General features: G+C 49.9%; 44 protein-coding genes and 1 tRNA gene. 32 read left to right on the top strand and 13 right to left on the bottom strand.

The features are described 5' to 3' along the window. Positions 1 to 10 precede the first annotated feature (10 nt). The gene (gene sixA, locus ACN4EG_RS09645) at positions 11 to 655 is read left to right on the top strand and encodes a phosphohistidine phosphatase SixA (RefSeq protein WP_431629135.1); all 645 of its coding nucleotides are present in this window, start codon (positions 11 to 13) and stop codon (positions 653 to 655) included. A gap of 65 nt (positions 656 to 720) precedes the next feature. Here the strand turns inward: sixA and ACN4EG_RS09640 are convergent, their stop codons facing one another. Next, positions 721 to 1353 (bottom strand): bifunctional 4-hydroxy-2-oxoglutarate aldolase/2-dehydro-3-deoxy-phosphogluconate aldolase, encoded by a 633-nt coding sequence (locus ACN4EG_RS09640; RefSeq protein WP_431629134.1) that lies wholly within the window; start codon positions 1351 to 1353, stop codon positions 721 to 723. A gap of 153 nt (positions 1354 to 1506) precedes the next feature. Then, complete coding sequence (locus ACN4EG_RS09635; RefSeq protein WP_431629133.1) at positions 1507 to 2733, bottom strand: hypothetical protein; 1227 nt, start codon at positions 2731 to 2733, stop codon at positions 1507 to 1509. A gap of 422 nt (positions 2734 to 3155) precedes the next feature. On the opposite strand from ACN4EG_RS09635, the gene ACN4EG_RS09630 reads away from it, so the two are divergent. From ACN4EG_RS09630 to ACN4EG_RS09615, 4 genes are all read left to right on the top strand, one after another. Beyond that, complete coding sequence (locus ACN4EG_RS09630) at positions 3156 to 5171, top strand: MASE1 domain-containing protein (RefSeq protein ID WP_431629132.1); 2016 nt, start codon at positions 3156 to 3158, stop codon at positions 5169 to 5171. A gap of 89 nt (positions 5172 to 5260) precedes the next feature. After that, entirely contained in the window at positions 5261 to 5983 is a 723-nt protein-coding gene (locus tag ACN4EG_RS09625; protein WP_431629131.1) for a cyanoexosortase B system-associated protein, read from the top strand. 166 nt (positions 5984 to 6149) lie between these two features. Continuing rightward, complete coding sequence (locus tag ACN4EG_RS09620) at positions 6150 to 7418, top strand: polysaccharide biosynthesis/export family protein (protein ID WP_431629130.1); 1269 nt, start codon at positions 6150 to 6152, stop codon at positions 7416 to 7418. Between the two features lie 60 nt (positions 7419 to 7478). Then, positions 7479 to 9662, top strand: coding sequence for a GumC family protein (locus ACN4EG_RS09615; protein WP_431629129.1), 2184 nt, complete (start codon positions 7479 to 7481; stop codon positions 9660 to 9662). 35 nt (positions 9663 to 9697) lie between these two features. On the opposite strand, the gene ACN4EG_RS09610 is transcribed toward ACN4EG_RS09615, so the two are convergent. From ACN4EG_RS09610 to ACN4EG_RS09600, 3 genes are all read right to left on the bottom strand, one after another. Further along, a complete protein-coding gene (locus ACN4EG_RS09610; RefSeq protein WP_431629128.1) occupies positions 9698 to 10267 on the bottom strand; it encodes an NYN domain-containing protein in 570 nt (189 codons plus the stop codon). 150 nt (positions 10268 to 10417) lie between these two features. After that, positions 10418 to 12991, bottom strand: a complete 2574-nt coding sequence (locus tag ACN4EG_RS09605) for a sigma 54-interacting transcriptional regulator (protein WP_431629127.1) — start codon at positions 12989 to 12991, stop codon at positions 10418 to 10420. Positions 12992 to 13013: 22 nt separating this feature from the next. Further along, positions 13014 to 14201 (bottom strand): glycosyltransferase family 4 protein, encoded by a 1188-nt coding sequence (locus tag ACN4EG_RS09600; protein ID WP_431629126.1) that lies wholly within the window; start codon positions 14199 to 14201, stop codon positions 13014 to 13016. 179 nt (positions 14202 to 14380) lie between these two features. Here ACN4EG_RS09600 and ACN4EG_RS09595 point away from each other — a divergent pair, with 179 nt between their 5' ends. The 3 genes from ACN4EG_RS09595 (at position 14381) to ACN4EG_RS09585 (ending at position 18209) form a co-directional block, all read left to right on the top strand. Then, on the top strand, positions 14381 to 15604 hold the full coding sequence (locus tag ACN4EG_RS09595; protein WP_431629125.1) for a histidine kinase: 1224 nt from the start codon (positions 14381 to 14383) through the stop codon (positions 15602 to 15604). A gap of 728 nt (positions 15605 to 16332) precedes the next feature. Beyond that, positions 16333 to 16614: an Npun_R1517 family heterocyst differentiation transcriptional regulator gene (locus ACN4EG_RS09590; RefSeq protein WP_431629124.1), complete on the top strand. Its 282-nt coding sequence runs from the start codon at positions 16333 to 16335 to the stop codon at positions 16612 to 16614. A 191-nt stretch (positions 16615 to 16805) separates the two neighbouring features. Next, positions 16806 to 18209: a TldD/PmbA family protein gene (locus ACN4EG_RS09585; RefSeq protein ID WP_431629123.1), complete on the top strand. Its 1404-nt coding sequence runs from the start codon at positions 16806 to 16808 to the stop codon at positions 18207 to 18209. Positions 18210 to 18241: 32 nt separating this feature from the next. Here the strand turns inward: ACN4EG_RS09585 and ACN4EG_RS09580 are convergent, their stop codons facing one another. Both ACN4EG_RS09580 and coaE read right to left on the bottom strand, forming a co-directional pair. Then, positions 18242 to 18817, bottom strand: a complete 576-nt coding sequence (locus tag ACN4EG_RS09580) for a type III secretion system chaperone family protein (protein ID WP_431629122.1) — start codon at positions 18815 to 18817, stop codon at positions 18242 to 18244. Between the two features lie 130 nt (positions 18818 to 18947). Beyond that, on the bottom strand, positions 18948 to 19631 hold the full coding sequence (coaE, locus tag ACN4EG_RS09575) for a dephospho-CoA kinase (RefSeq protein ID WP_431629121.1): 684 nt from the start codon (positions 19629 to 19631) through the stop codon (positions 18948 to 18950). 94 nt (positions 19632 to 19725) lie between these two features. Between coaE and ACN4EG_RS09570 the strand changes: the two genes are divergently transcribed. Further along, positions 19726 to 21582 (top strand): glycosyltransferase family 39 protein, encoded by a 1857-nt coding sequence (locus ACN4EG_RS09570; RefSeq protein ID WP_431629120.1) that lies wholly within the window; start codon positions 19726 to 19728, stop codon positions 21580 to 21582. A gap of 236 nt (positions 21583 to 21818) precedes the next feature. Here ACN4EG_RS09570 and pntB read toward each other — a convergent pair whose 3' ends face one another. Beyond that, positions 21819 to 23225 (bottom strand): Re/Si-specific NAD(P)(+) transhydrogenase subunit beta, encoded by a 1407-nt coding sequence (gene pntB, locus ACN4EG_RS09565; protein WP_431629119.1) that lies wholly within the window; start codon positions 23223 to 23225, stop codon positions 21819 to 21821. Between the two features lie 12 nt (positions 23226 to 23237). Next, positions 23238 to 24836, bottom strand: coding sequence for a Re/Si-specific NAD(P)(+) transhydrogenase subunit alpha (gene pntA, locus ACN4EG_RS09560; protein WP_431629118.1), 1599 nt, complete (start codon positions 24834 to 24836; stop codon positions 23238 to 23240). A gap of 572 nt (positions 24837 to 25408) precedes the next feature. Here pntA and ACN4EG_RS09555 point away from each other — a divergent pair. From ACN4EG_RS09555 to ACN4EG_RS09510, 10 genes are all read left to right on the top strand, one after another. Continuing rightward, positions 25409 to 25933, top strand: a complete 525-nt coding sequence (locus tag ACN4EG_RS09555) for a DUF2808 domain-containing protein (protein WP_431629117.1) — start codon at positions 25409 to 25411, stop codon at positions 25931 to 25933. Positions 25934 to 26009: 76 nt separating this feature from the next. Then, entirely contained in the window at positions 26010 to 26147 is a 138-nt protein-coding gene (rpmH, locus tag ACN4EG_RS09550; RefSeq protein ID WP_190571896.1) for a 50S ribosomal protein L34, read from the top strand. Between the two features lie 55 nt (positions 26148 to 26202). Beyond that, the gene (gene rnpA, locus ACN4EG_RS09545) at positions 26203 to 26586 is read left to right on the top strand and encodes a ribonuclease P protein component (protein WP_431629116.1); all 384 of its coding nucleotides are present in this window, start codon (positions 26203 to 26205) and stop codon (positions 26584 to 26586) included. Continuing rightward, positions 26576 to 26974 carry a PH domain-containing protein gene (locus tag ACN4EG_RS09540; RefSeq protein ID WP_431629115.1) on the top strand — a complete coding sequence of 133 codons (399 nt, stop codon included), beginning with the start codon at positions 26576 to 26578 and terminating at the stop codon, positions 26972 to 26974. The genes rnpA and ACN4EG_RS09540 overlap by 11 nt, the downstream gene beginning before the upstream one ends. A gap of 135 nt (positions 26975 to 27109) precedes the next feature. After that, positions 27110 to 28258, top strand: coding sequence for a membrane protein insertase YidC (gene yidC / locus ACN4EG_RS09535; protein WP_431629114.1), 1149 nt, complete (start codon positions 27110 to 27112; stop codon positions 28256 to 28258). A gap of 3 nt (positions 28259 to 28261) precedes the next feature. After that, positions 28262 to 28765 (top strand): Jag family protein, encoded by a 504-nt coding sequence (locus ACN4EG_RS09530; RefSeq protein ID WP_431629113.1) that lies wholly within the window; start codon positions 28262 to 28264, stop codon positions 28763 to 28765. Between the two features lie 138 nt (positions 28766 to 28903). Further along, a complete protein-coding gene (locus ACN4EG_RS09525) occupies positions 28904 to 29407 on the top strand; it encodes a YceD family protein (protein WP_431629112.1) in 504 nt (167 codons plus the stop codon). Between the two features lie 193 nt (positions 29408 to 29600). Continuing rightward, positions 29601 to 31127 carry an AAA family ATPase gene (locus ACN4EG_RS09520; RefSeq protein WP_431629111.1) on the top strand — a complete coding sequence of 509 codons (1527 nt, stop codon included), beginning with the start codon at positions 29601 to 29603 and terminating at the stop codon, positions 31125 to 31127. Positions 31128 to 31216: 89 nt separating this feature from the next. Next, complete coding sequence (locus ACN4EG_RS09515; protein WP_431629110.1) at positions 31217 to 31690, top strand: SH3 domain-containing protein; 474 nt, start codon at positions 31217 to 31219, stop codon at positions 31688 to 31690. Positions 31691 to 31858: 168 nt separating this feature from the next. Continuing rightward, the gene (locus ACN4EG_RS09510; protein ID WP_431629109.1) at positions 31859 to 33181 is read left to right on the top strand and encodes a peptidoglycan-binding domain-containing protein; all 1323 of its coding nucleotides are present in this window, start codon (positions 31859 to 31861) and stop codon (positions 33179 to 33181) included. Between the two features lie 36 nt (positions 33182 to 33217). Here the strand turns inward: ACN4EG_RS09510 and ACN4EG_RS09505 are convergent, their stop codons facing one another. Both ACN4EG_RS09505 and sigC read right to left on the bottom strand, forming a co-directional pair. Beyond that, positions 33218 to 33679: a Fur family transcriptional regulator gene (locus ACN4EG_RS09505; protein WP_431629108.1), complete on the bottom strand. Its 462-nt coding sequence runs from the start codon at positions 33677 to 33679 to the stop codon at positions 33218 to 33220. 641 nt (positions 33680 to 34320) lie between these two features. Continuing rightward, entirely contained in the window at positions 34321 to 35535 is a 1215-nt protein-coding gene (gene sigC, locus ACN4EG_RS09500) for an RNA polymerase sigma factor SigC (protein ID WP_431629107.1), read from the bottom strand. A gap of 608 nt (positions 35536 to 36143) precedes the next feature. On the opposite strand from sigC, the gene ACN4EG_RS09495 reads away from it, so the two are divergent. Beyond that, entirely contained in the window at positions 36144 to 36683 is a 540-nt protein-coding gene (locus ACN4EG_RS09495) for an SH3 domain-containing protein (RefSeq protein WP_431629106.1), read from the top strand. Between the two features lie 14 nt (positions 36684 to 36697). Here the strand turns inward: ACN4EG_RS09495 and ACN4EG_RS09490 are convergent, their stop codons facing one another. Together ACN4EG_RS09490 and lipA are read right to left on the bottom strand one after the other, a co-directional pair. Further along, positions 36698 to 37633, bottom strand: a complete 936-nt coding sequence (locus ACN4EG_RS09490) for an NAD(P)H-dependent glycerol-3-phosphate dehydrogenase (protein ID WP_431629105.1) — start codon at positions 37631 to 37633, stop codon at positions 36698 to 36700. A 32-nt stretch (positions 37634 to 37665) separates the two neighbouring features. Beyond that, a complete protein-coding gene (gene lipA, locus ACN4EG_RS09485; protein WP_431629143.1) occupies positions 37666 to 38577 on the bottom strand; it encodes a lipoyl synthase in 912 nt (303 codons plus the stop codon). A gap of 193 nt (positions 38578 to 38770) precedes the next feature. Between lipA and ACN4EG_RS09480 the strand changes: the two genes are divergently transcribed. The 12 genes from ACN4EG_RS09480 (at position 38771) to ACN4EG_RS09425 (ending at position 57633) form a co-directional block, all read left to right on the top strand. Then, positions 38771 to 38844: transfer RNA gene (locus ACN4EG_RS09480), tRNA-Pro, on the top strand. Positions 38845 to 39250: 406 nt separating this feature from the next. Beyond that, the gene (locus ACN4EG_RS09475; protein WP_431629104.1) at positions 39251 to 40351 is read left to right on the top strand and encodes a hypothetical protein; all 1101 of its coding nucleotides are present in this window, start codon (positions 39251 to 39253) and stop codon (positions 40349 to 40351) included. Positions 40352 to 40844: 493 nt separating this feature from the next. Continuing rightward, positions 40845 to 42347, top strand: a complete 1503-nt coding sequence (locus ACN4EG_RS09470; protein ID WP_431629103.1) for a DUF3131 domain-containing protein — start codon at positions 40845 to 40847, stop codon at positions 42345 to 42347. 418 nt (positions 42348 to 42765) lie between these two features. Next, entirely contained in the window at positions 42766 to 45582 is a 2817-nt protein-coding gene (locus tag ACN4EG_RS09465) for a DUF3131 domain-containing protein (RefSeq protein ID WP_431629102.1), read from the top strand. Positions 45583 to 45901: 319 nt separating this feature from the next. Continuing rightward, positions 45902 to 47707 (top strand): glycosyltransferase family 2 protein, encoded by a 1806-nt coding sequence (locus ACN4EG_RS09460; RefSeq protein WP_431629101.1) that lies wholly within the window; start codon positions 45902 to 45904, stop codon positions 47705 to 47707. Positions 47708 to 47932: 225 nt separating this feature from the next. Further along, positions 47933 to 48256, top strand: coding sequence for an STAS domain-containing protein (locus ACN4EG_RS09455; RefSeq protein WP_431629100.1), 324 nt, complete (start codon positions 47933 to 47935; stop codon positions 48254 to 48256). Positions 48257 to 48300: 44 nt separating this feature from the next. After that, positions 48301 to 51717 (top strand): PAS domain-containing hybrid sensor histidine kinase/response regulator, encoded by a 3417-nt coding sequence (locus tag ACN4EG_RS09450; RefSeq protein WP_431629099.1) that lies wholly within the window; start codon positions 48301 to 48303, stop codon positions 51715 to 51717. A gap of 235 nt (positions 51718 to 51952) precedes the next feature. After that, a complete protein-coding gene (locus tag ACN4EG_RS09445) occupies positions 51953 to 52420 on the top strand; it encodes a DUF4079 domain-containing protein (RefSeq protein ID WP_431629098.1) in 468 nt (155 codons plus the stop codon). 212 nt (positions 52421 to 52632) lie between these two features. Beyond that, positions 52633 to 53064 carry an NUDIX domain-containing protein gene (locus ACN4EG_RS09440; protein ID WP_431629097.1) on the top strand — a complete coding sequence of 144 codons (432 nt, stop codon included), beginning with the start codon at positions 52633 to 52635 and terminating at the stop codon, positions 53062 to 53064. Between the two features lie 345 nt (positions 53065 to 53409). After that, positions 53410 to 56043: a molecular chaperone DnaK gene (dnaK, locus tag ACN4EG_RS09435; protein ID WP_431629096.1), complete on the top strand. Its 2634-nt coding sequence runs from the start codon at positions 53410 to 53412 to the stop codon at positions 56041 to 56043. Positions 56044 to 56215: 172 nt separating this feature from the next. Next, positions 56216 to 57310, top strand: a complete 1095-nt coding sequence (locus ACN4EG_RS09430) for a DnaJ C-terminal domain-containing protein (RefSeq protein ID WP_431629095.1) — start codon at positions 56216 to 56218, stop codon at positions 57308 to 57310. Between the two features lie 26 nt (positions 57311 to 57336). After that, positions 57337 to 57633, top strand: coding sequence for a hypothetical protein (locus ACN4EG_RS09425; protein ID WP_431629094.1), 297 nt, complete (start codon positions 57337 to 57339; stop codon positions 57631 to 57633). Positions 57634 to 57671: the final 38 nt, after the last annotated feature.

Raw genomic sequence — 57671 nt, 5'->3', positions numbered from 1 at the left:
TTTCCCTAGGGTGAGTGACGATCCTGGTAGTTTGAGCGCACCGAATTCTTGTTTGAGTGCACCGCAATTCTCGATCGAACTTCAGCCCAAGCTCTCTGTAGCAATCGCATTGACTGATGCCTACATAACTGATACCTACATAACTGATACCTACATTATGTCTACATTTTCGCTGTATCTAATTCGCCACGGGCTAGCTGGCCAGTTTGGAGACTATGCCGATGATGCACTGCGTCCACTAACCTCAGAAGGCGTCCAAAAAACGCGGAAAGTGGCTCGACGCCTGCGGGAAGTTGGGGTTCAGGTCGATCGTCTCTTCACCAGTCCCTACCTCCGAGCCCATCAAACGGCAAAAATTTTGCAGGAAGAGGGGATTGGGACTGATTTAGAAGTGCTGAACTGCTTAGCACCAGAGGGGAGTTTTGCCGCTTGGCTAGAAGTCTTGCAGGCTTGGCAAGCTGTGGCGAAACCGATCGCGATCGTGGGCCATGAACCAGATCTGAGCCAAGCAGCTGAACGCTTGATTTTTGGAGATATCGTTAACCGCTTCGTGTTGAAAAAAGCAGGCACGATCGGACTGGAATTACCTACAACGGGCAACTTGGTTGGCAAAAGTACAATATTTTGGTTAACATCACCGCGATTGTTATTGTGATTATGGGTTGGGAACTTGATAAATTGCCCGTTCGATCACCACTCAAATCAGCGCAGTTGAACAACCTAAGTCAGCAATTTAACTAAACGGCGGGCCACCATTTGCACGATCTCCCAATCCCCAGTTTCGATCGCTTTCTTGGGGAATAAACTACCGGATAGTCCGACCGCGATCGCCCCAGCCTTCAGCATCGATTTAGCATTACTCATTGTGACGCCCCCAGTGGGAATGAGGGGAATTCCTTTGAGGGGATCTTGCAGGCTTTGAATATAATTTGCCCCGCCGAGGGCACTGACGGGAAACACCTTAATAGTTTTTGCCCCTGCTTGCCATGCTTGTAGGATTTCCGTCGGCGTTAGGGCTCCAGGCACGAGGGGAATTCCCTGGGAATTGGCAAAAGCGATCATCTCCGGGTTGGCAAAGGGCGAAAAGGCAAACTGTGTCCCGGCAGCGAGGGCTTTATCCAACGCCTCAACGGTCAGCACGGTTCCCGTTCCAATCACACAATCCGGGTAAGCTTCGCGTAATCGTGCAATTAACTCCGGCGCTCGATCGCTATCCCACGTCACTTCAATCAACCGCATTCCCCCCTTGGCTACTGCATTCGCCATCTGCCAGCCAAGATCATAGTGCGGAGTACGAATCACGGCGATCGCGCGATTTTGGGTGAGAAGTTGGAGCCAGGAATCGGAAATCATGATGTCTCGAAACTAAAACCACTTTAATTTAAACTACTTTGAGCAAAGACAGTTTTACGTTACGACCACTTTACGCCATGAAAAAGGCAGATCCGGAGATCTGCCCACGTGCTACCGATAAGATGAAACTAGGATGAAATAGAAACCAGGACTTTATTTAACTTGTTGGTTCCGAGCTTCCCAAGCAGCTTCCAGCAGTTTTGCCCAGCGCTTCTGAACCTGTTTTTCCGTGCATTTCAGGGATTTAGCAATCACCTTATCTTCTGTACCCGTTTGTTTGAAGTCTAAGAGTTGCTGTTGCTCGGGGGTGAGGTTGGCCCGGAATTGCTGCCAGAGCTGGGGTGAGAGGCCGAGATTCCGATCGAGATCGGCCCCTAACCACTCATGCACCAACTGCCAATTGTGGGAAATGGCAAACTTTTCAACGTGGTACTTAAAACGCTGTTGCAGGTAGTCCCGTTGCCGTGCGGTCAGGCCCAGAATTTCATCGATTTCCGGTACGGATAGATCTTGCAACTTCAAGGTCAGGTAGTTAATGCAATCTTGCTGATCTTGAGATTCCAAATACTGAATCAGTTCCGTCACCACCCGATCGCGCAGAGAATCCTCACCATTGTCTTGCTTCTCAGACACCATTTGTTCGCGGATCATCTGCAACACTGGAGACCGCCCATAAGCATCCGATTCCGAATCCTTTGCCGATTCCATTGCCGTTTCAATATCGACTGTAATTTCCTGGGGTTGGCGATTGGCAAAGCGTTGTGCCCGCAAAATCACTAACTGTTGGCTTTGGCATCCCGGCAGGGTGATCCGACGCTTGGCGTACTGTTCGGTAAACGCCATGTATTCCGCCAGTTGTAGCTTTGTTTTGGGTTGGTAGGTTTCCGCCAATACATTTTCTCGACGGAAAGCCCGCAGCGACTCAGTGTAAAACCCTTGCAGAAAATCTTCGATCAGGTTGTAGCGAGCTTGGAAGCTGAGTTGCAGATGGGCCGGGGAGATCGGGCGGTAAACCATGGTGCTCAGGGTACTGTGCAAATCAACCCGACCCCGGCGGGAACCCAGTTGATAGAAGTGGATGCACTTTTGCAACCGATAACGAGCCAGGGTCAACCGCCAAGAACCGACTTGGCCGGAGGTTTGAATACGATCGCTCTTGCTACAAATCCGCTCGACCTCAACGGCAATCCGTTGAGCGATCACTTGAACTGATTCCGTCGGTTTCAGGTTGAGTTCTGTGGTCAGTTCAGACACTAAGATTTGAGCAAGCTTTTGGATATCACGCTGGTTCAGGTCATCCAGTTGAGGATTGCGTTTTTGGGGAGTGTCAGAAGCCAGACCAGAAGGTTGTTCAGCAGCAGAAGCAAAGTGGGTGTTCATAGGATGTTTCTCTCGGTAGCGCACACCTGTACCTTCGGACGGTAAAGGGGGGATTCCCCGAAACTTAGGTCAGTTTGTCAGGTGGCTCAGACTCATTTTGTCCTGAAATGCTGAAACTCAGATGGAATAATGAAGATCAGCCCACCCGATCGAGGAGCAAGCATCCCAAATGTGACAGTTTAGTGTGACAATTTTATAGGTGTGACAGTTGGTGTGACAATCCAGAGCATAACCTGTGTAGTGCGATCGAATGCCCCTTCAACAAGGGGAACGTTAAGTCCTTTGCTGAACCCTATGTTCTACTCCGGGGGGTATCTCCGGGGGTATCTCCGGGGGTATTGTACTCTGCGACCGAACGGGGCATGCTAATGGGTGAACTGGCATGGGTAAAAATCCCTGCTGTGCGATCCGATGCTCCAGCAATGCGCCAACTTAGATTTCCTGTGTTCCCCCGTGCTCTGATTAAACTGAACTCCATTTTTGCGTTAGCGATCGCCTATTACGCAACCGCAGAACTGTCTCGCTACTTGGCCTCCACACCTCAAGATGTTACGCCGGTATGGCCGCCCGATGGTCTTGCCGTCGGAGCCATCCTTTTATTTGGCAATTGGTTAGGCTACGGCGTGGGGCTAGGTTCATTCCTCGCCAATTTCTGGGCCTTTCGTGATGCAACAAGTCTCCCCGCGTTATTGATTTCCACTTTGCCCGTTCTTGGCATTGCGATCGGGACAACGGCAGGCACCCTATTGGGAGTCTGGCTACTGCGGAAATCCACCAAGGGTCGCTACCCCCTAGAGCGGGTTACCGATGTCTTTCGATTTCTGTTCTTTACAGGAATGGTTGGGCCAGCCATTAATGCCACCGTTGGAGTGACCTGTTTAACCCTAAATAGCAAACTTCCTTGGCCTGCCTATGGCACAGTCTGGTTAACCTGGTGGATCTCCAATGTCTCAGGGATTTGGATCGTGACGCCAGTTATACTTTCCTGGAAACATTTCCTTCAGGGGAGTCAGCATCCTATCCGGCAACTGCGGCAATGGCTGTTTCCCCCCTTGCGTTCAGAGGCGTTGGCAGGGACAACCCACCCCCATCCGCTTTTAACCCAAAAACCTTGGCGCGAACTTTGGAACACCCTAGAGCCTGCGTTTTTATTAGGGTTGATTACCATCATTGGGGGAGTGGCGTTTGACAAAGGCCACCACCTAGAGTTCATGCTGATTCCTCTGCTGATTTGGGCCGCATTTCGCTTCGGGCAACCCGGAGCCACGCTGCTAACGGGGGTAGTGGCCGCGATCGCAGTCATTGCCACCGTCAATGGGAAAGGGGGCTTTGCAAGTGCAGATCTAAATTACTCTTTGATGCAATTGCAATCCTTTGTTGGCGTCATTACCCTCACCATTTTGGTTCTGACCGCCACGATCGCCGAACGGGCCCAGGCAGAAGCGAAATTGCGGGGAGCCTTTGCTGAACTTGCTGAAACGAATGAGAAGTTAGAAGTTCGGGTACAGGAAAGAACCGAAGAACTCTATCTCAAGAACGCAACATTACAGCAAACTCTCACTCAGTTGCAACAAACCCAACTGCAAATGTTCCAGAGTGAGAAAATGTCAGCCTTGGGGCAAATGGTGGCGGGTATTGCCCATGAAATCAACAATCCTGTCAATTTCATTCATGGCAACTTAGTTTACATTGAACGCTATGTTCAAGATTTACTTCAAGTGATTCAAGCCTATCAACTCCATTACCCGAACCCACCCCAAACGCTACAAATCCTGCTGGATGAAATCCATTTCACCTTTCTCCAAGAAGATCTGATGAATCTTCTCAGGTCAATGAATGTCGGAACCGATCGGATTCGGCAAATTATTTTATCCCTGCGCAACTTTTCTCGGTTGGATGAAGCAGATTTTAAAGTAGTTGATATCCATGAGGGACTAGAGAATACGCTTCTCATTTTAAAGCACCGCTTGATTGGGAAGCATCATCGTCCAGACATTGAAGTCGTCAAGCATTACGGTAATTTGCCGTTGGTTGAATGCTATCCCAGTCAAATCAATCAAGTGTTTATGAACTTACTGGCCAATGCGATCGATGCATTGGAAGAACCCATGGCCCACCCGATCTCCGAGGAGGGTAAACCTCAATTGCGACGGATTTGGATTGCTACCCGCCTCACCGAAGAAAACCACGTACAGATTGAAATCGTGGACAACGGTTTAGGTATTACAGAAGACGTGCGATCGCGCATTTTTGATCCCTTTTGGACAACGAAATCCATCGGCAAAGGAACAGGTTTAGGACTCTCTATCAGTTATCAAATTATTGCAGAAACCCATCATGGGCAACTTTGGTGTAGTTCAACGCCCGGAAGAGGCACTAAGTTTGTGGTTGAGATTCCAGTTCACCAATTGCCGAAAACGATGATCCAGGAATCTTGATCTCCATCAACGCAGTTTGAGGCAGCATTTTGGGCAGTCTAGGGTCTAGACTTTGTTCTAGATTCTTGGGCCGCCCTAGCAACATGAAAATGTCGATTTCCCTTCCCGCCCATCGGCGATTGTTCCTCCCGATCCTACGATGGGGCCTCTTAGCCCTATTGCTTGTCCTCCTTCTGGTCGGGGCAATACCGGGCTATCTCAAAGGCAGTTGGTTCTGGCAATCTCCGCCACCGGTTACGGTTCTGCAAAACCTGAAGCATCTACGGCAGCATGGATTACCTCTACCCGGTTGGCAAATGACGAAACAGCGAACCCTGACCCTCGGTGATCACATTTGGTCTGTGCAAGAAAGCCAAGATAGCCAGCAGAACACAGCCATTGTGTTCCTATTTACGCAAAATGGCCCCAAGGATCAACCTCAGGTGGAATGGATGGATCTGAATGGGATTCAACAATGGGACACCGATTCCCAACAATCCCTTACGTTTACAGTATCACCAACCAATTCCCCTGCTAATTCCCAACCCGTCACCGTCACAGCCCAACTGTTTCGAGCTTGGAATCGGCAGCAAACCTATGCGGTATTGCAGTGGTACGCATGGCCGACGGGAGGATCGCCCGTCCCTAGCCATTGGTTTATGGCCGATCGCTTAGCTCAACTGCACCGCCAACGCCAACCCTGGGTCGCGGTTTCAGCCTTATTGGAAATTGAACCGTTGGATGATTTAGGCAACTATCGCGATCGCATTGATAGCTTCGGGAAGACTATACAGAGTGCTCTCCTGGAAACCGTGTTTAAATCTGCCGCTTAGGCCCAAAATTTTCGGCCCAAAATTTTCTCTGGAATCTCCCGCGATTCCTGTGCTATAAGTCACCTTGACCCACCTACTCTCCAACCCAGCCAAATCCCACTTCCCTGGCCAAGACCAGCGCTGTTGAACGCCTGTCCTTTGAAACCCATGCTGTCCTTTGAAACCCATGGTTGTCACCCCCTTTCCAATTCGGCGCTCTGTTCGGTGGACTGCCCTCTCGATCGCCAGTTTCCATACCACCTTGCAAATTTCCTTAGGGATCTTGGCTGGGAGCGCCTGGATTCGCCCAAGTTTCGCTCAAACACCGCCCCCGCCGACCCTGGAACCCGATCGCCGACCAACCGCCCTGGAACTGGTCGAACAAGCACGGCAACAACTGCGCGATCGCGGCGAACTGCCCCCGGCGGATGCACTGAGCCTCCCCCAGGGAACGGCTGAAACGGGGATTCCCAACGCAACAGAATCCATTCCCATGCCGACCTTTGGCCAATATCGGTTGGGTGCTGGGGATGTGGTGTCGGTCTTTGTGCAACGGTTTCAGGACTTTAGCTTCCAAGCCGCGATTGATCCCGAAGGCAAAATAACCCACCCAGTATTGGGCAAAATTGAACTGCAAGGACTGACGATCGATGAAGCCCAGGCAAGGGTGCAGCAAGCCGTGAGTCGGTACATTATTAATCCGATCGTCCTCCTCTCGCTCGCCAATCAACGGACTGTACAAGTGACCGTGACAGGGGAAGTGGTACGACCGGGGTTGTATCCCCTTGGCAATCAGCCCCAGCGAGTCTCCTCCGTTCTCCTCGCAGCAGGGGGCACCACGGATCAAGCCGATCTGCGGGAGGTCAAAGTTCGACGAGCCCTGCCCAATGGCAACACGATCGAGGAAACGTTAGATTTATTCACCCCATTAAAAATGGGAACATCGTTGCCCGATGCCCGCTTGCAGGATGGCGATGTGATTATGGTCGCAAAGTTGCAACCGGATAAATTGCAGGAGTACGATCGCAGCATTGTGGCCCGATCGACCTTGGTTAAACCCCAACTGACGATTCGCGTCCTCAGCTATGCCCGAGGGGGCCTAGGAGAAGTAATTGTGCCCAACGGCAGCAAGTTTGTCGATGCCCTAGCCAAGGTGGGCCTCAATCCAGATGCCGCCAATCTGCGCAAAATTGCAGTGGTGCGCTTTGATGGCGTCCAGCAAAAGGCCATTACCTTCCAACTGGATGGCAAAAAGGCCATTATGGGCGACACAACACAAAATATTGCCCTCCAGGATAATGATGTGATTGTGATTGGGCGCAACTTAGTGGGCAAAATCACCTATGCCTTAAATGTGTTCACCCAGCCCTTTCGGGATGTATTAGGATTCCTCTTGTTTTTCCGTGAATTGGGCAGTAGCGCAACCAATCTGTTTCGACCCTCGGGGCAGGAGTAATTCTGACCCAGAATCTGACCCAGAAGCTTCTTTGTGTAAACTCGATTTCCCCCATCCCCCATGGCTTCCCCGATCGTTAAACGCTACTTCCTCGCTGTCAATCGCTATAAATGGTTGCTACCTATGGGCTTAGCCCTGGGGGTAACGGGAGCCAGTTTAGTGGTCTCGCAACCCGATCCCCCACCAACCTACACGGTGGAAGCGACTTTGGTGGCAAATCGGCCTACAACGGCATTTTCTGCCACGGGAACGGAGGTACGCCAACCGATCGAAACCTTTACTGCCGATTCCCTCGTCACGGAAGCCATGTTGAACGGCGTGGCCCAAAAAGTCGGCTTAAATAGCCAAAAAATTCTCAAGAATTTGAAAGTGACCCTTGCTGCAGGAGAGTCTACTAAGGATAAAAAAGCAGCACCCTCTGGGGGAAATAATCAGGTTCAGTTAGTCTATCGGGATGTCAATGAAAATCGGGCCAAGCAGGTGATACAAAGTTTGGCAGAGCAAATTGTGCAGCAGAGCCAAGCCAATAATTCCGCCCGCTTAAAAGCTATTATTGAGTCTTTAAATCAACGCATTCCCCAGGCCAAGGCAGAACTGAATGCCGCAGAACAGCAGTTGGAACTGTACGATCGCACCGAAGGCCCAGCCCTGATCGCAGCGCAAAATGGCAGCTTGAGCGGAGCCATTTCCCAAAGTGATACCCAACAGCGCGTGTTGGGCTTGGAACTGGAACGGATCAATGCCGAAGTGGCTAGTTTGCAAAGCAAATTGGGGTTAGACCCCAATCAAGCCTATGTGTCTTCAGCGCTCAGTGCTGATCCAATCATTGCCAATCTGCGGGCCCAAATTTATCAGATCGAATCACAATTGGCGATCGCGGGCAAAGACTTGACCCCAGCCCACCCCCGCATGGTGGAACTGACCCAGCAAAAAACGGCATTAGATGAGCAGCTCCAGCAGCGGGCCCGCGAGGTGATGGGGGGGGATGGGGTAGCTGCCCCCTTCCAGGCTAATGTCCGCCAAGACAGTAGCCTCGATCCCAAACGCCAGGAAATGGCGAATCAACTGGTGGCTTTAACCACACAACGGGAAGGCATTGTCCGCCAGTTACAACTGCTCAGCCGATCGCGCCAAGATCTGCGCCTCCAGTTGCAAAATTTGCCGAACAAACAACTGGCAAGAACCCGCCTAGAAGATCAGTTCAAGCTCAAAAAGGCATTGCATGATCAAATGCAGGCCAAGTTGATTGACGCTAAAACCGCCGAAGCCGAAACCGTTAGTAGCTTAAGTGTTGCTCAGTTATCAACCATCCCGATCGAACCTAAACCACCTAAAAATGCACCGTTGATGATTCTGGTCGGGGGCGTGGTGGGCTTAATTTTGGGGGCAGGGGTGATTTTCCTGCTGGATATGATGGAGGGCACGGTTTATACCCCCGAGGATTTGCGGGATACCCTTCGGCAACAAGATGTGCCGTTGTTAGGGATGGTGCCTTGGATTCCCAGTTGGGAAAATAGCAATGGTTCACCGCTGTTACTCAAAGCCGATTCGCCCTACAGTGATGCCTATGAGCGCCTCCGTAGCACCCTCCGATTGGCCGAAGGGACGTTACCCAAAATGCTCCTGATTAGTAGTCCGATCGCCCAGGAAGGCAAAACCACTGTGGCTTATAATTTGGCGATCGCAGCGGCTCGATCGGGCAAGCGAACGCTATTGATTGAAGCAGATTTACGATCGACCTCCCGTAGCCAGGAATTAGGCATCAGTTTACCAACGGATCGATTGCGGGAACCGTTACGCTATTACAGTCACATCAGTGATTGCATTCAACTCGTGCCCGAGGTGGAGAATCTCTACATCATCCCCGGTGTGGGAGTACAATCACAGGCCGCTTCGATTTTGGAATCCAACGAAATTCATCGCTTATTGGAAGATGCCCAAGGGCGATTTGATTTTGTTGTCCTAGACACCCCTCCCCTCAGTCAATGTAATGATGCACTATTGTTGGAACCTTATACCGATGGACTCATTTTGGTCACTCGGCCAGGTATTACGCAACAAAGCCTGTTAACAGAAGCGATCGAACAGCTCAATGAATCGGAAAATCTGACCTTGCTAGGGGCAGTGGTGAACGGCGTGGAAGTCGATGTACTGCGTCCAGTGGAAACATCAACGGCCTATCAGCCTCCGTTGGCGATCGCCCATGACTCTGCTGCCGTATCCACCTCCCAAGTAGAGGTATAGACCGCACAGATGGATTGACAGATGGATTAGCAGACCTATTGATATAAAAGCGACGGGTCATCACTGGCCGCAACGGATGGGGATGGGGATGGGGATTTTGCAACTGTGATGACCTTGTGATTTTTATGCACTTCGGCTAGCAATTGGGGGAGATCTTCTAAACCATAGTGTTCATCAACAATCTGAATTAATTCTTGGCTGGCTTGGCGATGTTTACTGGTTAAGCAAACAACATAGTGATTTCGTTCATGCAACACATCAACGACTGGAACAAAATCACTATCTCCCGTTGATAAAATATAGACCTCGGGCAACAGTGTCTGCCGAATTTTCGACATAATTAAACAATCCCGGAAAATCTTGTTATCCACAGCATTGTGTCCCGGCGAAACTCTCACCGTCGAAAAGCCAGTCTCTTCCAGCATTACTTTAGATTTTTTACGCACTCGCCAATTGACCGCATAGGCCCGCAGGCGGGCTGAATTAACCTCCCCATATTGCTTTGCCAACAGTCGAATCCAGTAAGCATGGTTATGGGCAGGAATATTTTCTACGTCCAAAAATACATACACAGAAGGACGATCGGGAATGGGTTTGGGCTTCATAATCCATATCAGAATTATCGGATAGGACATAATAGGATACAGCCAATCCAGAATTTCGAAGTTAAAAATATTCTTACAAATTTCAGCCATGACGGAGCCCGATCGTGGGCGCGATCGGGGAACCCCATTACCATCCCACGGGGAACCCCATTACCATCCCACAATGACACTCCACATCAGCACCATGAGAACAAACGCGGCTCCATGCTGCGGCCACAGCTTGAGGATGGGCTGTTTAGCGACTTTCTGCGTCAAAATCACGCTGCAAACCAAGGCAGCCAGCAGTGTTCCACCTTGCAAAAAGGCAATCACTGCCGGATGGGCCGAAAATCCAGGTACTCCCACCGTCGCCAAGCCAAAGGTCGAAAACGCAACGGGTAAAATTTGGCCTGCTTCCTCCAACCCCAACTTAAGGTAGTGCGCCATCGTTCCACCCAATACCAAGGGTAGATAGCCATAGGCTACATACAAAAATCGCCGTGTTTTACCCACCGGATTAATCAATTTCTGCACAGAATGGAAGATAACCGCAATCGCGATCGGTAAACTTAATGCCATGATTGCAGCCCAGATATGAAACCCGAATTGTTCTAAATGAAAATCTAACCGTAAACGCAGTTGCAGTTCCGGCAGTCGATGTAAAAATACGGCCCCAAATAGTAAAAACAATAGCGAAACTTCCGCATAACTAGGCTCATGGGTCGTCCATAGCTCAATCCCCGGTGGTCGCAAATTCAATTCCACCGATCGATGGGGACAGGCTTTCAAACAAGTCATGCACAATACACAATCCTTGTTATCCTGCAATTGCGCAGGATGGGAATAAATGGGACAGCCACCCGTTTCCTGACCTTCACCCTTTTGTGGCCCCCCTTTATAACATTGATAGGTTGTGCAGGAGGCTGAGCAAATTCCCTGTTTTGCCCGCAGTTCCACCATCGACAGCTTGGCAAATAACCCATTCATTCCCCCGATCGGACACAAATAGCGACACCAAAATCGCCGCTCAAACAGTAGCGAAAAAATCACAGCCCCCGCCGTAATGAGTAACAGTAAACAAGCAGATAAATAGGCCGTATCTTCCAAATTCCACAACTCTTCCCACAGCAAAATCAAGACAAAGAGGCCAAACAAAAACCACCCACCCACCGCCTCTGCCTGTTGTCTAGGCCATGGTTTGAGTGATCGGGGCCACCACTGCAACGATAGTTTTTGGACCAGTTCGCCGTAGATCATAAATGGGCAAACCGAGCACCAAATCCGGCCTAAAAATGGAAAAATTAAGCAACTTCCGAGCCACCACCAATCCCAAAATAAATTTAGTGCAAAATTTCGATCGCGACTTTGTGGCCCCAGGCACAATACTCCTACGATGACTGCAAAGGCCGCTAACGTGAATCCATAATTAATTCGATCGGGATACCAATCACTTCGTAAAAAATGTCGCAATTGGGGATAAAGATTTAACAAATTCACCCGAAAGCGATTGGCTTTACTACTCGCAGGCCAAAACACGGCTTCCGTTAGCTCAGCCGCCCCATCGGCTTGTAATAACGCCCGATTAACCAAGTTTTCCAGTTCCGTTAAATTTCCTGGAAAGTCATAGCTTTGTAATCGACGTAAGGCTTCTGGCGTGACTTTAGGTTTCGCAATCCCCCTCGATCGACAGATCAAACTTAGGTAATATTCCACCTGCGCCGCAATATCCGCCTTCCGCACCCGCAACGGTGGCACCTTAATCGAATGGCGAACCTGCTGACATTTTTCTATTTGAGGCACAATCTTTTCGGAAGTCATAATAATGCGAGCTTCCGAAAACTTGATATTGGTAGATGATCCAGACCCAGAACTAGGGTTGACTCCGGAATTCCCCGTGGACTCGCGATCTCGGGGAACAGCTACATACTGGCCTGTTTCCAATAAATCAATTAATTTTTCTTCAAGATTTTGAGGCAAGTCCTCCAAATTGTTTAACATCAGCGTGCCCCGACCGATCCAATCTAGAATGCCCGATCGATTGCCCCGACCAAATAAGTCCGCCCCATTGGCCTGCAATGTGTTGCAATTCAGCTTCACTAACGGCTCATGACGATCGGCAGACCCAAAGTGAATCAACGCCGCAATGTTGTCCTTATTCAGACCAGGCTCCCCAAAGATCAACACTGGCTGACGATCGTCCGTTGCTTTGCGAATATCCTGCCGCAACCGCGCGGCATAGCGACTTGAACCCACAATGCCCCGCCGCACTTTGGGCATCAAATAGGGCCGCAGAGTCCGTTCCCGTTCCCGCTCAAACGTTAAAGTGGCTTCCGCTTCCTGCAAAGCTTCCGCCAACTGCTGGGAAACCAACTGAGCAATTTCAGGATACTGTCGCACAAGCTCACTCAGTTGTGAGCGGGGCACCTGCCACAACCAGCCATCATCTAGGGTAATCGTTGTCTGTTCGGCAAGCTGATCCAGCAGTAATTCCTTTAAATACAAAACTGCGCCAGGTAGGATTCCCACAGCCTGGGCGATCGTATTCGGGCTCGTGCGATAGCTTTCCAGATGCCCTTGGTGCAGAATATACAGCGCTGGCGGCAACGTATCCTCTAACACGAGTCGCCGATTCGGTTGAAAAGGGATTTCTTCGATCGCTGCAGCGATCGCGGAGAGGGCAACATCGGACAAACTCCCAAGAACCGTAAATTGCCGTAACCAGTCACCCCGTGCCTTCAGATCCATCCTACTCTCCCCTATGATCCCGTTACCAGTTCACCTGCGATCGCTCCTGCACCACCCGTTGATAAATTTTTTCCGTTTGTTCCGCCAAGAGAGCCCAGCGAAACCGATGCTCGAGTTCTTGGTAGGCATTTTCCACAAGCTGATGGGCCAACTCTGGATTCTTGAGGATTTCTAAAATTCCCTGAGCCAAGGATAGAGAATCGTTGGTGGTCGTCACCACGCCCGTGCGGCCATGATCCACCACCTCTGGCAATCCCCCCGTATTCGACACCACCACCGGCACTCGCGCTGCAAAGCTTTCTAGGGCCACAATTCCAAAGGGTTCATACAGACTTGGAAAGACTGCACAATCCGCGATCGTCTGAAACTTGTCCAAATCCGCATCAGGCATAAAGCCAGTAAAACAGCAAGCATCCCAGATCCCCAAGTCCCGAGCCTGTCGTTGCAGAGGCTCAAGCTGTCCTGTCCCGATAATGACAAACTTGACATGGCCCTCTAATGCCTGAATGACCAGAGGAGCCGCCTGGAGTAAGCGAACAATCCCTTTCTCGTAGGTAATGCGTCCAACGTAGTACACAATCTTTTCATCATCCTGGGCAAACCGCCGCCGAAAAGACAGCACGTCAAAATCGGGATCTAGATGCTTTTTCTCAGCCCGAATGCCGTTATATACCACATCAATTTTATCGGAAGGCATGTGCAGAACCTTCACTACTTCCCGTCTCATGTACTGGGTGCAAACAATGATACGCCAAGCTTCGTGGGCTAGAAACCGCTCCTTTTCGCTGACATGGCGTTGTACATCGTTATGAATTCCATTGTTGCGTCCATATTCTGTTGCATGAATAGTGGCAACTAAGGGGATATGGAAATGGTGTTTGAGTGCGATCGCCGAATCTCCCACTAACCAATCATGGGCATGAATGATATCAAAGGGGCGCTTCTGGATCAGCAACTGTCCACCGAAGCTTCCCATACTTTCATTCATTCGACCCACCCAATGGAAAAAATTGTGGCTTTCTCCCACCATAACCCGATGAACCTGAACCCCCTCAACTTCTTCATAGGCTGGTGCTTCTCCAAACTGAACGGTCACGATGTGGATTTCATGCCCTCGTTTCACCAGGTCTGGGTAAAGTTCAGCCACATGGCGGGCAATCCCACCTACAATGCGAGGGGGAAATTCCCAGGTCAACACCAATATTTTCATTTGTGCCGTAGATCTTGACTCGCTGAATGTATTCTCACTCTGTAATTCCCACTTTACAAGGTGATGGGACACGCTGTGGACAGGGTCAGGCTCGGAAAAGTTGCCTCACCAGTCCACAATCCGTTACCTTTGCTGTAAAGGAATGTATGATTGCTATGTTTATGAGGGAGGATTTCGCGATGTCAGCTTCTCCCGACGTCTCACCCCAGAAAAGCGCCCCACTTCAACTGTTACTGTTCGTGGATCAACGCCCCACTGCTAGGGAGCAAGTCCGGCAGATTCGATCGCTTCTGCAAGAACTAGAAGCACTTTGTCCCTTTGATCTCCAAGTCATTGATGTGGGTGAACAACCCTACCTAGCTGAACATTTCCGCCTAATCGCAACGCCTGCTTTGGTGAAAGTGCATCCAGACCCCCGACAAACCCTGGCAGGGAGTAACCTGATTGCCCAACTCAAAAGTTGGTGGCCCCGCTGGCAACGATCGACGGAAGAATTTTTAGCCGAGAACCGGAACAGTCATTCTACAGAGGCTTCCGCGAGTCTCGCGATCGAAAAAGTCCTCAATCGCGAAATTCCTTCCATTAGTCAATATGCCGAAATGCTGCAGCTTTCGGATGATGTCTTCCGCCTCAAGCAGGAGACTGAAGAATTGCGATCCAAGCTGCAATTTAAGGATCAAATTATTGCCATGCTGGCCCATGATTTACGGAACCCTTTAACCGCTGCATCGATCGCCATTGAGACCTTGGAAATGGGGAATAAACCCCAAGCCAACCAACCCTCACGCCTCACACCCGCCTTGGTCAATCAGTTGCTCAAGCATGCCCGCACTCAAATTCGTGTTATTGATCGCATGATCACCGATATTTTGCAAGCGGCCCGTGGCTCTAGTGCTGATTTAAATGTTTGGCCAATTAAGGTTGATCTCGCCAATCTTTGCCAGGAGGTTGTAACCGATCTCCACGATCGACTCACCCAAAAGCAGCAAACCCTCGAACTAGACATTCCCTCTGACTTGCCCCCAGTCTATGCTGATGCCAGTCGCATTCATCAAGTCTTGACTAATCTTTTAGACAATGCCATCAAATACACCCCCTGCCAGGGCACGATTAGCTTATCGGTTCTCCACCGCACAACCCAAAAGGTTCAAGTGAGCATCTGTGACAACGGCCCAGGCATTCCAGAAGATCAATGTAATCAGATTTTCGAAGATCATTTTCGACTCCAGCGCGATGAAGAGCAAGAAGGCTACGGCATTGGGCTATCTCTCTGCCAACGGATTGTCCGAGCCCACTATGGCCAAATCTGGGTCGATTCTGTGCCTAACCAAGGCAGTTGTTTCCATTTCACCTTGCCAGTCTATCGAGTTCAAAATGCCGTCGAAGATGCGATCGCTCAGTAAATTCCCCTAGATTAACGGCCAAGATCGGCTATTCTGCTGCACTCGGTATAAAAACCAACATTTCGTCTCCCCCATTTTTTCAGTAGTCTTTCAAAATATCCTAGAAGCCTTTTGTATCAAGCATTGCAAGATTTTCCTTCCAAAAGGATTCCCGATACAACCCAGAATCAAGAGACTAAATAACACAATCTTCTGTCAAGCATACGGAATCTTTGAAGAATTAATGAAGCAATTTGAGAAATGAAATCTATCTGAAATCCCCTGTTTTTTCGAACAAAAAAATTCCTATTTGACAGCGGTTCCGTAATCCCATAGCAACATGGGAAGAATTGAAAGGTAATAAAAATCACTTCGATTTTCACCAAAGATTACAAAAATCCTTGTTCTCAAGACACGAAACTCCTGAGAAATCAGGCACGGAACCCCTGATCGGTTTGATCGTGTTTCAGTTTAAGGTACTTTTTCGAACCCGTATAAGATTGTTTTTCTTGGCAAGCAAACAACATTAAAACTCCTCATTTCCAAGGAATTAAGGAATTGATTGAGCTGTGATTTCAGGCCACGTCAATCGTCCAACTTCATCATTTGTTCATAGGATGACTGTTCTAAAAGATGGGTGTTATTACGGTACTAACATCCTAGGGAAGCCGCATATAAATGGTTTGGAGCAAAATAGGTAGTCCGAGTCAATTGCTCCCTCGTTACTCAGATAGGGATAAAGCTGGATTATGCAGTACGATTCTCTGAATTATGATCAATCTGCGACCCCAGAGGTTGGCGTATACGAGTGCGAAGTACATCTCAAGTTTCGCCTGATTGAGGAACGAGGTGTCTTGTCCAACCGAGACCAACTGCTGGAAATACTCTTAGATGCCTTTAGTTGTGGTAGCGATGAGTTTTTAGAACCCCTGCAAGTGGCAGTGAATGCTCAAGAAGTGTCAGAAGTCAACGCTTCTCCCAAAATGCGTCGCCAATTGATTCGCCTTCGCAACTCAAAAGACTTAGTTTAGGAAGTCTCAGGATCTCGGGAATTTCACGATTAGTGGAGCCATTGCGGGATCACTTAAGTAGTTACCCTAACCAGCCAGGTGAAGCTTAAAACATTTCTTAACCATAGAAATTAACATTTGGCGTAGGTTGAGTATCGGTAGCACAATGAAGACAGGATTTATTGTTCTTCATTGGTTGTTCTTGCCTCGCTATGACCTTCACCCTGCACCACGAAGCCGATCGATTATCTAATCTCATTCAGCGCTACCGTAACCGCGTGGATTATCTGGCCATTCGGTTAGAGTCGTCTGAAGGGTCAGATATTCTATTGCGCGGTGGCAAAATTGAAACCCTCAGCGAGGGAATCGCGATCGGGGGACAAGTCCGAGTTTGCCATCGTGGTGGCTGGGGGTTTGCCAGTTTTAATCGACTGGATACTTTGGTGGAACGCATTGAAGAAGCGATCGCAGCGGCCAAACTCGTTGGCACCGAAGAAACGATTCTTGCACCCATTGAGCCGATACAAACTGTTTGTACCCTTCCCCTCACAGGTAGCGATCCTCGGAACGTTTCCCTTGCCCAGAAGAAATCACTGTGCCAGCACTACGGTGACATTCTACGCAGTGCCGATCCCAAAATTGCCACTCTGTCTGTGCGCTACGGCGACATTACCCAACGAACCTTGCTCGTAACCTCAGAAGGCACTTTGATTGAGCAGTCTTGGGCTGACATGGAACTGCGCTTTGCAGCCACAGCACGGCAGGGGGAACTGGTGCAAACAGGTCGAGAAACCGTCGGTTCCCGGAGCCGATTTGAGGATTTGACCAACTTAGATGAGCAGGTTCAGGGAGCAGCGAAGCGGGCAGTCGAAGCTCTCTCTCTCCCATCGGTCAAAGGGGGAACCTATACTGTCGTCATCGATCCAATCTTAACCGGGCTATTTGTCCATGAAGCATTTGGGCATCTGTCAGAAGCAGATATGGCCTACGAAAATCCTGATTTACTGGAAACCATGAGCTTAGGTCGCCGGTTTGGCCCTGAGGATTTACAGATTTTCGATGGAGCTGCGATCGCGGGGCACCGGGGCAGCTACTTCTACGACGATGAAGGCGTTGCTGCGACCAATACCCAACTGATCCAAGACGGCGTACTGGTAGGACGACTACATTCCCGCGAAACCGCTGGCAAGTTAGGTGAAACGGTCACTGGCAACGCCCGCTGCTTGAACTACCACTATCCGCCGATCGTCCGCATGACCAACACCTGGATCGAACGGGGCAAAACGCCCGTCCAGGATCTCTTCAGCGGCATCGAGGAAGGCGTCTATGCTCGCAATTGGCTGGGTGGCATGACCAACGGTGAAATGTTTACGTTCACCGCTGGGGAAGCTTGGATGATTCGTAACGGCAAACTGGCAGAACCCGTTCGGGATGTTACACTCTCCGGCAACGCCTTCCAAACCCTGGCTGACATTGAAGGCATTGGCGATGACTTCTTCTGGGATGAGTCAGGAGGCTGTGGCAAGGGCGGACAAAGTGGCCTAGCCGTGGGCTGTGGTGGCCCCAGCTTACGAATCCGCAATGTTGTAGTCGGAGGGGAAGTCGAAGAAGACTAGCGATCGGAAACTTGCACAAAGGGAAGGAAAGACTACAGGTCGTCCAATTCCTCCGAAGGTGAAACACGCCCCCGCCGCTTGCGTGCTTCCATGGCCTTTTCCAACATCGTTAATAATCCCGGAGCTTCCTGTTGGAGTTGTAGCAGTAATCGTTCGCCTTCCTCTAAATCTCCGGGATCTTCTCCTGTTTCCATCACCGCTTGCAGGCGAGGCAACGCCAATTCATCCACCAATTGCACCAAGCTATAGAGACAGCGGTTAAACTGTCGTTCCGTCAATTCAGCATCTTCCAGGGGAAACTCAATAATGGCGCGAATTTCTCCATCGGAGGGATCATATTCCCACTGCAACATCTTGGTTTCCCAGGAAATACACAGCATTGTTTGCAGAATTGCGTCTTTGTGGGGGTGATCCTTAATTCCGGTTAAAACGCGGGGTGCATAGATTTCAAAAAACTCGCCATCCTCATCGAGTTGAATCACGATCAGAAATTGCTCGACATTTTCCGCATAGACGCCAGTAATGATGCGAGACTCGTCCGCCTCTAGGCGATACTTCCAGCCTTTGGCGTCTAGATATCCGGCAATCTGTTCTAGCGTGGCGGCCATAGTGATTCCTCTAAATGAGACGGGTTAAGCAGAGAGCACTAAAATACAAGTTCTAGTGTATTAGTCATCGGGGGATAGTGTATTAGTCGTTGGGGGGTTGGAACGGGATTTTTAAACATCTAGAGTTAGTCTAGGGGTTAAGACTTCTGAGATTGGATCCCTTAGTTAATGCCCGATCGACTGCTTGAAAAAGTCCCTCAATGGTCAAAGAATTATCTAACACAAGATCCGCTCGATCGCACTTTTCTTGGATATCCATCTGACTTTGGACGCGGGCGATCGCCTGATCGTAGGATAGGGTTTCTCGCTCCATCAGTCGCTGAATCTGACGGTCTCGGGGGCAGTATATCACCCAAATTTCCGTCACAAGATCGGTCATTGCGGCCTCAAACAGTAGGGGAATAACCAATACTACTGGTCGTTTGGGATCGACCTGTAGATGGGCGTCCCGATCGGCCTGCAAGCGTTGCCGCACAAAGGGATGGATCTGATGCTCTATCCACTGCCGTTCCTGGGGTTGCGTAAAGATAATTGTGCCCAATTGTTTGCGATCGAGGCTGCCGTCGGGATTCAGGATTGTCGAACCATAGCGATCGGTGATCGCGGCCAGAATTGAACTCCCTGGAGCAACTGCTTCTCGGGCATAGAGATCTGCATCTAACACAGGCAACTGATGCACCTGCGCCAAGTAATTAGATACTGTTGTTTTTCCCATGGCAATTCCCCCCGTCAGGCCAACAACTCGGGGAGTGCGGGAATGGGAGTTAGAAGACTGGGGGAGTGGATTCACCGCAGCAGTGGACGAACGGGGCATTTTCAGTAGGTCAATTAGGGCAAAACCGGGCTAGAAAACGCCCCCATGGTTCAATAGGGAGAGATTCTTTCGGTCTGGTGGCTAGTTTAGAGCAATGAACGTTTCCCGCATCCCTTGGTTTCACTTTTGGTTACTTGCGATCGTGCTGCTCCTGGGAACGGGACTGCGTCTGCTCAATCTGGACGGTAAACCCCTGTGGATGGATGAGGTAATTACAGCACTGTTCAGTCTAGGGCATACCTATGATGAGGTTCCGGTGGGCCAAGCCGTGGGGCTGACGCAGCTTGCCCAGTTGTTTACCCTGCAACCCGAAACCACCTGCGGTGCGATCGCGCAAACCGTTGCCACCCAATCCGTCCATCCACCCTTATTTTTTTGTTGGCTGCATTCCTGGCTGAATGTTTTACAACCCTTCCTGCAAGCGTGGCAAGCACCGCTGGCGGGTAATCTGTCGTGGGAGTTGCGATCGCTGCCTGTATTGCTCGGCATTGGGGCGATCGGAGCGGTCTACGGCCTGGGACGCAGTGCCTTTGGCCGCCGGACAGGCTTGATGGCGGCGGCTTGTATGGCGGTTTCTCCCTTTGCGGTTTACCTCTCCCAGGAGGCACGCCACTACACGCTGCCCATGGTGGTGATTACCTTAGCGCTGCTAGCGCTGGTGCAGATCCAGCAGAATTTTGAACAGGGCCGCAGTAACCGCAATGCTTGGATTAGTTGGGTGTTACTAAATGGCGTTGGGTTTTATATTCACTATTTCTGCATCCTAGCCACGATCGCCCAAGGGATTGCTTTGCTAGGCACACGGTGGATCAGCGCTCAATTAGAACGACGATCGACCAACTATCCCCAAAAATACCAATTCTCAAGCTTCTGGCCCACCTTCGTGACTGGAACCCAACCACAGGGCATCTTCCTTGCATCTTTGGGATTGTTGGGGATCATTGGCCCTTGGCTACCCACTTTTATCAGCCACATGACCCGCCCAGAAACCGATTGGCTGAACGATAGTATCCCACCTTTGTTGAGTGTGATCGTGCCGCTCTATTACCTGCCGATCGGGTGGTCGCTGATGGTGATTTCGCCCCCGGTGGAGGGCAACCCAATCAGTTGGCAAATTCCCATGGTGCTGTTGGTTGTGGCCTTTAGCATCTGGCTGGCTCGGCAACTGTGGCAGGGCTGGCAAAAAATTGGGCAGATTCCTGAGCTACAGGGCAGTTTATTAGTGCTGGGAGGATTTATTGCGGCAGTGGTCGCAGAATTTTGGGCGATCGCGATTTTGCTGCAAAAGGATCTCACCCATGTGCCGCGCTACAACTTCATCTATTACCCAGCGATTTGTGTATTGCTGGCGGCGGGGTTAGCGATGCAATCGTTACCTCGTCAATCGCGGGAGCCATTGCCACCAACCACGCCACGCCCTCGCTGGAGAAGTTTGCTGAAATCCCCAGCGGCGATCGTGCTGGTTGTCGGATTCCTCAGCAGTCTCTGTGTGGTTTTCAATGGCGTCTTTCAAAAACCCTATCAGCCCAATCTCGTTGCGCAAAGGATGATGCAAGCCGATGCCCCACAAGCAACGATCCAAGTCGTGATGGGCTACCAAACCTGGCAGGAAATGGCGTTGGGGTTAAGCTTTGCCTTGGCTCTGGAACAGGAACAAAATCGGGTTAATGGGAGCGATCGGGGATCCCCGAGATTGGACAACCTATTAACGGGAAAATTCGCATTTCTCAACAGTTCCCAAGGTTATCCACAGTTGTGGAAAAACCTCACCCAACTGCCCCCTACAGATATTTTGTGGATTATTGCTCCCGGTCTCCGCCGATCGGACTTTCCTGAAACCCTAGCTCTTGGCTCGGCCAGGAATCCCCAATCCTGCCAACGGGATCCCCAACGCTACGATCGCATCGGCATTCCCTACCAGGGCTATCGCTGCGATCTAGCGACTCGCTAAGGCTGCACATCTTGACACAAAAGCCCTCAACACAAACGCTGGGAATTTTCACATCCCCAGCGTTGATCAGCAAATTTCAGCAAACTTATAGTAAATCCCCATTCCCCTTAAAAATAGAGAATTTGACCAAATTTTCTCAAAGTCCCCCTTTTTAAGGGGGATTTAGGGGGATCGGATGGCTGGCGATCAAAAATAAGATTGTCCTAACTGGGGAATTTCCCCTCAAGCGTAGAACGTTACGCTGCGACCAGTTGCCGCATCCGAGTCAGAATGGCATCCGCCACCTTGCGGGCATCTCCAAACAGCATCCGACTGTTTTCCTTGAAGAACAACGGATTTTCGACCCCTGCATAGCCACTGGCCAAACTGCGCTTCATCACGACGACGGTTTTCGCCTTCCAGACTTCCAGGACAGGCATTCCCGCGATCGGGCTATTGGGATCTTCTTCAGCACTGGGGTTCACCGTATCATTGGCCCCAATCACCAGCACCACATCGGTTTCGGGGAAATCTTCGTTGATTTCTTCCATCTCCAACACAATGTCGTAGGGCACATTGGCTTCAGCCAACAGCACATTCATATGACCCGGTAAGCGACCTGCCACCGGGTGAATGCCAAAGCGGACGTTGACTCCCCGATCGCGCAGACTGCGAGTCAGGTCAGCAATGGGGTGCTGCGCCTGCGCCACGGCCATGCCGTACCCCGGCACAATGATCACGCTGCTGGCATTCTCCAACAGTTCCACCGTGTCTTCCACGGAAATTTCCGTCGCTTCCCCTTGAATCCCTGCTGAACTAGCAGTTCCCGATCCCGTTCCAAAGCCCCCCAGAATGACGCTAATGAACGATCGATTCATCGCCCGACACATGATGTAGCTCAGGATCGCGCCACTGCTACCCACCAACGCTCCCGTAATAATCAGCAAGTCGTTGGACAGCATGAAACCTGCCGCCGCCGCCGCCCAGCCGGAATAGCTGTTCAGCATCGAGATCACCACGGGCATATCAGCGCCCCCGATCGCCATCACCAGGTGTACCCCCAGAACCCCCGCGATCGCCGCCATAATCAGCAACGGATTCAAGCCGCCCCCTGTCATGAACCAGTAGCCCAAAGCGATCGTCGCCGCCAACATCGCTAGATTCAAGCCATGGCGGGCGGGCAGCATCAACGGTTTGCTACTGACCACACCGCGCAATTTGCCAAAGGCCACGATCGACCCGGTAAAGGTGACGGCTCCGATGAAAATGCCAATGTAGATTTCGATCTCATGGATCGTCGCTTCTACCCCTGTCAATTCACTGGGGTAAAGGAAATTACCCACCCCCACCAGTACCGCCGCCAAGCCGACAAAACTATGCAGCATGGCCACCAGTTCCGGCATTTCGGTCATGGCCACCCGCGCCGCCAAGATCGATCCCACGATCGCCCCCGGCACAATCACAGTCAGCAACACGCCATAGCTAGCGGGATCACTCTGGAGCATCGTCGCCAAAAATGCGATCGCCATTCCCGCAATGCCAAACCAGTTCCCGCGCTTAGCCGTTTCTTGGTTCGCGAGGCCACCCAAGCTGAGGATGAATAACGCACTTGCCACAATGTAGGCGACGGTGGAAAAATTCTCACCTGAAAAATTCTCTAACATAGCCGACCCCGATTATTTCTGAAACATCTTCAGCATGCGTTGGGTGACTAGGAAGCCCCCGGAAATATTGATCGTCCCCACCAGGATCGCGATCGCACCTAGCAACGTCGTTGGATGCAAAAATTGCCCAGACAGTTGCACCATGCCCCCGATGATAATGATGCCGCTGATGGCATTGGTCACACTCATCAAGGGCGTATGCAGCGCGGGTTTGACATTCCAGATCACCTGCCAACCCACAAAGCAAGCCAGCACAAATACCGTGAAGTGGGAGAGGAACGAAGCCGGAGCCGTCAACCCGATCGCCACCAAGGCCGCAATCCCGATCCCTAACCAGAGGCCCGATAGATTCAGCTTTTTGGCAGCGGGAACTTCCGCAGGGGGCGCTGCCGGGGTAACAGGTTGGGGTGCGACGGAAACTGGACGAGGGGGTAACGGTTCCACCCGATCGCCCTGGTACAGCATCAGTGCGCCCCGAACGACTTCATCTTCTAAGTCCACTTGGTAGCCGTCATTGCGGCCCATGTCATCCAGCAGATGACAGAGGTTGTTGCCGTAGAGTTGGCTGGCCTGGGCTGCCATGCGGCTGGGCAGATCGGTAAAGCCAATGATTTTGACGCCGTTATGTTCGTGAATTTGCCCTGGCTGGGTCAGTTCACAGTTGCCGCCCTGCTCCGCCGCCAAATCCACAATCACCGATCCCGGCTTCATCAGTTCCACAGCTTCCCGCAGGATGAGCTTAGGAGCGGGTCTACCAGGGATCAGCGCCGTTGTGATGATGATGTCTACTTCCTTGGCCTGGGCTGCAAACAGTTCCATTTCGGCCTTGATGAATTCAGGACTCATCTCCTTAGCGTAGCCGCCTTGACCAGACCCATCTTCCTCCAGTTCAACTTGCAGGAATTCTGCTCCCAGGCTTTCCACCTGCTCTTTCACCACAGGGCGTGTATCAAAGGCACGGACAATTGCCCCGAGGTTCTTGGCAGCCCCGATCGCTGCTAATCCTGCCACCCCTGCCCCAATCACCAACACCTTGGCGGGGGGAACTTTGCCCGCTGCGGTAATTTGCCCGGTAAAGAAGCGACCAAATTGGTTAGCCGCTTCTACCACTGCCCGATATCCGGCAATATTGGCCATGGAACTCAGGGCATCTAGCTTTTGGGCGCGGCTGATTCTCGGTACCGCATCCATCGCCAGAACGGTGGCACGGCGCTGAGCTAGGGCTTCGATTAACTCAGGATTCTGCTTGGCCCAAATGAAACTTATGAGGGTGCCGTCTTCCCGCAGGCATTGGGCTTCCTCCAAGCTGGGGGGGCGCACCTTTAAGACAATGTCTGCATCCGCCCAGAGTTGCTCAGCAGTTTCAATAATCTGGCAGCCAATTTGACGGTAAGTCTCGTCAGAAAAATTAGCTAACTCTCCCGCACCCGTCTGGATCAGGACTATAAATCCATATTTTTGCAGCGTCTTTACCGTGTCTGGTGTTGCTGCTACCCGCGCTTCTCCAGCGAGGATTTCCTTGGGGATCCCAATTTTTAAGCGAGGTTTTTCTTCGGTCAGTAGCTCTTGGGACGCTTGTGATAGCGTGTTTCTCTCAATTGCGATCGCCATGTATCAATCTTCCTTCACCATGACGTGTAGATGGAAATGAAGCGTTCGTATTACTCAATGGATCGTAAGTTGATCCCCTGATTTGCGATGGATTCTTAATCTGTTGTAGAGAATCCAAGTATTTGTTTACACAATTTTGAACTGATTACTCACTTCGTCAAACTGTAAAGATCAGGAATTTGTTATGGGAATTCCGATGGTTTTGCTGGTCAAAGACGGTTGAGTAAAGACGGTTGAGTAAAGACGGTTGATATTCCTATTGGATAATTTATTTGCGATCAATAAATTTTTGCGTCTGAGCCCTATGGTTTGGTTCTCCCAGAGAAGCTTGGAACTTCATGGGCTCAATCTCCGTCAGGAGAGTAATGGGGGTCTGCAAACCCTCCATTCTTCATGGCAGTATGGAGAAGCTCAATCACACTGCTGCTAGCAGTTCGCCCTTAAATGAGCCTCCGATCGAGGATCCCTGGTAACGCTGATAGGCTGAAGCTAGGCTGACAGGCGACCGCTAGATCGATCGAGGGTGGACAGAACTGAAGCCCCTTCCCCGTTTTGTTTTAGGTAAATTCCCTATGCGCTTTTCCAAGTTGTCCCTGCACCGTGCAGCCCTGGCTGGCACGATCGCGACCCTGACTGTCTTTAGTCTTCCAGTAATCACCCACTCCCAAGGCTTGACTATCTTCAGTGGCGTCCCTGCTGAAAAGCAGTTGAACTCTCGGGTCGATTTCGGCGGTAATCCCAGTGCCTTCGATCGCTACCGTTTACGAATTGATAAGAAAAAAATGAAACTGGCAGCGGCTCAGTTCGTCATTGATTACCCCGATTACTTCGATGGCAAAATTGATCCCAAAAACATTGAACTATACGTCAACGGCAAAAAGGTCGCCCTGCAAGAAGTGAAGTGGGATGAAGAGAATTTCTTTATTGAGCTCTTTCCCCAGGAGCCCGTTCCCGCTGGTAGCAGCGTAGAAATCATGCTGTCCAACGTGAAAAATCCCCGCAACAACGGCATGTACTACTTCAACTGTCGGATCCAAACTCCAGGGGATGTGCCTTTGCTCCGAGACATCGGAACTTGGATCATTGAAATTAGCTAGGGGATGGGTCTATAGTAGTAGACTGTGACTTTTTCCATGGTCTACGACCACCCTACCCAGACTGGAGATACTTTTTATGAAGCGCACACTCGAGGGCACTCGCCGTAAAAGAAGACGGGTTTCTGGTTTTCGTGTTCGCATGAGAACGCACAATGGTCGTCGCGTCATCAAGGCTCGTCGTCGTAAGGGACGGGCGCGCCTGTCCGCAGCCTAGTTATCTAGCTGAAGACGGCACTTTGTAACTCGCACAGCGATGGCAGGTTATCAATTTGGCATTGCCTAAGGCCAATCGACTTAAGCATAGGCAAGACTTTGACAGGGTTTATCAGCGAGGTAAACGGCGGCGAGCTAGCTGCTTACACCTCGTTGCACTTCGGCTACCGCCCAGACAATCTCCGGAAGCTGAGGATCCAGCAGTCTTGCCGCTTCAGATTGGCATTTCAATTAGCAAAAAAGTCAGCAAACGTGCTGTGGTTCGCAACCGCATCAAGCGTCGGATCAGGGCTGCCTTGCGTCAGTTTTTACCTCGGATGAACCCTGGGTGGAAGCTTGTGGTAGTTGTCCGCGCCCAAGCGGTGGAATGTGATTACTGGAAGTTTCTGCAAGAATTAGAGCAGTTATTGCTCGAAGCCGAGGTACTGCATGGCAGTTAAGGAAGAGGTTTATTACGAAGGTGGGCCCCATCGAGGAGATTTGATCCTCAATGTTTTACTTGCCTTCACGATCGTGTGCATTCCGCTAACCATTGGAGCCGTCGTTCGTGCTCTCTGGTTACGCTACCGAATTACCGATCGGCGCGTCAGCATTACAGGCGGTTGGCGGGGGCAAGATAGGGCAGATGCCGTCTATTCTGAGATCGATCGGGTGATCTCCGTTCCCCGAGGCTTGGGCATTTGGGGAGATATGGTTCTGGTTCTCAAGGATGGCAGTCGCTTAGAAATGAAAGCCGTGCCAAAATTCCGCGAGGTTGAAGCTTACATCAACGAACGGATCAGCACTAAAAACCCCAAGGCAAATCAGGCAAAGTCTCCAGGTCGCTAGTTGCAGAATTCTGCATTTATCCAGTGTGGCAAGACAGGCTACACTGGAACTTGGTCTGTTAAAGCCCCTAAAGACTGGGTCTTGTATCAAGGCCAGCTATTATTTCACCAATCTATTTAATCGACTCGAAGGCGCATGGATTTCGGTATCGGTTTTCTTTCAAATAACGTCATGCTGCCGATCCTGGACTTCTTTTACGGGATCGTGCCTAGCTATGGTCTCGCGATCGTGGCACTGACCTTGGTTGTGCGTTTTGCGTTGTACCCGCTCAGTGCAGGTTCGATCCGAAACATGCGCCGGATGCGCGTTGCCCAGCCCGTCATGCAAAAGCGCATGAAGGAAGTTCAGGAGCGGTATAAGAACGATCCGGTTAAACAGCAGGAAGAGGTTAGTGCCCTCTACAAAGAGTTTGGCAACCCCCTAGCAGGCTGTTTCCCCCTGCTGGTTCAGATGCCAGTGCTGTTTGCCCTGTTCGCAACCCTGCGCGGATCACCCTTCTCGGACGTACCTTACAACATCAAGCTGCAAATTCTCCCCCCAGAGCAGGCTGCTTTGGTTCAGCCCCAAGCTTTCGCCACTGAAACTCACAATATTTACCTCGCTGATGGTCTTCACTCTCCGGTGCAAGCCCTTCTTCCAGGAGGTAACAAAATTGGGGTGGGTGACAAATTACAAGTCGAGTTCCAAACTCCTGAAGGGAAACCATTCTCTGCATTAGCCGCAGAATACCCTGACAGCAACCTGACGCCTCGCTACAAAGTTCTAACGGGTAGCGAACGGGTTGTGATTAATGAAGATGGCTCTATTCAAGCAATTCAACCCGGGGAAGCAACGGTACAAGCCTTTATTCCTGGACTGGCTGCTGACAAAGGCTTCCTTTTTATTGATGCATTAGGTCGCGTAGGGGCAGTGGATCCCGATGGAACTATCCACTGGGATATTGTGGGCATGGTGCTGTTCTTTGGAGTCAGTCTCTACGTTAACCAACTTCTTTCGGGACAAGGCTCAACGGGAAACTCACAGCAGGATACGGTCAATAAGATCACGCCGGTTCTCTTTTCTGGCATGTTTTTATTCTTCCCATTGCCCGCTGGGGTATTGATGTACATGCTGATTGCTAACATCTTTCAAACGCTACAAACCTTTATTCTGTCTCGGGAACCTCTGCCGGAAAATCTCCAGAAATTGGTAGATGCAGACGCCTCTGGCCAGAATGCGGCCACTGCAACTGTGGATGTCAGCGCAATTCCCTTTGAACCAGGTCAGAAGAAAAAGAAAGCATAAATCATGGGCAATCATCCATCTCAGGAACGGGGGCAAAAATGGCTAGCGGAAATTTTCAGGCTAGCTGGTTTGAATGCGGGAATCGTTTCTGAGATGGTAAACACCGATGATGAGTACAATTGTTGGCTGACGATCGCCGCAGATAGCCTTTCTCCTGAACAGAAGGCTGCACTCTTGGGCGATCGGGGCCAAGTTTTAGATTCCCTGCAATATTTAGCCAATGCCACCCTTAACATCGGCCAACCCGAGGACGCTCAGGGAGCCTATGTTTTAGAGCTAGAGGGTTATCGGAAACAGCGCAGTCAGCAGCTTCGGGCGATCGTGGATGAAGCCGTCGCAGCAGTTCGTGAAACAGGGCAAGATTTTGAGATTAAGTCCCTATCTTCTGCTGAACGTCGAGAAATCCATGGATTATTAAAGCATTACGAAGATTTAGAAAATTTCAGTCGTGGTCAAGAACCCGATCGCCGCCTTGTGGTTCGCCTCAAGTCCACAGAAAGCGAGTAACGCTGTTCTTCAATACTGATTCATCCTCAGCTGAATACTCAGGCAGTTCTTAAACCTCAGTTTTACCCTCGCAACGCTTTTCGCAACAGTTCTGGTAGGCAGAGAGAGTTGTGAGCCCCTGCATTGGAGACGATTCCCATGGAACCCATTTACATTCCTCGCTTAACCAAATTACCCAATGGGACAGAAACCATTGAATTCAAAGAATTTTTCCAAGATTTAGAAACCTTGACCCCGGTACAAGGAGTTTACCGAGTCACCCACAAAGGCAATTTCTTGGAGACTGCGGTTAAAGCGGACACCATCATTACCCTCTGTTGCGATCGATGCCTGCAGCAGTACAACCATCGGATTTCCGTTGAAACAGCGGAGTTTCTCTGGTTGACCGATGGGGATTCGATCGATCCCGAAGAGATTCCGTGGGATGAGGATCTCCTGCTTGAGGAAATGGTAGAAACCCTGCCGAAGGACGGCACATTTGACGTAGGCTCCTGGATCTATGAGCAACTTTGTTTAGAACTGCCCCAACGCAAATTGTGTAGCGCAGATTGTGGCGGAATTGCCCTAAGTCCCGATCAGACGGAGCAGCCCGATGCTCGGTGGTCTGCCCTAGAAGCCCTACGGGGACAGTTACCCAACTAAACCTGTCGAGTTGTTTTACAATCCTGATTGGGGTGCAGGGAGAAATGCCTGAATCGTTGCTGGGCAGCCGCTCCGACGATCGTTCGCGATCGCATGCCTCGAATTTACGTTAATTCAGTTCTTGAATTCAGTTGCCAAATTCAGAAGCTGCCCTTGAGAATGGAACATTGAGCCTTCCATTTATTGCTTCGCCATGAGTTTTAGTGACGAATTCAACCTTCTACTGCGAGCTCGCTATCCCGTTCTCTACATTCCTACCCGCGAAGAAGAGCGGGTCGAAGCCACGATCGCAGACTGCGCTAAATTCCGCGAAGGACGAGCCATCTATACCTGGGACTTTGTGGATGGCTACCAGGGAAACCCCAATGATGCAGGGTTTGGCAAGCGCAATCCTCTGCAAGCCTTAGAATTTGTCGAAAAATTGCCCGCTTCTGCCCCAGCCATTTTTATTCTTCGGGATTTCCAACGCTTCCTTGAGGACATTTCCGTCTCCCGCAAGCTCCGCAATCTGTCGCGATTACTGAAAGCACAGCCGAAAAATCTGGTGATCTTGGCGTCCAATCTGTCAATTCCAGAAGAACTCAGCGATGTGCTCACTGTCCTAGAGTTTCCGCTACCCAATGCCCAAGAAATTAGATCGGCGATCGATCACCTCCTAAGCCCCTTGGGCGCTAGCCCCAGCCCTGATCTAATGGATAGTCTCGTGCGAGCCTGTCAAGGTTTGTCGATCGAACGGATTCGACGAGTTTTAGGTCGGGCAATCGTGTTGCACAATGGCCAACTCCAGGCAGAGGATGTCGATCTAGTCCTGGAGGAAAAACGGCAAACCATCCGCCAAACCCAGATTTTAGATTTCTATCCCGCCACCGAAAAAATTACCGATATTGGCGGCCTAGATAACCTCAAGGACTGGCTCCTGCGGCGGGGTGGAGCGTTCTCCGATCGGGCACGGCAGTATGGCTTACCCCATCCCAAAGGATTGATGCTAGTGGGGGTTCAAGGTACTGGAAAATCCCTGACCGCCAAAGCGATCGCCCACCACTGGAGACTTCCGTTACTGCGGCTGGATGTGGGTCGATTATTCGGCGGCTTAGTGGGGGAATCGGAGTCCCGCACCCGCCAGATGATCCAACTGGCAGAAGCTTTAGCTCCCTGTGTCCTGTGGATTGATGAAGTAGATAAAGCCTTTGCTGGAGCCGATGGGCGGGGAGATTCCGGCACCAGTAGCCGCGTGTTTGGGACATTTATTACTTGGATGGCAGAAAAAACATCTCCCGTCTTCGTGGTCGCGACGGCCAACAATATCCAAGCTCTACCGCCAGAAATGTTGCGTAAAGGGCGCTTCGACGAAATTTTCTTTGTTGGCCTACCCAGCCAAGAGGAACGCCGAGCCATTTTTGAAGTCCATTTATCCCGCCTACGACCTCAGAAAATGCAAGAGTATGACCTCGATCGCTTAGCCTATGAAACCCCTGATTTTTCCGGTGCAGAAATCGAGCAAACCCTGATCGAAGCAATGCACCTAGGATTTAGCCAGAATCGAGACTTTACGACCGATGATATTTTGGAATCTGCTAGTCAAATTGTGCCCCTCGCCAGAACCGCGCGGGAGCAAATCCAATTTCTCCAGGATTGGGCCGCTGCAGGTAAAGCACGTCTCGCCTCTCGCCATAGTGCTTTGAGTAATCGGATCCAACAACAACTTCAGCAACCCGATTGAGCCGTCTTCTCCTATACTGAACGGGGCGATCGTCTATGCTGATAGCTTGTTGAGATGACGCTTAGATTAAAATGCAGGATTGGAGCAGTATGCGTTGGTTTGCAAAAACCTTTGTCGGAATCTTTGTTGCTGTCGGAATCTTGGCAGTAGGTGGCTACTTTTCAGCTAATTATTTAATCACCCAATTCACAAAGTTGCCAGACCGTCCTACCTTTCCCAATGACGATCCCAACTACCGTAAAAACCAAGCAAAGGCGATCGCAAAACCTAAACCTAGCAATCCTTCAAGTTCCGACAAAAATAAAGCTGCTTCCAGTAATCCAGAAAGCAAGTCGGATAAACCACTCCCTCCAGGAGCCTTTGAGGGTAAGGTGATTCAGCCGATCGGCTTAGTATTACGGCAATCTGCCAGCTTAGATGGGGTGCCTACAGGCGGGATTGGTTTCAATGAGAAAGTAGTGGTTTTAGAAAGTTCTCCCGATGGGAATTGGCAAAAGGTTCGTCTAATGAACAGCGATCGGGAAGGCTGGGTCAAGGGCGGCAACATCGAAAAAGTCCAATAATTCTTGCAACCCAGCTCAAGCATGAATTTTTCGGCCAACGGGATCAGTTAATATACCGAAAAGAGAATCCATAAAGAGAATCCATCCGAACCTTGACTTGTCTCGCCCAACGCGGTGATCTCTTGGCGCACGGCCTATCTCTTAGCGCACTGATCTGGAGTGATTCCCATGGCCCCTTCAAAATTAATCTCCTTGCTGCGAAATCGTCTAGCGGAATTGTTCACAACTCTTAACGGACTACTGCAGTCTTCCCTCAGTGGACTGGCTTACACTCGATTGCTGAGTTTAGCGATCGGAGTTTTGATTTTAGCGATCGGGAATGCAGCGGTTGCCCTTCAGAAAGGTGATGAAGGGGATGCTGTGGCCGATTTGCAAAATCGTCTCACGGCGGCTAATTGCTATGATGGCCCCATTTCAGGCTATTTCGGAGAATTGACCCAGGCAGGGGTGATCCGCTGTCAAGTGCAATATGGGTTAGATCCGGATGGTGTAGCTGGAGCCCAAACTCTCGCTGTTTTGGGTGGAGTCGCATCGGAACCTCCATCGTCTACTGCAGCAAGCTCCCTCACCCCTCAGACAAGCTCTAGGCAGAAAGCTGCTACCCCCGAGTCTCGCCTCCAAATTGGGGATCAGAACGAAGCAGTGGCCACCCTACAGCAACAGTTGACTCAGTTAGGGTACTATTCCAGCAACATCGACGGTATCTTTGGCCCCAAGACCCAAGCAGCAGTGCAGCAATTACAACGCTCTAGCAATCTGCCCGACGATGGCATTGTGGGTTCCAAAGAGCAGGCTGCTTTAACTTCAGCGATAAATCAACAAGCCTTTACGCAACCCACAGCTAACCAAATCGCACCAGAAGTTGCGCCACCCACCCCAAGCATAACAACCCGCCTTGCCAAAGGCGATCAAAGTTCAGACGTTGGGCAACTCCAGCAACGCTTAAAGGATTTAGGTTGGTTTCAAAGTAATGTCACTGAGTACTACGGCAACATTACGCAAACTGCAGTCGCTGATTTTCAGCGATCGCAGGGTTTGCCCGTGACCGGGATTGCCGATGCGAAAACCCTTGTAGCTTTAAACCTCATAGCCTCACAGCCGACTCAATCCACAACACAGACTCAACCTATTCAGTCCCACAGTCAAACTAAGTCCCCCTTTTCTAGCGGATCTTTCACAACGGCCTCTTCTCAAACTCCATTAACTAGCCAATTGTTGTCAAGTAAGCCTGTTAATAGACAATCAGGCATAAAAGCCTCTAATAACCGGGTTTCTAATGACCAGATGCGTCGCTATGTAGTCGTAATCCCTATTCAAAGTGGTGCCACCCTGTCTCAAGTGCGGCAAATTTGGAATAGCGCTTCCCAAATCGCAACCAATAGTAAAGGAGCTTATATCCAAGCAGGCACCTTTAGCCAACGATCGGAAGCTGATCGGCAGTCCCAACTTTTGCGGGCCTACGGTTTAGATGCGCGGGTTGATTATCAGTAAACTAAAAATCCCAACAATTCGGTATTCAACCGTGATTTATACGGGGATTAACGATCGTTGGCAAGTAGGGCACACCGCATGGATTGTTAATTGGCAATCCAATAGGTGATAGCCCTCTTTTTGTGCGACCTTCATCCCAGTTTTCAGCACAGACTCAGTTTTAAATTCGATCGTCTTATTGCAGCGCACACAAATGAGGTGGTGGTGATGGTGGGGATGGGGTTGGTTTAGCTCGTAGTGTTTATGCCCTTCCGCCAATTCTAGTTCTCGCAAAATGCCCATGCGAGCCATCATCTTCAAAGTGCGATAGACCGTTGAAAGGCTAATCGCTTCACCTTGACCTTTGAGCAAATGAAACAGATCTTCAGCACTCAAGTGCTTTCCTCGCTCCAGATTTTGAAACACTTGCAAGATTGTTTCGCGCTGGGCAGTCATTCGCCAGCCGCGCTCATTGAGCTCGGCTTTGAGAGAAGATGCTGTGTAGGCTGGGGCATTCATACTTGCAATAAACTCATCTCTATTGAGAATTAGGATAGTTGTATTCTAACTCAGTAGCAAGAAAGCGAGTCTATTGAGAATTGCCTGCAAGAGCGCTTAAACCTTCGTTATATACACTGATTCCAGCAACGTATTGAGTGATAGATGCTGACGTAAGGGAACAGCGCATAAATAAAATCCCAATTGGGTAGGGGTAGGAGAGTAGGAGGGTAGGAGAGTAGGAGGGTAGGGGAAATGAAGAGGGGATATTATTTCTTTGCAAATCCCTAATCGCTATCCCGAATGAGCTCAAGACAGTGGATATCGATTTATTGAGACGCCTGATTGAGATGACAGATTCGCTGACCCCGCGCCCCCTTAATAAAGCTCAATTTTTCAAAGTCTCCTTTTTCCCAGGGCTGCGACGCCTATGGTCTGTCGGCATGGCTTCGCTAGAACGCGGAAATTTAGGGAGATCGGATATCTCAATGATGGCCCTTATGCTCTGAACTACCGCTATAAAATATAAACGTCTGGTGGAAAAATAAAAAAGCCTGAACCCCTCAGGATCCAGGCAATGCAGGTTGGGAAATACGATCGTGATCAGGATGCCAAGGGTGGTAAGAACCGTCTGCCGCGACCTCAGAATGTCCCAATACCGTTTACCCTAAAGCTTCGAGGTAATCTCGGACGCGATTGCGGCGCTTGGGTTGGCGCAACTTCTGTAAGGCTTTGGCTTCAATTTGTCGCACGCGCTCCCGCGAAAGATCCAACGCACGGCCAATTTCCGCCAGGGAGTAGGGCTGCCCGTTGTCTAGACCAAAGCGCATTTGAATCACATCCCGCTCTCGACTCGTCAAATCTGACATCAGATTTAACAAATCTCGGCGAAGAGATTCCCGCATCAGCAGTTCTTCAGGAGACAGATCTTCCGTTTCCAGCAAATCGCCTAATTCGGTATCTTTTTCCTTGCCCACTTTGGTTTCCAACGAAACCGATCGGGGTACTTTGAGCAAGACTTCTCGCACTTGCGGGACTGTCATTTCGAGTTCTTTAGCGATATCTTCGATCGTCGCAGTACGACCTTTCTCTTGGGCAATTTTGCGTTGCGCCTTTTTGATTTTGTTCAGCTTTTCCGTGATGTGGACGGGCAGGCGAATGGTGCGGCTCTGAGTGGCGATCGCCCGAGTAATCCCCTGACGGATCCACCAGTAGGCATAGGTGCTAAACCGATAACCCTTTGTAGGATCGAACTTTTCGACTGCCCGCTCCAGCCCTAATGTTCCTTCTTGAATGAGATCCAGGAGCTCCAACCCTCGGTTTTGATACTTCTTCGCAACGGATACGACCAAACGCAGATTTGCTTTGATCATATGTTCCTTAGCCTGAAGACCTTCCCGCTGCATAGCTTCCAGTTCTTCCAAGGTCAATCCCACAACCTGAGCCCAAGCCTGTTTCCCCTCCGCCAAAATCGGCTTAAGATCTGCCACAGTTACCCCTGCCTCCGTCGCCCAACGCTCCAAGGAAGGCCGGTGGCCTAGGATAGAAGTTAAGCGATCGCGGGCTTCTATCAGTTGGACATAGCGTTGAATCGGGGGGTGATCGGCAGCGGCAGCATCCCGCTGTTCCAACAGCACCATGTAGCGCTGCACCTTTTGTGCCTCTGAGACTTCTTCATCCCGGCCCAAGAGACGAACCCGGCCAATTTCCTGCAGGTACATCCGAACCAGATCGGTGGTTCGTCGTGCTGACTTACCCAGATTCAATTCTTCAGCAACTTCAAGGTCAATGTCCTGGAGATCATCCATTGTGGGTTCGAAATTACCCTCAGGAATCGGCGTTTCAAAATTCTGAGTAAACAAAGAAAAGTCATCCATAGGAGAGGTTCTCGTAGTCCGCAGGGCGGCAAAAGGGGCAGAAAAAACTCAGTGACCGTCTCTACAAGGGCTTTGGATCGGCTTATGGTTTAGTATTCCCGCGATCGAGGTCATCGAAACAACCTCTTGCGGATCATTCATTTTTCTGCTAGCAATATGAGCCAAAAATGAGTTTTTTTAAGTATGCACGCTGATCTATCACTCCAGTAACCCGTGCCAGAATCGGGACACTTTCTGAATCTAGGCAGCCTAGGTCGAAACATTGCCTAGTTAGGCCGGAAGATTACTTAGAACATTTGCTCTATATAATCCCAGAGTCCGTACCGTTACTGATGGTGGTGACTACACCAGGTATATCCAGGGTTCCTGAAAAAAGAACAACTTATGCAGATCTGTTGGCTAGCCATTACCTAATTGCGCCCCAGTCTTTCTGCAAGCTTTTTCTCGGTTCTGGAAACTGTGCATATGACGCCGTAGGTAGCGTTATCTAGGGTGTGTCGTGATTGAGTCTTTTGCAGATTGTTGGAGGGAGCCACAGATTTCATCCATACTTGCCCAACAATCCTCCTCGCCATCGCAACAACTTTAGAATCTTTGCTATACAACCCATGACACAATTCAGCTCCGTTTATTTACCCCCCCTAGTGGCGATCGCAGGCGCTCTTGTCGTTGCCCTGCCTAGTTGGGCGAAACCCGCCACATTAACCGCCCAAGATGCGAATGCCCAAATTAATCTACGCTCTGGCCCTGCAGTCACCGCCAAGGCTATCGGTTCTGGCTACTTCGGCGATCGCGTCGAAGTTCTGCGACAGCGTTGGCTCAACGAAGGGACAGAGCAGTGGTTTTACCTCCGTTTTGCGACCACTGGGAAAGAAGGATGGGTTCGGAGTGATTTCGTGCAATTTTCTGACAGTGCTGATCAGTACGGTGCCCTCAGTAGCAGTGACCCCAACGATCGCATCAATCTTCGATCGGCTCCCAGCACTGCTGGACGGGTAATGCACTATGGCCTATCGGGAGATGTGGTGAAAGTCATTCGTGAGTTGCAAGGCGACAATGGCTACACCTGGCATTATGTCGAATTTCCCTCCGGAGCTAAGGGTTGGGTACGGGGTGACCTATTGATTGTGTGGGGAGAAGGCTGCTAACGAGCCATGATTTGCTAGCGCTCAGGTTTACTGCCCCGCGACATGAGTGCTGAGATCGCATCCTGGGGCGTGCTTTGCCCTTGTAGCAATAAATAAACTTGTTCCGTGATCGGGAGTTCAATCCCCTGTTGCTGCGCCACTTGTAACAGAACTTGGGTTGTATTGACCCCTTCGGCGGTTCCTTCTAAATTCCCTAAAATTTCGGTCAGCGTTTGCCCCTGGGCTAAGCCATAGCCCACTTGATAGTTGCGGCTGAGCGAGCTACTACAGGTCGCCATCAGATCACCCAGGCCCGCAAGACCGTAGAACGTATCCGCCTTCGCGCCCCAATGGATGCCAATTCGGATCATTTCCGCCAGTCCCCGTGTGATCAATCCCGATTTGGCATTCGTGCCTAAATGCAACCCATCACAGGTGCCCACCGCGATCGCCATCACATTTTTCAATGCGCCGCCTAGCTCCACCCCTAACGGATCGTCGTTGGTGTAAACGCGAAATCGCGGTGAGGAAAATAGGGTTTGCACTTGAGTGGCTGCACCGGGTCGATCGCTGGCAACCACGGTAGTGGCAGGTAAGCCTTGCTGGATTTCCTTGGACAGGTTCGGCCCTGATAACACCACCACTGGGTTGTTAGGAAAGCCCATCTGCCAAATTTGGGAGGGTAGTTTGGGGAGGGCGGTAGCTGTTCCAGAATCGGGATCCAGTCCTTTGGTGGCTGAAACCAGAATCGTTTCTGGGGGTAGGCCGATCTCTCCCAATTGCTGCACGATCGCTCGGACACCTTTCATGGAAATCGCTGACAAAATCACCTGCGACCCTGCGATCGCAGCCTGCAAGCTCATCTCACAACTCCGTGACCAAACCACCACATCATGGCCGTTTTCCCGAGCCAACGTTGCCAAGGTGGTTCCCCATGCCCCTGCACCCACGATCGTAATTTTCAACGCCATGCCCCCATCCCTGAGATGTCTATCACTTTTGGCTACAACTGGGTTGGCTGAGGTTGCCCCTGGGGTCGGCTCCGGGAATAGCGTTCCATCAGTGACCGAACTTGCTCAGCGTGGTAGGAACTGCGGGTCAGCGGCGACGACACGACTTGTAGGAATCCCAAGGATTCACCGTATAACCGCCAAGCCTCAAATTGCTCCGGCGTGACAAACGCTTGCACGCCCAAATGCTTCTGAGTGGGCTGGAGGTATTGCCCGATCGTCAAAATGTCGCAATCCACCGATCGCAGATCCTGCATGACTTGCCGCACTTCCTCATCGGTTTCGCCCAGACCCGCCATAATGCCAGATTTGGTATACACCCAAGGCGCAATTTCGCGACAACGGCGCAACAGTTCCAGCGAGCGGGCATAATCACCCTGCGGGCGGGTACGGCGATAGAGGCGAGGTACCGTTTCCGTATTGTGGTTCAGGACTTCTGGAGCCGCTGCAAGAATCATGGCCAACGCATCCCAATTACCACACAGATCGGGAATCAGAACTTCGATCGTGGTTCCCGGCGACACTTTGCGGATTTCCTCAATGCAGCGAACAAATTGCGCTGCGCCCCCATCGGGTAAATCATCGCGATTCACCGACGTAATCACGACATGGTTTAACCGCATCCGTCGCACCGCTTCGGCCAAATTTAAAGGTTCTAACGGATCCAGCGGCTTGGGCTTTTTCTCAAAATCAATATCGCAGTACGGGCAAGCACGGGTGCAAGCAGGCCCCATAATCAAGAAAGTGGCTGTACCATGGTTGAAACACTCACCAATATTGGGACAGGACGCTTCTTCACAGACCGTATTGAGACCCAAATCTCGGAGGGTTTCTTTGACTGCGCCCACCCGCTCCCATTGGGGGGCTTTGACTCGCAACCAATCAGGCTTAACCACCACGGCAATTTTCTCAACGCTTTTGCATTCCCCATCTTAGCAGTGAGTTGAGAGTTCCTCCTGCTCCTGCTTTGGACGATCGCGTCTCCACCTCGATCGATACGACCCTGCAAAATACCTGCAAGATTCGCCTAATTTTGTGCTATCCTATATGAGTTCGCGTGTTTGTAGTCAGCATTAATGCCGCATCACAACGACACATCGGGATGTAGCGCAGCTTGGTAGCGCACTTCGTTCGGGACGAAGGGGTCGCAGGTTCAAATCCTGTCATCCCGATTTAAATTAAGTTGTGAGTTTCGCACAGAATGCCATTCCCGTGGGATGGCATTAATTTTTTCAGGATGCATTTGTTGGGGAGAATTGGTCTATCTTTCGCGCATCCCTGGCATACCTCGGGAACTCTTAAGGGTGATTCCAGGTATAACTGTCATGTTTGTGCATTTCCACAATTGTTTCTAGTATGGAGAAGTCATCTTCAGTTCCAATAGTAGTCGCAATCAACCTTGCAACTACTATATTGTTTTCGGCTTCTAATACCTATGGTGCTTCACTGGTATTGTTAACGAATTTGATAACGACGAATTCGTTAGGGTTAGACACATCACTTCCATCTAGCCTAGGACAATCATCAACAGCGCCTCCTGAAACGCTTGTAGGAGAAGTGAGACCGCAGTTTAAACCGATGCACTATCCCAGTGAAGTTATCGTCGCTAGTGCAGATAACTTTAATCCACAGTTGCAACGGCCTCTTCCCAAACTGCCTTCCCCAACAGCTTCTCCTAAAAATAATTTTGCGCTTCCCAAGACTTCTAGTTCTCCCCAGCCAGGAACCCATTCCAAAGATGTCCCTTCTGCTGCATCAGCTTCGCAGAATCGTCCTGCAACTTCAGAATCTCAGCCGAGTTCTCTCCACAGAGCCCAAATCGTACCAGAAAGTTTAACAACCAACTTTCGTCGCGATCGGGATAATTTTGGGCAAGAAAGCCTGTTTTTGGAAACCACCCCGCAGTTCAAACTGCCCAATGGAGATCTGCTGAACTTTACGACAGGGGTTAACCTGTTCAACCAATCAGAGAAGGACACCCTCATCAATATTCCCTTGAGGGTTGGCTGGGAGACTCGCATTAACTCCGTCAAAATTCGTCCTGAAGTTGGCTTAGATTTTTTTAACCGATTACCGATCGCACCAAATTTACGGCTCAAACTGGAAACCCCCATTTCCCCAAACGCAACTTTGTCGGGACTGGTTAGCTATGGGCCTCATAAGTTCAATGCCACAACATTAGACAATCAAATTTCAGCATTCCATCTGAGTCCTGCCCTATTTTGGCAGATTGAAAAAGATACCCAGTTCTTTGGAATGTATCGCTTTGGTCAATACAGCGATGGCAACATCGACCATCAGTTAATTGGTCGTTTGGAACACAAGATTGGTCAATTTTCGATCGCGGCCAATGTCTTTCTCTGGAACTTTAATCAAGACGTTGCCGCAACCAGTGGATACTTTTCACCCCCCGATTTCCTGGTCTACAACGGAGAACTGACCTGGGAAGGAAAACCCTTTGACTTCCTGCGCTGCCGACTCTCAACTACCATAGGGGAACAACGACTCCAGGGCAGTTTTTCCAATGCCAATACCTATGAAGCTCGTTGTACAGCGATTTTGAGCCCAACCATTGAGGCGGATTTGGGTTACACCTTGAGCAATGTCCAAAATCGCAGCCCCGACAGTAATCCTTTCCAGAATCAATCAGTCAGTGGGCAATTAAGGGTCAAATTCTAAGCATGACAACTAGTATTCAATTTCTCTGGCTGGATAAGCCACCCCATGCCAATTTCTTACCCATCCTTTCCACCTGGAATGATTTATTTAAGTAGACATTTATTGCATAAACGTTACCTTTATACTTTTAAAAAATTCATCGTGAAGCCCAATGATTGATGTATCGAAATTTCAAAACCGTATATTTACGCAAATCAACGCAATTGAGTCTTCTTAGAGTCACAGATTGCAAGCAATTGCTTGCAAAAATTTCTCCCAAATAACCCGGATGGGTTTTGATTTACTTCATTATATTTACGCAAATCAACGCAATTGAGTCTTCTTAGAGTCACAGATTGCAAGCAATTGCTTGCAAAAAGTTCTCCCAAATAACTCGGATGGGTTTTGATTTACTTCATTGTTTGGGCAATCTATAGTTAAGAATTTTAAAAGTTCTGTCCGTTTGGTTGATTAGAAATTGCTCATCATTCGTTAGGCATTTACCTCTCAGATTATGAATCCAGATTTTGAGCCACCACCTCGGGGCAGAGTTGCATTTACGATCGTCAGTGGAATTGCGACCGCGATCGCACTGATTTTCGGGATTGAGACCCTTGCAACAAAATTTCCGAATCCTAACACTAGTAATAAGAACGCAACAGAATCCCTCAATAGTCAGCAGTCGGAGATGCTCAACTCCCAGGCAAAACGCTTAGCCAAATTGGATGCTCAAGCTGTTCAATGGGAAGGAACACCTGTTCCTTTGGCGCAACAATTGCCTATCAAGCTAACCGCTGTACCCGTTGCTGCACGCCCCTTAACTGCAACCGAACAGGCGATCGCTCGCCACGCATGGGAATATTTCCGCCATAACTGGAATGAGACCACAGGGTTAGTTAACTCTGTCAATGACTTTGCGTCCGTTACGCTGTGGGATCAGGCCGCCGCTCTGGCCGCGCTGGTTAGTGCAAAAGAATTAAGGATTATCCCAACCGCAGAATTCGAGCAAAAACTCGATCGAATGCTGACCACACTGGCCAAGCTGCCCCTCTATCGCAAGGAACTACCCAACAAGGTCTATAACGCTAAAACGTTGATTCCGGTTAACTACGGCAAGTTAGATAAGCCGGAAGAAATTGGCTGGTCGGCGATCGATCTGGGCCGCATGGTGATTTGGCTACAAATTGTGGGGTCACGCTATCCAAAATTTCAGCCCCAAGTCACTGCAATTCGCAATTCCTGGAACGTTCAACGGTTAACTCAACAGGGCCAAATGTTTGGTACCAGTGTGATCAATGGCAAAGAACAGTACCATCAGGAAGGCCGTTTAGGCTATGAAAATTATGCTGCCTTTGGCTTAAAACTCTGGGGACTCAATGTTGAAAAAGCCCTAGAAACGAGATCAAACACCGCTTTCGTCAATCTCTATAACCAAGGTGTCCCCTACGATAAACGGGATCATGCAACCTCAGGAGCTAATAACTATGTGTTGAGTGAGCCCTATATTTTAGATGGTATTGAAACTGGATTTCAGTCGTTGCCTAAAGCCTACGCCGATCGCATTCTCGCTGCCCAAGAATCGCGCTACCAGGCCACCAATCAACTCACAGCAGTGACTGAAGATAACCTCGATCGGGCTCCCTATTTTGTCTACAACACGCTCTTTGTCAATGGTCAACCCTGGGGCACGATTACCGATACCCGGACTTCACGACCAGATTTACGCTTCCTCAGTGCAAAGGCAGCGATCGGATGGCATGTGCTGTATAACACCCCTTACACTGAGAAACTATCCCAGTTTGTCCAAACGCAGTTAAAAGCAGACAAAGGTTGGTACAACGGCTTTTATGAATCCCTCAATAGTCCTAACAAGGCGTTAACCGCCAATAACAATGGCGTCATTTTAGAGAGCTTGCTGTACCAACAAGTTGGCCAACCCTTGATTCAGTGGGCACAAGTAAACGTACCTAGATCTGAGGAATCGCTTCCTACTGGTCCATCCACAATAGCCCCCTAGCTTGCCTTCCCTAGCCTCACCGTGTGAACCCATGATGTGAACCCATGATGTGGTGAACCCATGCGTAGAAGACAGACCTAATCTTCGCAATTTAGAAAAGATGTTACATCCCTCTCTATGACTTGATTTTATCCCTTTTAGCGTATTTTCAGTCATCATGCTCTCGATATGGCCTTATAGCCACTCCCCAAGAACTGCATCTGCGTCAAGCGTGCTATTCCAAACCAGCATTGCTCCACCACAAAGCGTTCCTACCCCGATGAACGTAACTGAATCATCCCCAATCTTTCACACTAAATCCCCTTAAAATTACTCAACCTTCTTTTAAATTATGATTTCTTGCAAGTAACAAGCTTGAGAGGCTTTGTGCGTTTCGGTAGTCCCGTTTTCTAATGTTGCAGTTATACAGTTGAATTCTATGAGATCAATTAAGCACTATCCCAGATGGATTCGTTGCACGGCAGCTTTTTTAGTGGGATTAATTTTACAAAGCTTGCTGTCAGGAATCAGCCCAGTCCATCTGTTAGCCCAGCCAGCCCCTGCCAATTTAGCCTGCGAGCAAATTCGCAATCCCCTCACACCAGAAGAACAGGAGCAATCACGAATTGCATGGCAGTATTTCGTCAAAAACTACCAGCCCAGCACAGGCTTTACAAACTCCGTTGGAGGTTACCCCTCTGGCTCTCTGTGGGATATGGGCAACTATTTGATGGCACTTAACTCTGCCCGCTGGCTCAACTTAATTGATCAAGCAGAATTCGATAATAAGCTCAATGCATTCTTAAATGGTATTGGAAAACTCCAATTATTTGAAGGCATTCTGCCCAATAAGACCTACCATGCAGCCAACGGCAAAATGGTGAATTACAACAATGAACCCACTGATCGGGGGATTGGTTGGTCTGCCTTAGATATTGGACGGATGCTGGCTGCGTTTCACGTAATTCGCACTTGTCATCCGCAATATAACGATTGGATTAAAGGTGTGCTGGATCGATGGCAAATTGATCGATCGGTCAAAGAGGGACAACTCTACGGTGCAATGATCGACCCTCAAGGCAAAACTCTGCTGGTACAGGAAGGGCGCTTGGGCTACGAAGAATATGCAGTGCGGGGCTATCAACTGTGGGGATACCAAGCCCCTAAGGCGTTAGCGTTTGAGCCGTTTAAGTTAGTGGATATCTACGGGATTAAAATTCCAGTGGATGAACGGGATTTTCAGAGTACCAATGCCAATAACTATATCGTTAGCGAATCCTACATTCTCGATGGCATTGAGTTTGGCTTTGACCGAGAAATGGCGGACTACGCATCACGGGTCTTTCAAGTCCAAGAACGTCGCTTCCAACAAACCGGACAACTGACCGCCGTCACAGAAGATAACATCGATGGCCCCCCCTACTTCCTATACAACACGGTCTACGCCAACGGCCAACCCTGGGCTACGATTACCGAAACCAACCAACCCTATCCCCAACTGCGTAGCATCAGCACCAAAGCAGCCTTTGGGTGGCGCTATCTCTATCCCGAGAGTGGGTATGGGCAACAGTTGCTAAATGCTGTCAAAATGCTCTACGGGCCAGAGAAGGATGGGTTTTACGCGGGTTTGTATGAAGAAACCAAGCAGCCCAACAAAGCCTTAACGGGGAACACCAATGGCTTAATTCTAGAAATTCTCTATTACAAAGCGCGAGGTAATCGTCCCTTGATTCCTACGGGTGCGGGGAATTCCGGAACCCAGCCCCCAGCGGTCTCAACAAGCAACTCAAATCCGGTTTCCAGTCCAGCAACCTCCGCTCCCGCTGCGCCCACCCCTCCTAATACCTCGATCGCTAATCCTTCCGAAACCGTTGCGATCGCCACGCCGATTCCGCCCGTAGGCGATCCCCAACCGTCCCAATGCAGCCTGCCCAAAACCCCGCTGACGGTTCCCAAGCGCCGCTATGCGGAGGCAGCATGGCGCTACTTTGAAGCCCAAACGGAACCCAGCGGATTGGTCAACGATCGCAGTGATGTAAAAGCAGCAACCCTCTGGGGATTGGGAGACTATGTTGTGGCCTTACATACCGCCCGATCACTAGACCTCATCTCGCCCCAAAAGTTTGATCAACGGGTGCGAAATTTACTGGGAACGGTGGCCCAACTGCCCTTGTTCACCGGAGAACTGCCCCATCGGGGCTACAACACCCGCACCCTCAAACCTGTGGACTATGGCAATAACCCCACTGCGGACGGCATTGGTTGGTCGGCGATCGACATCGGTCGTTTTCTCACCAGCTTGTCCATCCTGAAAACCTGTCATCCGGAATATGCCGCAGCAGTGGATGCCATTCCCCTCGATTGGTCCTATTTACGCATTGTGCGAAATGGTGCCCTCTACAGTGCTAAAACCACCCAGCGTAGTAACGGCCAAGCCGCCCCTCGCATTACGCCAGAAACTCGATTTGGCTACGAAGAATACGCTGCCCGAGGTTTCCAACTCTGGGGCTTTGATGTCAATCGTTCGGAAATTGGCGAGCAATATCGAACAACCTCAGTGGAAGGGGAATCCATTCCCATCACGAGAGTGCGCTCCAAGGAAGCATTGGCTTCCGACACGGTTACCCTGCACAACGCCTTTCTGTTCTATGGACTGGAATTGGGATTCGATCCTAAAATGCGATCGTTGGTCGCACCAATGATGACCGCACAAATCAAACACTATCAACGCACCGGAAAGTTGACCACCTCTGGAACTGCCTTAATTGAGCGATCGCCCTACATCATTCACAACACCCTAGTGGGAAAAGGCAATGCCTGGGAAACCCTGGATGACGCCGGAAATTCCATTCCCAATCAACGATTAGTCAATACTGCTGCGGCCTTTGCCTACGATGCACTCTGGCCCCAAGAACCTGTTCTTCGAGAACTGCGGGAAAGTGTATTAGATCTATATAGTCCCCTATTGGGCTACTACGAAGGCTTCTACGAAAAAACAGGCAAAGCAGCCCATGCCTTTAGCAGTAGTACCAACAGTCTAATTTTGGCTGCATTGCTTTATCAAGCAACCGGGTCAACACCTCTTCTCAACACATCCCTCAATCTCAAAACACCTTGGTGGCAAACCCATCATGAAGAAGACATGGGGCGCGGATTACCCACCTACGACAAGCCCACCATCCAATTGTTCCGCAATGGAGAGAACACCTATTGGATTTCGTCCCCACCTACCAGCGTGAAGCAGTCTAGTCCGTGAGTCTATGCTGCTAGTCATTCAACGCAACAAGTTAGTAACCGTGATGAATTTGCAAGCGTGATGAATTAGTAAATGCAACTCACATCTTCCATCGTTTGTTATTCGATTCCCCCACTTCCCTTGGGTGACCTAGGTTATGATGCCAGCTAACGAAACAAATTCAAGTTTTCCTCGCTTCAAAAATCAACGATCGCGGCTGCGACGAAATACCCTTTTGTTTCGCTACTTTGCCATCATCAACTTGATAATCGGAATGTGGTATCTAAAATGGAGACTTCACAATTCCATCAATTTCAATGTTCTTTGGCTGTCAATTCCGTTGTTATTAGCAGAGATTTACAGCTACATTAATGGTTCGATGTTTATTCTGGGACTATGGCGACCACTCGAACGACAGATCAAACCCTTGGACGCCCTCATTCCAGCTTTCCCCGCTAAGGATCTCCCCACGGTTGATGTCTTTATCACTTGCTATAGCGAACCCGTTGAACTGGTTCAAGCGACCCTAGAAGCCGCTTTGCAAATTGATTATCCAGCGACTAAATTGCGAGTATATGTTCTTGATGATGGGAATTCGTCGGACATGAAAGCGATGGTGGAGCAGCGGTGTGTAGAGGATTTGGCCTCGCCCGAATTGGTCACCGCCGCCGAACAGATCCAAGGGGAACAAGCTCAACTCCAAGCTCAGCTCGATCGTCTCACCCAACTTGCCCCAGAAGCTCAAGCAGCGGAGGCTTTTCTTGAAAATCTCCCCACCTCTCTGGAACTGCCAGATAGAGATCGCCCTTTGCGGTTTTTGCAAGTGCTCCAAAAATTATTTACTTTTCAAAATGGCCAACACCGGAGCATCAACGACCAAATCCTTGCAGAAGAAAAGCGACTGAAGCAGGCGATCGCACGACAAAATCAGGCCCTATCCAGCCTGCCCCGTTGTCTCTACATTGCTCGACCCAAGCCCACGGGGCGGCCCCACCACGCCAAGGCAGGAAATATTAACTATGCATTGTTTGCAGGCGGCACTACGGGCGATTTAATTCTTACGCTCGATGCCGATCACATCCCCGATCGCAACATTGTCAAGCACGTTCTCCCTTATTTTTTCACCTATAACCCAACCACTGGGAAATATGAGAACAATCGCATTGCGATCGTCCAAACGCCCCAAGATTTCTACAACTTACCCAAGGGAGATCCCTTTGGTCACCGTGCCCACCTGTTTTATGGCCCGATTCAACAGGGCAAAGATGGGTTTAACGCAGCCTTTTACACCGGGACGAATGCCATTCTACGACGGGAAGCATTAGTCAATACAGGATTAAAATACTTCTCTAAAGCCTACGAAAAAGACGCAAGTCGCTTAGATGAATTTGATTTGATTGGGGGCGTCTCTAGTATTAGCATTACTGAAGATATGAACACCGCCATGCGACTCCATGCAGCCGGGTGGCAATCGATTTACCACAATGAAGTTTTAGCCAAAGGACTGGCACCGGATGACCTGAGTTCTACGCTGAAGCAACGGCTACGCTGGGCTCAAGGCACTATTCAAGTATTGCTTCAGGAAAATCCTTGGATGAAGACTGGACTGACCTTCTGGCAGCAACTTCAGTATTTCCAGACAATGTATAGTTACTTCTCTGGATTTGCCACGTTAGTCTTCTTAGTTTGTCCCATTGTTTATTTCTTTACAGGATGGATTCCCGTCGATTCCTATGGCGTAGATTTTGCAGATCACTTTATACCTGCTTTTATTCTCAACCGTATCACGTTTCTCACGATCGCTTGGGGTGTACCCGCCAGTGAACTTTGGCGTGCAGAACAATATGCTGTAGCCCTTTTCCCTTTATTCATCCAAGCAGTATGGAGCGTCATCACTCGTCGTCCCATCAAATTTCAAGTCACCCCTAAACAACGTCAATCTGGAATTTACATCAACCTAGTAATTCCTCAACTGACAATCTTTTGCCTAACGGTAATCGGTATTCTCTGGCGGGGAGGACTATGGCTCTTAGGGCAATCGATAGATCCGTGGGTGTATGGGTTAAATATCGCTTGGTCAGTCTACAATCTTGCCCTGTTATGGGTCATTATTCGAGCTGCTATCTGGCAACCCCAAAGGGTTTAACAGCCTGATCGACACTGTGATTAGGCAAGGTTCTATGGGTACACTAAGCCAGTCCATCTTAGAGCTCGTCAATGATTGAAAATATTAAACCCCATTCAGGATTCTAGCTGCTTCAATCCTCTCCGATCACCATTTCAACGGGATTGATGAGCAGTGACAACGATCGATGCAGGGATAATGATCGGGGCGAAGCTTCAGTTTTCTCACTTTTTGGAGGTTAAAATCGTGTGCGCGACAGTGCAAGTCATTTACCCAACCGGACTTCTAGACAGCATTCAAGGCAACCAACTTCGGCAGGAGATCAACCAATTGGTAGACAACGGTCATCCTTGTATTTTGATTGATTGTCGCGATGTTGAACTGATGGACAGTTCCGGCTTGAGCGCCCTCGTCATGGCATTTCAGAAAGTCCGCTCGGTAGGCGGCACCCTAGGTTTACGCGCCATCAATGATCAAGTGAGAATGCTATTAGAACTCACCGCGATGGATGGCATTTTTCAAATTTTTCCCCAAGAAGTGAGTCCCCAGGAAGCCATGATGGGGCAATAAGTCCTTGGAAATGTTGAGATTAGCCCCTAGCCTTGAACATTGCGATGGAACCTGCCAAGCTCCCTGCCCCCCGACTCACGAACTCACCTTCACAATTTGTAGTTCCCGATTCACCAGACAGCCCCCCGTCCAATTTGCTGGCGGGAGTTGATCCTGAAACCCTGTTTCGCGCTGTCTTTGAGCAAGCTGGGGTAGGCATTACGCTGACCGATGGGCAGTCAGGGCGATTTCTCAAAGTGAATCCACAATTTTGTGCAATTTTGGGCTATACAGAGGCGGAATTATTATCTCGATCGTGGCATGACTTGATTCCGCCAGAAGAAGCCATCCGGTCTTCTGCAATCGCTTCCCCGATCGTGCCTTCCTATGCCCAAGCCAATGCCCCTATCCCCCAGGTAGTCTCTGCTGAACAGCGCTATTTTCGCAAAGATGGCAAGCTACAATGGGTCAACCTTACCCGTTCCCTTGTCTGTAACCCCCAGGGACAACCACTTTACGATCTCTGCATAGTTGAAGATATTCAAGCAAGGAAGCAGGCAGAGTCCCATCTTCAATCGGCCAAGGCTAGGCTAGCCACTTTAATTGAAAATCTTCAAGCAGGGGTTTTGGTAGAAGATGAGTATCGGCAAATTATTTTAGTGAATCAAGATTTTTGTGATCTCTTCGCAATTCCGGTTTCCCCTTCAGTTCTTTTAGGCCAAAATTGTGCAGAATTGGCGCAAGCATCTCGCAGTATTTTTCTCAATCCTGAACAAACTTTTCAAAAGATTGAGACCATCCTTGCCCAGCAGCAGCCGGTTCTAGCTGATGCAGTTGAATTAGTAGATGGACGAATTTTGGAGCGATCGTACATTCCAATTTTTGTCGATCAGCAATATCAAGGCCACTTCTGGAAATACCAAGACATCACCCCAAGAAGACAATCAGAGCAAGAACTAAAGCAGCTTCTAGACCAAGAAATTCAACAACGGGAAGAATTAACCCTCAAGAACTTTGCCTTAGAAAAGGCACGCCGAGACGCAGAAGCTGCGAATCATGCCAAGAGTAATTTTCTAGCTATGATCAGTCATGAAATTCGTACACCAATGAATGCAGTCATTGGTATGACGGATTTACTGCTGGATACTCCCCTAAATACTCAGCAGCAGGATTTTGTCACCACTATCCGGAATAGTGGTCATGCTCTGGTCGAAATCATTAATGATTTTCTAGACTTTTCCAAAATTGAATCTGGAGCCCTAGAATTAGAATCACAAACATTTAATTTACAAACTTGTTTAGAGAAAACGCTAGACTTATTAGGTAGCAAAGCTTACGAGAAAGACTTAGAGATAGCTTATTTAATAAGCCCGCAGGTTCCTCAACAAATCTTCAGTGATCATAATCGTTTACGTCAGATTCTTGTCAATATTCTCAATAATGCTATCAAGTTCACTGACACTGGTGAAGTTTGCATCTATATCACTGCAAAAAAGCTTCACGAATCGAAATCACAACATTCACAACAACTTAATCAATTAACTCATAGGTCATCGGATTATGAACTGCTGTTCATTATTCAAGATACAGGGATTGGGATTCCCAGAGATCGAGCCGATCGCTTATTTAAACCCTTTAGCCAAGTCGATGCATCAACGGCTCGCCATTATGGAGGCACGGGTTTAGGGTTAGCCATTAGTAAACAGCTCTGCAAATTAATGGGCGGAGATATTTGGGTAGAAAGTAATGGAGCCGTAACGGGCAATCCTTCCCCACATTTTCAGCTACCTCCTCCAGAATTTACCCGCTTAATAGACGTAATAGCGAAAGCAACTAGTGAGCCGAAAACTGTTCACGCAGGTTCTACATTTTATTTTACGATCGTTGTTCAAGTAGATGACTCAAATCCCGCCCCATCCTCAAAAGCAGTCTCAAGATTAGCCGCTCCAAACCAGCACCCATTGTATACCCCTAGCCAATCGGCCTTAGCAGGTAAACGACTACTCATCATTGCAGCTTCTTCAACCTACTGCGAAATTCTGGCTCAACAAGCCCAATTTTGGCAAATGCAGGTTGTGACTGCCCATTCACTGAATGCAGCTCTCACCCTATTGAGCCAAGCAACAGATCGATCAACAGAATTCAACTTTGTTATTCTAGACGGTAATTTATCAACCTTAGACAATTCAAAACTGGCTCAACAAATTCAACACCAGCTCAAGTTACGCAACTTACCCGGTATTTACTTCGGCAGCCCTAATCAAGCTCAACAGAAAAACTTAGTACAGGAATTTTCTCCAATTTGGTTGAGTAAACCACTCAAATACTCTCAGCTCTATAACAGACTTATTCAGGCACTCAATCATCCAAAAAACGAGCCAATACCCAACGAAAAACTGACTTCCACCAAATCCAATCGCCGCAACAAGCCTGCCTCCGTAGCACCCAAGGGAACAGCTCCACAGAAGCAATCACTCCGTATCTTACTCGCTGAAGATAACCCAATTAATCAAAAGCTAGCATTTCTGATGTTAAAGCGCTTAGGACATCTAGCAGATCTAGCTACTAATGGCCTTGAGGCATGGGAGGCTGTCAAACGCCAGCCCTACGACATCATTTTAATGGATATTCAAATGCCCATACTAGACGGGCTGGAAGCAACTCGCCGAATTCGCGACTGGGAAGTCGAGCAACGTCTTACCCCACCCGATCGACAGCACCAAGTGCCACCTATTCATATTATTGCTATCACTGCTAATGTTCTAGATGGCGCACGGGAACGCTGCTTAGATGCTGGGATGAATGATTATCTCAGCAAGCCAATTGAACCAGACGATTTTAAAGCTGCAATTGAGCGATGGCGCACCCAGAATGACGTATTAGAGACAACACTCCAGTTAGGAGAAGACACTGTAGCTGAAAATGCTATAGCTGTAAATGCTTCTATAAATACTTCTGAAAATACTATAGACAATGCTGCTATAGATAATTCTGTCACAGTCCCCCAAATAGGTTCATCGCCTCTTTTTGCATCGGCCCTAACAGGTTCCTTATCCCAATCCTACCATCCTCAAACCCATTCCGCTCCCAGCGCTACTTCAGGCTTAACAGTTTCACCCGATATTCTCACTACCCCCAGCATCAACGAAGCAGAGCTCCAGAAATTACAGGACATGATTCAGGGAGATCGATCGACCTTGGATGCTCTTTTAGCCTGCTACTTCACCAATACCCCACAGTTATTACAGGACATTGAACAGGCAATCGCACGTCAAGATGCCATAACGATCGCCAAATCTGCCCACCAACTGAAATCCAGCAGTGCCTACCTAGGTGCTCTCAAACTTGCTAAGCTTTGTGGTGAACTAGAACAGCAGAGCCAGCAATGCCAGCTGGCACAGAGTGCAGCAATCAGTCAGTTGATGCAATACGAATATCATCAGATCCACAATTATTTCAAACAGCGGTTTGCAGTGGATTAAGCGATCGTCTTCTAGAGAATTGCACACCTATTGCTGGCTCCTAATAGGAGTAATTTGTCTACGAAAGCAATTTAGCAATTCAACCCTATGGCTTTAAGCACCCGCCTAGCCGCAGGCAATAACCTGCAAAAAACCAATCTGCAAAAAATCAATCTGTAAGAAATCAATAACATAACTATCTAGGGATCCATTATGCTAAGTTTTATTACGATCCCTAAGCCATCAAGAGAACACCATGGAACTGCCAGAATCCCTTAAAACCTATAGTCAGTTTGGCCATCCCTTGCTGATGTGGGTGCTCCTTGCCTTTACTGGCTATGCCCTCTATACCGGACTCCAGTGGCGTCGCGCCCGCACCGCAGAAGGCGACATCAAAAAAGAACTGCTCAAAGGCAAATTCAACATCAAACATCATCAAGTCGGTTCCATTCTGCTTGCCCTCATGGTTCTGGGTACAATCGGCGGGATGGCAGTCACTTATATCAACAACGGCAAACTTTTTGTTGGGCCGCACCTGATTGCAGGTCTGGGTATGACCGGATTGATTGCCACCTCTGCGTCCCTGGTGCCCTACATGCAAAAGGGCGCAGAATGGGCAAGAATTTTCCACATTACGTTAAATACTGCTCTGGTGGGACTCTTCGCATGGCAGGCCGTGACTGGAATGGACATCGTTCAACGCATCATCAGCCGCATGGGCTAAGGGTGCTTCAGCGATCAAATCCGGTGTGAGACCAGACATAAGACCAGGTATTAGATTCACAGGTATTAGATTTAATGGGGGACAGAACTCGTCCCCTTTTTTCATAACTTTCCTAGATTTGCTAGCCCTCCCCCCGAAATCTCCCAGCCCCATCGCATCAAAGCCCGATCGCTCCTGTACCCTAGAAAAGATTCCTCACTGAGAGCTCGCCTGTGAACCTCAAAACGCCCTATCCTGCTGTTGATATCATCATTGAACTGATCGATCGGCCCGATCGGCCCATCATCTTGATTGAACGGCATTACGAACCCCTTGGCTGGGCCATTCCTGGCGGATTTATGGACTATGGCGAAACCGCAGAAACGACTGCCCGCAGAGAGGCCATGGAGGAAATCGGTCTAGCAGTAGAACTGGTGGATTTATTGGGCATTTACTCCGATCCCAGTCGCGATAAACGGCAACACACCGTCAGCTTGGTTTACATCGCCACCGCCACGGGTGACCCCAAAGCCGGAGATGATGCCAAAAATTCCGCGATCGTCCCAGTCCATCAAATTCCCAAGAACCTCTGCTTCGATCACGATCACATCCTGCGGGATTACCTGAATTATCGCCACTACGGCATGCGTCCCCGTGTCAGTTGATTTCCCGGTCCTCTCCCTTGTACGCTCCCATGAATCTCCCAAATCCGTTACACCAGTTACGCTATCCTGATGCGGAGAATCTAGACGGGTAAGAGGAACCAGGGCAAGGCCTAGTAACGATCGGCGGCATGATCGACGCCATGGTCGACGGGATCTACTCACTCAAGTTGCTAGTTCTAGTCAGGCTGGACTCGTTGCAGCTTTCTCCAGTTCCTGCCAACTGAGTCGCCATGATTCGTAGTCACATGATTCAAGTAGTGGCAAGATACAATAAATCCAGCTAAAGTTCTCAATCGTTCGTTCTCAATCGTTTAGTACTGATAGGCCGCGAGGAGCATCGCACGCATGGCAAGAGTCGTTGGAATCGACCTAGGCACCACTAATTCCGTCGTTGCTGTGATGGAAGGCGGAAAACCCGTCGTCATCGCGAACGTCGAAGGTATGCGCACGACTCCTTCCGTAGTGGGCATCAGCAAGGATGGAGAGCGGCTCGTTGGCCAGATGGCTCGCCGTCAAGCCGTCCTGGATCCACAAAACACCTTTTATGGGATCAAACGCTTTGTGGGAAGGAAGTACAGTGAACTCACATCGGAATCCAAGCAAGTCCCCTACACTGTACGGCGAGACGATCGGGGTAATGTCCGAATTAACTGTCCCCGTTTAGATAAAGATTTTGCGCCGGAGGAAGTGTCAGCGATGGTGCTGCGCAAGCTGGCGGAAGAAGCCAGTCGCTATCTGGGCGAACCTGTCACGGGTGCAGTCATCACCGTCCCAGCGTATTTTAATGACTCCCAACGGCAGGCTACCCGCGATGCAGGCCGCATTGCTGGGTTGGAAGTCAAGCGGATTTTGAATGAACCCACTGCCGCATCCCTGGCCTATGGCCTCGATCGTCACCAAAATGAGTTAGTTCTCGTTTTTGACTTGGGGGGCGGCACCTTTGATGTTTCGGTACTGGAAGTGGGCGATGGTGTGTTTGAAGTGCGATCGACCAGCGGTGATACCCAACTGGGAGGCGGCGATTTTGATATGGCGATCGTTAACTGGTTGGCCGATGAATTTCTAGAAGCGGAAGGCATTGACCTGCGCAAGGATCGGCAATCGTTGCAGCGACTGACGGAAGCGGCGGAAAAGGCCAAGATCGAGTTGTCCGGCGTTAATGTCACCGACATCAACCTGCCCTTCATCACTGCTACAGCGGACGGGCCGAAGCACATTGAAACTCGCCTTACCCGATCGCAGTTTGAAGGCTTATGTAGCGATTTACTGAGCCGAATTCGGATGCCTGTGAAGCAAGCACTGCGGGATGCAGGTTTCGGGCCGATGGACATTGACGAGGTGGTGCTCGTGGGGGGCGGCACTCGGATGCCCATGGTGCAGGATATTGTCCGCAGTATGCTGGGGCGGGAACCCAACCAAAACGTCAATCCCGATGAAGTGGTGGCGATCGGTGCGGCGATTCAAGCTGGGGTTCTGGCTGGGGAACTGAAGGATATTCTGCTGCTGGATGTGACCCCCGTGTCGATCGGGCTGGAAACCGTCGGCGGCGTCATGAAGAAGTTGATCCCCCGCAACACCACGATTCCCGTGCGACGGACGGATATTTTCTCCACATCGGAAGATAATCAGACTTCTGTGGAAATCAACGTCGTTCAGGGCGAACGGGAAATGGCCAATGGCAACAAATCCCTGGGGCGCTTTAAGCTCATGGGCATTCCCCCAGCTCCCCGAGGCATTCCCCAGGTACAGGTGTCCTTCGATATTGATGCCAACGGGATTCTGCAAGTAACCGCCATGGATCGCACGACGGGTCGTGAGCAGAGCATTACGATTCAAGGAGCCTCCACCCTGGGTGAAGACGAAGTGCAAATGATGCTGCGGGATGCGGAAATGTATGCCGATACCGATCGCCTACGCAAAGAAAAGGTGGAGAAACGCAACCGAGCCGAGGAGCTGACCTTAAAAGCGGAACGGCAACTGCGGGAAGCCACTTTGGACTTCGGGATGAATTTTGTCGCGCCCTATCGCAACCGCATTGAGCCGCTGGTGCAAAAGCTGCGTCAAGCCCTGAAGGATGGGGACGATCGCCTGATTGACATCACTGAAGCAGATTTGCGAGATGTGCTGTACGACCTGCGATCGGAAGTCTATGACCTGAACCAAGAGCAGGAACAGGAAGGCGGTTTCTTCAAAGCCGTGAAGGACTTCTTCCTGGACGAGGACGACGAATATTACAACGACTACAATCGCCGCGATGCCTACGATTACAACCGGGGATCTTACAACTACGGTGGAAGTAATTATGGGGGGGCTTATGGGGAACCGCCCCGATCGCTGCCCTATAGCCGCAATCCGTCCTTTGATGAGTGGAGTGGTGGCAATCGCAATCGATCGACCGATAGCTCCGGCTCCAGTAACGCAGGTTCTAGCAGTTATGGTTCTAGTAACTATGGATCAGCTAGTAACTATGGCACGGGTTCTAGCGGTAGTGGTTCCAGTGGCTATAGCAATCGGGATGACTTAAGTGGTCGCGATCGCAACAGCCGGGATAGCCGAGACACCTACAATAGTCGAGACACCTACAGCCGAGATACCTACAATAGTCGAGACACCTACAATAGCCGGGATGCCTACGGTCAAGACACCTACAACCGAGATCCATCGAACCGAAACACCTATCAGGGATCTGAAAGCCGGAATTACAATAACCGAGATTACGACAATCGCAGTTATGACGATCGTGGCTATCAAGATCGTGGTTATGACGATCGCAATACTGATCAAAACTATCGTGATAACCCAGAAGCACGTGACCGTTACCGCGATAGTTATGCCGATCGGGAAACCGGTTACTACGATGCATCTTCCCGCAGTTCTGATACCTACGACGATCGACGACGGTCGGCCAATCCCCGTCGCCGCCCAGAAAAGCCCAATTATGACTATGACAACTGGGACGAAGATGATGATTGGATGTAAACCAGATTGATTCAGTCTTGTGCAATTCAATCCTGCGCAATTGTCCTACCGGGATTCAATTCCTAGAATGAACAATTTCCGGGATGCACTGCGCCCCCATTCGTGAATAGCCTAGAAATAGACTGCCCTTCTATACCTGTCCCCCTGGTCTGACTCCTGAAACCCACTGTCTATGCAAAACTTCCGCAACTACTACGAAATTCTGGGCGTTTCCCGTGATGCTGAAGGGGATGAAATTAAGCGCGCCTATCGACGGTTGGCTCGGCAGTATCACCCTGACCTGAATCCGGGCGATCGGGCGGCGGAGGAAAAATTTAAATCAGTAAACGAAGCCTACGAAGTTTTGTCTGACCCAGAACGACGGGCGCAGTACGATAAGTTCGGCAATTTCTGGAAACAGCGGGGCTTTGCAGGAACCTCTAATAAAGGCTTTGGAGACTTTTTCCGGCGAGAAGCGACCCCGCGCCCGGAAGAACCAGAACTCGATTTTTCTGCGTTTAGTGACTTTAATAGTTTCATCGATCAACTCTTAAACACCCGCGAAAGTGCCAGTCGCGGCGGCAAGCCTGCCCGTGAAGCCAATCGCCAAAGATCCACCGGCGGCTATGACTATTCCGGCAACCGGGGATCGATCGGGACAGAGCCATCCCAAAATCGTTTTGAGCAACAAACCTTTGCAGATCCGCCTCCCCGTCGGGAAGTGGAGGAACCCCGTCGAGCGACAGCCACAGCAGACCCCCCGTCCCTGCGTCCCCGCCGCGATGCCGAAGCGCAGCTAACGGTACCTTTGGAAAAAGCCTACAGCGGTGGCAAAGAGCGAATTCGCCTAGAAGATGGTCGATCGCTGGAAGTGAATATGCCCACAGGCATGGTTACGGGGCAACGGGTACGGTTGAAAGGCCAAGGCGTGAACGGCGGCGATCTTTACCTGCGTATTGATGTTGCACCCCACAAGTTTTATCAACTCAATGGCGTTAATGTGAATTGCCAATTTCCGGTGACCCCGGCAGAAGCGGTATTGGGTGGTGAAATTGAAGTGCCCACCTTAGACGGGTTGGTCAAAGTGAACCTGCCCCCTGGCATCCGCCATGGACAACGGTTGCGCCTCGCGAAAAAGGGCTATCCCGATGGTGAGGGCGATCGGGGCGATCAAATCATCGAGCTACAAATCGTCACACCGAAGGAAATTTCTGCCCCAGAACGGGATCTGTATGAAAAACTGCGGCAGATCGAAAGTTTTAATCCCCGTGCGAATTTAATGTTGTAGGCTGTGTCGTCAGGGATTCTCTCATCATGCCTCGCGGTTCTTCCAATACTGCCCAGAGTCATTTGATCACTTTTCTACATTTTTCTGGGTACTGGTTCAGCTATTGCTTGGCTGAGGTTGCAACGATCGGGCTTCTGCCATCCAGCAGTTGGGCGAATCCTTTACCGATGCAACAATCGCCCCAGCAATCTGTACAGCAATCCATGCAGCAACAGGTTGCAACCGTGGCGGCCCATCTCATTGGGGTAATGAGTACGACTGCCCAAGCTCAGGCTGAGCAGCAGGCTGTGGATGTAACAGACGTGTTGGGAAATAATGGATAATGTGAAGCAGTAGCCCAGAGCCTTCTCATGCTGAATCT

The organism is Alkalinema pantanalense CENA528 (assembly GCF_050753345.1).
Lineage (GTDB): Bacteria > Cyanobacteriota > Cyanobacteriia > Leptolyngbyales > Leptolyngbyaceae > Alkalinema > Alkalinema pantanalense.
The sequence above is the reverse complement of the archived record's forward strand: the minus strand, read 5'-3'. Positions and strand labels throughout refer to the sequence as shown.

Bases quoted from the DNA above. Each gene is read 5' to 3' on its own strand.
- ACN4EG_RS09640 (WP_431629134.1), bottom strand. From the start codon at position 1,353: ATGATTTCCGATTCCTGGCTCCAACTTCTCACCCAAAATCGCGCGATC.
- ACN4EG_RS09635 (WP_431629133.1), bottom strand. From the start codon at position 2,733: ATGAACACCCACTTTGCTTCTGCTGCTGAACAACCTTCTGGTCTGGCT.
- ACN4EG_RS09630 (WP_431629132.1), top strand. From the start codon at position 3,156: ATGCGCCAACTTAGATTTCCTGTGTTCCCCCGTGCTCTGATTAAACTG.
- ACN4EG_RS09625 (WP_431629131.1), top strand. From the start codon at position 5,261: ATGTCGATTTCCCTTCCCGCCCATCGGCGATTGTTCCTCCCGATCCTA.
- ACN4EG_RS09620 (WP_431629130.1), top strand. From the start codon at position 6,150: ATGGTTGTCACCCCCTTTCCAATTCGGCGCTCTGTTCGGTGGACTGCC.
- ACN4EG_RS09615 (WP_431629129.1), top strand. From the start codon at position 7,479: ATGGCTTCCCCGATCGTTAAACGCTACTTCCTCGCTGTCAATCGCTAT.
- ACN4EG_RS09610 (WP_431629128.1), bottom strand. From the start codon at position 10,267: ATGAAGCCCAAACCCATTCCCGATCGTCCTTCTGTGTATGTATTTTTG.
- ACN4EG_RS09605 (WP_431629127.1), bottom strand. From the start codon at position 12,991: ATGGATCTGAAGGCACGGGGTGACTGGTTACGGCAATTTACGGTTCTT.
- ACN4EG_RS09600 (WP_431629126.1), bottom strand. From the start codon at position 14,201: ATGAAAATATTGGTGTTGACCTGGGAATTTCCCCCTCGCATTGTAGGT.
- ACN4EG_RS09595 (WP_431629125.1), top strand. From the start codon at position 14,381: ATGTCAGCTTCTCCCGACGTCTCACCCCAGAAAAGCGCCCCACTTCAA.
- ACN4EG_RS09590 (WP_431629124.1), top strand. From the start codon at position 16,333: ATGCAGTACGATTCTCTGAATTATGATCAATCTGCGACCCCAGAGGTT.
- ACN4EG_RS09585 (WP_431629123.1), top strand. From the start codon at position 16,806: ATGACCTTCACCCTGCACCACGAAGCCGATCGATTATCTAATCTCATT.
- ACN4EG_RS09580 (WP_431629122.1), bottom strand. From the start codon at position 18,817: ATGGCCGCCACGCTAGAACAGATTGCCGGATATCTAGACGCCAAAGGC.
- coaE (WP_431629121.1), bottom strand. From the start codon at position 19,631: ATGCCCCGTTCGTCCACTGCTGCGGTGAATCCACTCCCCCAGTCTTCT.
- ACN4EG_RS09570 (WP_431629120.1), top strand. From the start codon at position 19,726: ATGAACGTTTCCCGCATCCCTTGGTTTCACTTTTGGTTACTTGCGATC.
- pntB (WP_431629119.1), bottom strand. From the start codon at position 23,225: ATGTTAGAGAATTTTTCAGGTGAGAATTTTTCCACCGTCGCCTACATT.
- pntA (WP_431629118.1), bottom strand. From the start codon at position 24,836: ATGGCGATCGCAATTGAGAGAAACACGCTATCACAAGCGTCCCAAGAG.
- ACN4EG_RS09555 (WP_431629117.1), top strand. From the start codon at position 25,409: ATGCGCTTTTCCAAGTTGTCCCTGCACCGTGCAGCCCTGGCTGGCACG.
- rpmH (WP_190571896.1), top strand. From the start codon at position 26,010: ATGAAGCGCACACTCGAGGGCACTCGCCGTAAAAGAAGACGGGTTTCT.
- ACN4EG_RS09540 (WP_431629115.1), top strand. From the start codon at position 26,576: ATGGCAGTTAAGGAAGAGGTTTATTACGAAGGTGGGCCCCATCGAGGA.
- yidC (WP_431629114.1), top strand. From the start codon at position 27,110: ATGGATTTCGGTATCGGTTTTCTTTCAAATAACGTCATGCTGCCGATC.
- ACN4EG_RS09530 (WP_431629113.1), top strand. From the start codon at position 28,262: ATGGGCAATCATCCATCTCAGGAACGGGGGCAAAAATGGCTAGCGGAA.
- ACN4EG_RS09525 (WP_431629112.1), top strand. From the start codon at position 28,904: ATGGAACCCATTTACATTCCTCGCTTAACCAAATTACCCAATGGGACA.
- ACN4EG_RS09520 (WP_431629111.1), top strand. From the start codon at position 29,601: ATGAGTTTTAGTGACGAATTCAACCTTCTACTGCGAGCTCGCTATCCC.
- ACN4EG_RS09515 (WP_431629110.1), top strand. From the start codon at position 31,217: ATGCGTTGGTTTGCAAAAACCTTTGTCGGAATCTTTGTTGCTGTCGGA.
- ACN4EG_RS09510 (WP_431629109.1), top strand. From the start codon at position 31,859: ATGGCCCCTTCAAAATTAATCTCCTTGCTGCGAAATCGTCTAGCGGAA.
- ACN4EG_RS09505 (WP_431629108.1), bottom strand. From the start codon at position 33,679: ATGAATGCCCCAGCCTACACAGCATCTTCTCTCAAAGCCGAGCTCAAT.
- sigC (WP_431629107.1), bottom strand. From the start codon at position 35,535: ATGGATGACTTTTCTTTGTTTACTCAGAATTTTGAAACGCCGATTCCT.
- ACN4EG_RS09495 (WP_431629106.1), top strand. From the start codon at position 36,144: ATGACACAATTCAGCTCCGTTTATTTACCCCCCCTAGTGGCGATCGCA.
- ACN4EG_RS09490 (WP_431629105.1), bottom strand. From the start codon at position 37,633: ATGGCGTTGAAAATTACGATCGTGGGTGCAGGGGCATGGGGAACCACC.
- ACN4EG_RS09475 (WP_431629104.1), top strand. From the start codon at position 39,251: ATGCACTATCCCAGTGAAGTTATCGTCGCTAGTGCAGATAACTTTAAT.
- ACN4EG_RS09470 (WP_431629103.1), top strand. From the start codon at position 40,845: ATGAATCCAGATTTTGAGCCACCACCTCGGGGCAGAGTTGCATTTACG.
- ACN4EG_RS09465 (WP_431629102.1), top strand. From the start codon at position 42,766: ATGAGATCAATTAAGCACTATCCCAGATGGATTCGTTGCACGGCAGCT.
- ACN4EG_RS09450 (WP_431629099.1), top strand. From the start codon at position 48,301: ATGGAACCTGCCAAGCTCCCTGCCCCCCGACTCACGAACTCACCTTCA.
- ACN4EG_RS09445 (WP_431629098.1), top strand. From the start codon at position 51,953: ATGGAACTGCCAGAATCCCTTAAAACCTATAGTCAGTTTGGCCATCCC.
- dnaK (WP_431629096.1), top strand. From the start codon at position 53,410: ATGGCAAGAGTCGTTGGAATCGACCTAGGCACCACTAATTCCGTCGTT.
- ACN4EG_RS09430 (WP_431629095.1), top strand. From the start codon at position 56,216: ATGCAAAACTTCCGCAACTACTACGAAATTCTGGGCGTTTCCCGTGAT.
- ACN4EG_RS09425 (WP_431629094.1), top strand. From the start codon at position 57,337: ATGCCTCGCGGTTCTTCCAATACTGCCCAGAGTCATTTGATCACTTTT.